Annotated in this window: 50 protein-coding genes and 2 pseudogenes (1 of these 52 only partly in view); 30 read left to right on the top strand and 22 right to left on the bottom strand. The window is 57.5% G+C overall.

The features are described 5' to 3' along the window. The 10 genes and pseudogenes from K6T64_RS02740 to K6T64_RS02695 all read left to right on the top strand — a co-directional run. A pseudogene (locus K6T64_RS02740) lies at positions 1–988 on the top strand (aldehyde dehydrogenase family protein) (it extends 472 nt beyond the left edge of the window). Continuing rightward, positions 988–1,785: an SDR family oxidoreductase gene (locus tag K6T64_RS02735; protein ID WP_288008464.1), complete on the top strand. Its 798-nt coding sequence runs from the start codon at positions 988–990 to the stop codon at positions 1,783–1,785. Before K6T64_RS02740 ends, K6T64_RS02735 begins: the two are co-directional and overlap by 1 nt. 25 nt (positions 1,786–1,810) lie before the next feature. Then, a complete protein-coding gene (locus K6T64_RS02730; protein ID WP_288008463.1) occupies positions 1,811–3,916 on the top strand; it encodes a hydantoinase/oxoprolinase family protein in 2,106 nt (701 codons plus the stop codon). A 14-nt stretch (positions 3,917–3,930) separates the two neighbouring features. Continuing rightward, positions 3,931–6,117, top strand: a complete 2,187-nt coding sequence (locus K6T64_RS02725; protein WP_288008462.1) for a hydantoinase B/oxoprolinase family protein — start codon at positions 3,931–3,933, stop codon at positions 6,115–6,117. A 145-nt stretch (positions 6,118–6,262) separates the two neighbouring features. Next, entirely contained in the window at positions 6,263–7,492 is a 1,230-nt protein-coding gene (locus K6T64_RS02720) for a M20 family metallopeptidase (RefSeq protein WP_288008461.1), read from the top strand. Next, the gene (locus K6T64_RS02715) at positions 7,489–9,567 is read left to right on the top strand and encodes an energy-coupling factor transporter ATPase (protein ID WP_288008460.1); all 2,079 of its coding nucleotides are present in this window, start codon (positions 7,489–7,491) and stop codon (positions 9,565–9,567) included. The genes K6T64_RS02720 and K6T64_RS02715 overlap by 4 nt, the downstream gene beginning before the upstream one ends. 3 nt (positions 9,568–9,570) lie before the next feature. Next, on the top strand, positions 9,571–10,407 hold the full coding sequence (locus K6T64_RS02710) for an energy-coupling factor transporter transmembrane component T family protein (protein WP_288008459.1): 837 nt from the start codon (positions 9,571–9,573) through the stop codon (positions 10,405–10,407). Positions 10,408–10,437: 30 nt separating this feature from the next. Then, entirely contained in the window at positions 10,438–10,992 is a 555-nt protein-coding gene (locus K6T64_RS02705) for an ECF transporter S component (RefSeq protein WP_100668830.1), read from the top strand. A 22-nt stretch (positions 10,993–11,014) separates the two neighbouring features. After that, a pseudogene (locus tag K6T64_RS02700) lies at positions 11,015–11,152 on the top strand (RNA-guided endonuclease InsQ/TnpB family protein); the annotation flags it as partial. 118 nt (positions 11,153–11,270) lie between these two features. After that, positions 11,271–12,263, top strand: a complete 993-nt coding sequence (locus K6T64_RS02695) for a P1 family peptidase (protein WP_288008458.1) — start codon at positions 11,271–11,273, stop codon at positions 12,261–12,263. A gap of 548 nt (positions 12,264–12,811) precedes the next feature. Here K6T64_RS02695 and K6T64_RS02690 read toward each other — a convergent pair. After that, entirely contained in the window at positions 12,812–14,236 is a 1,425-nt protein-coding gene (locus tag K6T64_RS02690; protein WP_288008457.1) for an APC family permease, read from the bottom strand. Between the two features lie 563 nt (positions 14,237–14,799). On the opposite strand from K6T64_RS02690, the gene glnT reads away from it, so the two are divergent. After that, on the top strand, positions 14,800–16,140 hold the full coding sequence (glnT, locus tag K6T64_RS02685; RefSeq protein WP_288008456.1) for a type III glutamate--ammonia ligase: 1,341 nt from the start codon (positions 14,800–14,802) through the stop codon (positions 16,138–16,140). 17 nt (positions 16,141–16,157) lie between these two features. Here glnT and K6T64_RS02680 read toward each other — a convergent pair whose 3' ends face one another. Next, entirely contained in the window at positions 16,158–16,679 is a 522-nt protein-coding gene (locus tag K6T64_RS02680; protein WP_197945650.1) for an Lrp/AsnC family transcriptional regulator, read from the bottom strand. Between the two features lie 183 nt (positions 16,680–16,862). Here K6T64_RS02680 and K6T64_RS02675 point away from each other — a divergent pair, with 183 nt between their 5' ends. The 5 genes from K6T64_RS02675 (at position 16,863) to K6T64_RS02655 (ending at position 21,817) form a co-directional block, all read left to right on the top strand. Further along, positions 16,863–17,780 (top strand): class II glutamine amidotransferase domain-containing protein, encoded by a 918-nt coding sequence (locus tag K6T64_RS02675; protein ID WP_288008455.1) that lies wholly within the window; start codon positions 16,863–16,865, stop codon positions 17,778–17,780. Then, positions 17,756–18,433 carry a GltB/FmdC/FwdC-like GXGXG domain-containing protein gene (locus K6T64_RS02670; RefSeq protein WP_288008454.1) on the top strand — a complete coding sequence of 226 codons (678 nt, stop codon included), beginning with the start codon at positions 17,756–17,758 and terminating at the stop codon, positions 18,431–18,433. The genes K6T64_RS02675 and K6T64_RS02670 overlap by 25 nt, the downstream gene beginning before the upstream one ends. Continuing rightward, on the top strand, positions 18,415–19,728 hold the full coding sequence (locus tag K6T64_RS02665) for an FMN-binding glutamate synthase family protein (protein ID WP_288008453.1): 1,314 nt from the start codon (positions 18,415–18,417) through the stop codon (positions 19,726–19,728). The genes K6T64_RS02670 and K6T64_RS02665 overlap by 19 nt, the downstream gene beginning before the upstream one ends. Before the next feature lie 19 nt (positions 19,729–19,747). After that, positions 19,748–20,947 (top strand): NAD(P)/FAD-dependent oxidoreductase, encoded by a 1,200-nt coding sequence (locus tag K6T64_RS02660; RefSeq protein ID WP_288008452.1) that lies wholly within the window; start codon positions 19,748–19,750, stop codon positions 20,945–20,947. A 282-nt stretch (positions 20,948–21,229) separates the two neighbouring features. Continuing rightward, the gene (locus tag K6T64_RS02655; protein ID WP_288008451.1) at positions 21,230–21,817 is read left to right on the top strand and encodes a GNAT family N-acetyltransferase; all 588 of its coding nucleotides are present in this window, start codon (positions 21,230–21,232) and stop codon (positions 21,815–21,817) included. Positions 21,818–21,961: 144 nt separating this feature from the next. Here K6T64_RS02655 and K6T64_RS02650 read toward each other — a convergent pair whose 3' ends face one another. From K6T64_RS02650 to K6T64_RS02635, 4 genes are read right to left on the bottom strand one after another with little or no spacing between them, the layout of a single operon-like run. Continuing rightward, on the bottom strand, positions 21,962–23,047 hold the full coding sequence (locus K6T64_RS02650) for an ABC transporter substrate-binding protein (protein WP_288008450.1): 1,086 nt from the start codon (positions 23,045–23,047) through the stop codon (positions 21,962–21,964). Positions 23,048–23,076: 29 nt separating this feature from the next. Continuing rightward, positions 23,077–23,979, bottom strand: a complete 903-nt coding sequence (locus tag K6T64_RS02645; RefSeq protein ID WP_288008449.1) for an ABC transporter permease — start codon at positions 23,977–23,979, stop codon at positions 23,077–23,079. Continuing rightward, positions 23,976–24,809: an ABC transporter permease gene (locus K6T64_RS02640; protein ID WP_288008448.1), complete on the bottom strand. Its 834-nt coding sequence runs from the start codon at positions 24,807–24,809 to the stop codon at positions 23,976–23,978. The genes K6T64_RS02645 and K6T64_RS02640 overlap by 4 nt, the downstream gene beginning before the upstream one ends. Positions 24,810–24,824: 15 nt before the next feature. Beyond that, a complete protein-coding gene (locus K6T64_RS02635) occupies positions 24,825–25,622 on the bottom strand; it encodes an ABC transporter ATP-binding protein (protein WP_170086546.1) in 798 nt (265 codons plus the stop codon). A gap of 259 nt (positions 25,623–25,881) precedes the next feature. Between K6T64_RS02635 and K6T64_RS02630 the strand changes: the two genes are divergently transcribed. The 7 genes from K6T64_RS02630 (at position 25,882) to codA (ending at position 34,945) form a co-directional block, all read left to right on the top strand. Beyond that, complete coding sequence (locus K6T64_RS02630; RefSeq protein ID WP_288008447.1) at positions 25,882–27,246, top strand: NAD(P)-dependent oxidoreductase; 1,365 nt, start codon at positions 25,882–25,884, stop codon at positions 27,244–27,246. Beyond that, positions 27,239–28,564, top strand: a complete 1,326-nt coding sequence (gene preA / locus K6T64_RS02625; protein ID WP_288008446.1) for an NAD-dependent dihydropyrimidine dehydrogenase subunit PreA — start codon at positions 27,239–27,241, stop codon at positions 28,562–28,564. Before K6T64_RS02630 ends, preA begins: the two co-directional genes overlap by 8 nt. Continuing rightward, positions 28,552–29,943, top strand: coding sequence for a dihydropyrimidinase (gene hydA, locus K6T64_RS02620; RefSeq protein ID WP_288008445.1), 1,392 nt, complete (start codon positions 28,552–28,554; stop codon positions 29,941–29,943). The genes preA and hydA overlap by 13 nt, the downstream gene beginning before the upstream one ends. Positions 29,944–30,001: 58 nt before the next feature. Beyond that, positions 30,002–30,892 carry a nitrilase-related carbon-nitrogen hydrolase gene (locus K6T64_RS02615; RefSeq protein ID WP_288008444.1) on the top strand — a complete coding sequence of 297 codons (891 nt, stop codon included), beginning with the start codon at positions 30,002–30,004 and terminating at the stop codon, positions 30,890–30,892. A 99-nt stretch (positions 30,893–30,991) separates the two neighbouring features. Continuing rightward, the gene (locus K6T64_RS02610) at positions 30,992–32,266 is read left to right on the top strand and encodes a M20 family metallo-hydrolase (RefSeq protein WP_288008443.1); all 1,275 of its coding nucleotides are present in this window, start codon (positions 30,992–30,994) and stop codon (positions 32,264–32,266) included. Continuing rightward, positions 32,259–33,653: a cytosine permease gene (locus K6T64_RS02605; protein WP_288008442.1), complete on the top strand. Its 1,395-nt coding sequence runs from the start codon at positions 32,259–32,261 to the stop codon at positions 33,651–33,653. Before K6T64_RS02610 ends, K6T64_RS02605 begins: the two co-directional genes overlap by 8 nt. Continuing rightward, a complete protein-coding gene (gene codA / locus K6T64_RS02600; protein ID WP_288008441.1) occupies positions 33,650–34,945 on the top strand; it encodes a cytosine deaminase in 1,296 nt (431 codons plus the stop codon). Before K6T64_RS02605 ends, codA begins: the two co-directional genes overlap by 4 nt. Positions 34,946–35,342: 397 nt before the next feature. Here the strand turns inward: codA and K6T64_RS02595 are convergent, their stop codons facing one another. The 3 genes from K6T64_RS02595 to K6T64_RS02585 are packed head-to-tail and all read right to left on the bottom strand — an operon-like array spanning position 35,343 to position 38,701. Continuing rightward, complete coding sequence (locus K6T64_RS02595; protein ID WP_288008440.1) at positions 35,343–36,647, bottom strand: MFS transporter; 1,305 nt, start codon at positions 36,645–36,647, stop codon at positions 35,343–35,345. 21 nt (positions 36,648–36,668) lie between these two features. After that, entirely contained in the window at positions 36,669–37,856 is a 1,188-nt protein-coding gene (locus tag K6T64_RS02590; protein WP_288008439.1) for a CaiB/BaiF CoA transferase family protein, read from the bottom strand. After that, positions 37,853–38,701 (bottom strand): enoyl-CoA hydratase/isomerase family protein, encoded by an 849-nt coding sequence (locus tag K6T64_RS02585; RefSeq protein WP_288008438.1) that lies wholly within the window; start codon positions 38,699–38,701, stop codon positions 37,853–37,855. Before K6T64_RS02585 ends, K6T64_RS02590 begins: the two co-directional genes overlap by 4 nt. A gap of 172 nt (positions 38,702–38,873) precedes the next feature. Here K6T64_RS02585 and K6T64_RS02580 point away from each other — a divergent pair, with 172 nt between their 5' ends. Then, positions 38,874–39,059 (top strand): hypothetical protein, encoded by a 186-nt coding sequence (locus tag K6T64_RS02580; RefSeq protein WP_288008437.1) that lies wholly within the window; start codon positions 38,874–38,876, stop codon positions 39,057–39,059. On the opposite strand, the gene K6T64_RS02575 is transcribed toward K6T64_RS02580, so the two are convergent. The 3 genes from K6T64_RS02575 to K6T64_RS02565 form a co-directional block, all read right to left on the bottom strand. Further along, positions 39,049–39,309: a type II toxin-antitoxin system RelE family toxin gene (locus K6T64_RS02575; RefSeq protein ID WP_288008436.1), complete on the bottom strand. Its 261-nt coding sequence runs from the start codon at positions 39,307–39,309 to the stop codon at positions 39,049–39,051. The two genes, K6T64_RS02580 and K6T64_RS02575, sit on opposite strands and share 11 nt — an antisense overlap. Further along, a complete protein-coding gene (locus K6T64_RS02570; RefSeq protein WP_013076943.1) occupies positions 39,306–39,596 on the bottom strand; it encodes an AbrB/MazE/SpoVT family DNA-binding domain-containing protein in 291 nt (96 codons plus the stop codon). Before K6T64_RS02570 ends, K6T64_RS02575 begins: the two co-directional genes overlap by 4 nt. A gap of 195 nt (positions 39,597–39,791) precedes the next feature. Beyond that, entirely contained in the window at positions 39,792–40,472 is a 681-nt protein-coding gene (locus K6T64_RS02565; RefSeq protein ID WP_288008435.1) for a GntR family transcriptional regulator, read from the bottom strand. 109 nt (positions 40,473–40,581) lie between these two features. Here K6T64_RS02565 and K6T64_RS02560 point away from each other — a divergent pair, with 109 nt between their 5' ends. Further along, a complete protein-coding gene (locus K6T64_RS02560; protein ID WP_288008434.1) occupies positions 40,582–41,475 on the top strand; it encodes a P-loop NTPase family protein in 894 nt (297 codons plus the stop codon). Between the two features lie 73 nt (positions 41,476–41,548). Here the strand turns inward: K6T64_RS02560 and K6T64_RS02555 are convergent, their stop codons facing one another. The 10 genes from K6T64_RS02555 to K6T64_RS02510 all read right to left on the bottom strand — a co-directional run bounded on the left by K6T64_RS02555 (position 41,549) and on the right by K6T64_RS02510 (position 52,847). After that, a complete protein-coding gene (locus tag K6T64_RS02555; RefSeq protein WP_288008433.1) occupies positions 41,549–42,667 on the bottom strand; it encodes an ABC transporter ATP-binding protein in 1,119 nt (372 codons plus the stop codon). After that, the gene (locus K6T64_RS02550; RefSeq protein WP_288008432.1) at positions 42,667–43,803 is read right to left on the bottom strand and encodes an ABC transporter ATP-binding protein; all 1,137 of its coding nucleotides are present in this window, start codon (positions 43,801–43,803) and stop codon (positions 42,667–42,669) included. The genes K6T64_RS02555 and K6T64_RS02550 overlap by 1 nt, the downstream gene beginning before the upstream one ends. 15 nt (positions 43,804–43,818) lie before the next feature. Continuing rightward, a complete protein-coding gene (locus tag K6T64_RS02545) occupies positions 43,819–44,634 on the bottom strand; it encodes a carbohydrate ABC transporter permease (RefSeq protein ID WP_288008431.1) in 816 nt (271 codons plus the stop codon). A 1-nt stretch (position 44,635) separates the two neighbouring features. Continuing rightward, a complete protein-coding gene (locus K6T64_RS02540) occupies positions 44,636–45,574 on the bottom strand; it encodes a carbohydrate ABC transporter permease (RefSeq protein ID WP_288008430.1) in 939 nt (312 codons plus the stop codon). Positions 45,575–45,669: 95 nt separating this feature from the next. Beyond that, positions 45,670–47,076, bottom strand: coding sequence for an ABC transporter substrate-binding protein (locus tag K6T64_RS02535; protein ID WP_288008429.1), 1,407 nt, complete (start codon positions 47,074–47,076; stop codon positions 45,670–45,672). A 43-nt stretch (positions 47,077–47,119) separates the two neighbouring features. After that, entirely contained in the window at positions 47,120–47,776 is a 657-nt protein-coding gene (locus K6T64_RS02530; RefSeq protein ID WP_288008428.1) for a class II aldolase/adducin family protein, read from the bottom strand. 16 nt (positions 47,777–47,792) lie between these two features. Continuing rightward, a complete protein-coding gene (locus tag K6T64_RS02525; protein WP_288008427.1) occupies positions 47,793–49,250 on the bottom strand; it encodes a xylulokinase in 1,458 nt (485 codons plus the stop codon). 42 nt (positions 49,251–49,292) lie between these two features. Then, positions 49,293–50,801: an FGGY-family carbohydrate kinase gene (locus K6T64_RS02520; RefSeq protein ID WP_288008426.1), complete on the bottom strand. Its 1,509-nt coding sequence runs from the start codon at positions 50,799–50,801 to the stop codon at positions 49,293–49,295. Further along, entirely contained in the window at positions 50,801–51,850 is a 1,050-nt protein-coding gene (locus K6T64_RS02515) for a 2-hydroxyacid dehydrogenase (protein ID WP_288008425.1), read from the bottom strand. The genes K6T64_RS02520 and K6T64_RS02515 overlap by 1 nt, the downstream gene beginning before the upstream one ends. A gap of 1 nt (position 51,851) precedes the next feature. Continuing rightward, positions 51,852–52,847, bottom strand: a complete 996-nt coding sequence (locus K6T64_RS02510; protein ID WP_288008423.1) for a sugar-binding transcriptional regulator — start codon at positions 52,845–52,847, stop codon at positions 51,852–51,854. Positions 52,848–53,197: 350 nt separating this feature from the next. On the opposite strand from K6T64_RS02510, the gene K6T64_RS02505 reads away from it, so the two are divergent. The 5 genes from K6T64_RS02505 (at position 53,198) to K6T64_RS02485 (ending at position 57,648) form a co-directional block, all read left to right on the top strand. Beyond that, the gene (locus tag K6T64_RS02505; protein WP_288008422.1) at positions 53,198–53,863 is read left to right on the top strand and encodes a GntR family transcriptional regulator; all 666 of its coding nucleotides are present in this window, start codon (positions 53,198–53,200) and stop codon (positions 53,861–53,863) included. A 91-nt stretch (positions 53,864–53,954) separates the two neighbouring features. Continuing rightward, on the top strand, positions 53,955–55,364 hold the full coding sequence (locus K6T64_RS02500; RefSeq protein ID WP_288008421.1) for an NAD(P)/FAD-dependent oxidoreductase: 1,410 nt from the start codon (positions 53,955–53,957) through the stop codon (positions 55,362–55,364). A gap of 31 nt (positions 55,365–55,395) precedes the next feature. Continuing rightward, positions 55,396–56,199, top strand: coding sequence for a substrate-binding periplasmic protein (locus K6T64_RS02495; RefSeq protein WP_288008420.1), 804 nt, complete (start codon positions 55,396–55,398; stop codon positions 56,197–56,199). A gap of 14 nt (positions 56,200–56,213) precedes the next feature. Continuing rightward, positions 56,214–56,870, top strand: a complete 657-nt coding sequence (ehuC, locus tag K6T64_RS02490; RefSeq protein WP_288008418.1) for an ectoine/hydroxyectoine ABC transporter permease subunit EhuC — start codon at positions 56,214–56,216, stop codon at positions 56,868–56,870. Beyond that, entirely contained in the window at positions 56,848–57,648 is an 801-nt protein-coding gene (locus tag K6T64_RS02485) for an amino acid ABC transporter ATP-binding protein (protein ID WP_288008417.1), read from the top strand. Before ehuC ends, K6T64_RS02485 begins: the two co-directional genes overlap by 23 nt. Positions 57,649–57,671: the final 23 nt, after the last annotated feature.

Raw genomic sequence — 57,671 nt, 5'->3', positions numbered from 1 at the left:
TCAACTATCCGTTTTTGCTGGCGGTCCACAAAATCGCCCCGGCCCTGGCGGCGGGCAACGCCATCGTCATCAAACCCGCACCTCAAACTCCCATTTCCACCCTGGTGTTGGTCCAGGGGCTTGTGGAGTGCGGCGGGCCTCCCGGCCACATTCAGGTGATCCAGGGCGGGGCGGAGGTCGGCCAATGGATGCTGGAGCACCCGGGTTTCCGGTTCTACACCTTCACCGGGAGCGCCCGTGCCGGAGAGCGGATCAAGGCCGGGACCGGGCTGCGGCGGGTCGCGCTGGAACTCGGAAACAGTTCGCCCAACATCGTCCATTCCGACGCCGATGTGGTGCGGGCGGTTCGGATCTGTGCGGCCCGGGCGTTTTCCGCGGCGGGACAGGCGTGTATTTCCGTGCAGCGGCTGTACGTCCATGCACCGATTTTTGACGAATTCGTCGAGCGGTTTGTGGAGCGGGTCAGGGACCTGAAGGTTGGGGATCCCCGGGATCCGAAAACGGATGTCGGGCCGATGATCAGTGAACAGGACGCCGTCCGGGCCGAAACCTGGGTGCGGGAGGCGGTGCCCAAGGGGCCCGGCTGCTCGCCGGGGGAACCCGGGACGGGGCGATCCTGGAGCCCACGGTGCTGACGGACGTGCGGCCTGAGATGAAGGTGGTGTGCGAAGAGGTCTTCGCTCCGGTGGTGACGATCACGAAGTACAATACGTTCGACGAGGCTCTGGCCATGGCCAACGACTCGCCGTACGGACTTCAGGCCGGACTGTTCACCCGGGACGTGAGCCGGATCATGCGGGCCGCCCGGGAGCTGCAATACGGCGGGCTGATTGTGAACGATGCTTCGACGTATCGGTCCGACCTGGTGCCTTACGGCGGCGTCAAAGGCAGCGGCATCGGCCGGGAGGGGCCGAAATACGCCATCGAAGAGATGACGGATTTGCATGTGGTGATCGTCGATTTGACCGAAGAAGGGGAGGACCGTTGATGTCGGCGGAAGGAACACAACCAGCCGGTGAGGCGATGCTGAGACTCGCGGGAAAGACGGCGGTGATCACCGGGGCGGCCTCGGGAATGGGCCGGGCAGGTGCCGAGCTGTTTGCCCGCCACGGGGCGGCGGTGGTGGTGGCCGACCTGGACGGAGAAGGGGCTGAGCGGGTGGCGGCGGCCATTCGGGAAGTCGGCGGACGGGCGACGTCGGTCCGGGTGGACGTGACCCGGGAGGAGGATGCCCGGCTTATGGTCGAGACGGCGGTGCGGGAGTTCGGCCGCATCGACTTGCTCTTCAACAACGCCGGGATTCCCATGCCCTTCACCCCGGTGGAGGAAGTTCGGCTGGAGGACTGGCAGCGGATCATGGATGTCAATGTCAAGGGCGTGTTTCTGGGATGCCGGGCGGCCGTGCCGTACATGAAACGCCAAGGGGGAGGGGTGATCCTCAGTACGGCGTCCACCGCGGGCATTCGGCCGCGACCCGGTCTCAACGCTTACTGCGCATCCAAGGGTGCGGTGATCGCACTCACCAAATCCCTCGCTCTGGAGTTAGCGCCCTGGAAGATCCGGGTGAACTGCATCAACCCCGTGGCCACCGACACCCCGATGTTGAACCAGTTTATCGGCGGCGGGGATCTTGAGGAGGGACGGCGGCGGTTCTTGGAAACGGTGCCGCTCGGCCGGCTCGCTCAGCCCGAGGACATCGCACGGGCCGCCCTGTTCCTGGCCTCGGATGAGGCCGATCTGATCACCGGTGTGGCCTTGGAAGTGGACGGCGGACGATGTGTGTAACCGTAAAAGGGGAGGGCTGATCATATTGTCTATTTTCCTGGTTTCTTCCGATATTGGTGGTACCTTTACGGATACGGTGGTGTTGGATCGTGAAGGAAGAGTGGGCAGATATAAATCGCCCACTGTACCGAATGATCCAGCGGTAGGGATTCTGAGTACATTGGAGTTGGCAGCACGTGAGAAAGGGATGTCCCTTACTGAATTTATTAGTCATATTGCATTGTTTGCTCACGGGACTACCGTTGCAACCAATGCAATGCTGGAAAATCGTCGTGCGGTCGTCGGTTTGATTCAGACCCGGGGATTTGGTGATACTTTATCCATCATGCGGGGGTTCAAGTCTCTGGGGCTTGAAGAAGAGGATGTAAAGCATTTTCGAATGTTGGTCAAACAACCTCTCGTTGTGCCCAAATCCTTGATTGCGGAGGTGAGCGAGCGAGTCGATTACCGGGGACGGGTCGTCATGCCCCTCGATGAGGAAGACGTTCGGCGTGCGGTGCGGAAGCTTATACAAAATGGGGCGGAAGTATTTGCTGTCTCATTGTTGTGGTCCTTCAAGAATGACGCACACGAACGACGCATTGCGCAGATTATCGAGGAGGAAAAACCGGGAAGTATTGTTACGCTCTCTTCGGACATATTGCCGCGTCTTGGCGAATATTCCCGAACCGTTACGGCGGCAATCAATGCCAGCCTGCGCCCGGTCTTGCGACGAGCCATCACAAGTTTGCAACGCCGACTGACAGAGAACGGACTGGCAACGGAACCGCTGATCATGCAGTCTAATGGAGGTCTTTGTCCGGCCTCTGAGATTGAACGGCAGGCTGCATCCACCGTGATGTCGGGGCCGGTGGGGGGAGTGATTGCCTCGTCCTATCTCGGCCAACGGTTGGGACGACAGAATATCGTGGCGACAGATATGGGCGGCACCAGTTTCGACGTGGGCCTCATTCTGGATGGTCAGCCGGTCATGAGCCATGTGACCCGGATTGAACGAAATGATATTGCTTTGTCTTCCGTTGCCGTGCGTACAATCGGGGCCGGCTCTGGGAGTATCGCCTATGTGCGCAATGGATACCTGGCCGTCGGGCCGCAAAGCGCAGGAGCGGAACCGGGCCCCGCCTGTTACGGGAAAGGCGGGGATAATCCGACCGTGGCCGATGCGGACGTCGTCCTCGGTTACCTGAACCCCGATCATTTTTTGAATGGTCGCATGCGCCTGGATAAAGAACTCGCTGTTCGGGCCATCGAGCAGAAAATCGCGAAGCCGTTGGGGATGTCCGTGGAGGAGGCGGCGGAGGGAATTAAGTCCATTGTTGACAATCGTATGGCGGACCTTATTCGGCAAATGACGATTCGCCAAGGTCTTGACCCCAGCGATTTTACTCTGTTTGCGTACGGGGGAGCCGGCCCGACCCACGCATTTTCCTATGGGGAGGAACTCGGTATGACAGAGATTGTAGTTCCTCTAACGGCTTCGGTGCACTCTGCATTCGGTATTCTGGCTTCAGACTTTACGGCGGTTGAGGAATTGTCCGAACCGATGCAAAGCCCACCCGGCAGTACCGATTATGCGGCAAGTCTCTCCCATGAAAAAATAAACGAAATTTTTCACGTTTTATCGGACAAATGTTTATTTCGTTTGAAAAAAGCGGGGTTAGATCCGGACCAATGTATACTGAGCCGCTCAATCGAGATGCGTTTTCGGTTTCAAATCCACGAACTGACAGTACCGGTGGATGAGTTCCCGATCGAGGATGAAACGGTCAACCGTATCGTTGAGAAATTTATCGATATCTATGAAGCGCGTTTCGGCAAGGGGTCGGCTTTTCGAGCAGCGGGGGTTGAGATGACCACGTTTCGCGTGGTTGCCAAAGGCCGGCGAGTAGACGTTGAACTTGGTCGAGCGACCGCCGCCAAGGAACGGTTTCGTGCGATACCCGACGGCCATCGAGAGGTGTATTTCAAAGGAGGACGGCATACAACACGGATCTTCGACGGAGAACATCTGCGTCCGGGAGCCGTGGTTGAAGGCCCTGCGGTGATTGAGATGTCCGATACGACCATCGTGGTCGGGCTAGAGCAGGAAGCTACCGTTGATACCATGGGCAACGTTTTGATTCGACTGTGACAGGAGGGTTGATCGTGACACAGCATGCCCACGTTGATCCTATTACCTACGAAATTGTCCGGCACAAACTCTGGTCGATCAACGAAGAAGGTTCGGCGACAATGATCCACGTCTCCGGATCTCCGGTTGTTCATGCTACCGACTATAACTTTGGGATTTATACGTCCGATGGGGAGATGGCCGTTATCGGAGTCTACTTGCTCGTCCCGATCTATACGGGGTCAATGGCCATTCGGGAATTTATCCACCGATTCGAGAATATTGAGCCGGGAGACGTGTTTATTATCAATAATCCTTATTTAGCTGCGGAACATCAAAACGATGTTCAGTTTTGCGCTCCTTTCTTTTATAAAGGAGAACTGGTCGCTTGGACGGGCTGCATGGCCCATCAAGTCGACCTCGGCGGTATGGAGCCGGGCAGTTGGTGCCCGAGAGCCACGGATGTATTTCAAGAAGGCTTGCTCATTCCTCCTGCCAAAATTGTGTCTGCCGGTAAGGTTAACCAAGATTTGTGGAACATTATCATTGAGAATTCTCGGATGCCCTTCACTGTATCGAATGATTTCACGGCATTTTTGGCCGCTCACCGTGTTGCACAAGAGCGTCTAACCCAACTGTGCGACAGATACGGCGGGGACACGGTACGTTTGGTGATGAAACAGTCGATCGAAGAATCAGAGTCCGGGCTCCGGAATCTTTTACGAAGTTTACCGGATGGAGTTTTCGAACATACCAGTTTCTTGGACCAAGCCGGAACCGATGAGATTCTTACGGTGCATTGTCGGATGACCAAAAAACACGATCAGCTAATCTTCGATTTCAACGGGAGCAGTCTGCAGACCACCGCCTATGGGAATGCGACACGGGCTGGAACTGTAGGGGCCGTGGCGACGTTGATGTTGGCCCTGTTCGGCTCTGAGCTGCCGTGGAATCACGGATTAATGAGGCCTGTTCAGGTATTGGCGGAGGATGGACTCTGTGTGACGGCGATCCCTCCCGCCCCGGTGAGCGGAGGAGCGGCCGGAGCCAACTGGGTCGCCATGTGCGCGGCTGCAGGTTGTATTTCGAAAATGGTGAGTTTGAACGAACAGTATGCATCTTTGGCGTTTGGTCCAGGAGACGGCTCCTGGCAACTTGCTCAATTCGGGGGCTTGAATCAATACGGTGAGCCCTTCGCGGCGATGTATCTCGACTCTCTTCTCTGGGGCGGGCCCGCTTTTTCCTTTCGCGACGGGGTGGACAGCGGGGGAGCCATGGTGATTCTCGGCGGCGGAACAGAAGATGTAGAGCAGCAAGAGTTGCTGCAACCATTGATGTATTTGTGGCGCCGGGAAGTTCCCGATTCGGGTGGAGCCGGTAAATTTCGAGGGGGAAACGGCATTGAGTTTGCCTTGACGCCGATCGATACCGATGAAGTTGTGGCTACACTGGCTACCCATGGAGTTAAAGTGCCTCTTCGGACTGGAATATTCGGAGGCTATCCCGGCTCCTGCGCTCGATACGAACTGGTGCGGAACACGGATTTGGGAACTAGAATGGCCCGCGGCATACCGATTGGGCGGCTGAACGAACTGAATGGTGAATATGAATTATTGTCGTCTGTTACTGCTGGATTGCGGTTGAAGAAGGGCGATGTAGTAAATATATTCCTTCAAAATGGAGGCGGGTACGGTGATCCGTTAGACAGGGATCCTGTCCGAGTGTTGACCGATGTTCTAAATGGTGCGGTTACCCCCGAATGGGCAAGAAAACTGTACGGTGTCGTGGTAGACTCCGGACGAATCGACGAAGTGGAAACAAGGACGTTGAGGGAGACCCTGAAACGTGAACGTCTACTTGCCATGAGCAGACCCGCGAGCGCTTCCAAGGTTGATTTGCAAGCACCTATAGACCACCATCAGCATCTGATTTGGGGAGACAGTCTGGCCCTCTATTCGGTTCATGAGCAAACCGCTGTGCACTGCAGACACTGCAATAATTATCTTGGAGAGTTAACTGATGACTGGAAAGCCTTAGTCGGAGTGATTCGTCTTAACGTAGATGAGTTGGGTCCGTTCAGGGCGGTGGATGAACGACTTGCTGTCGAGCAATATGTGTGTCCGCAATGTGGGGCTTCACTATGGGTGGATGTTGTACACTCGGGTCTGGAGAGTAGAAACCGTGACTTTTCCATTTCCTTGACCTCGAAATCCATTGAATAGAGTTTATGGAAATTAAACCCACAGGGCCGCTCATTTATCCCACGGGCGGCCCTGTGGCCTAATCAAAGTAAAAGTTAATGTCAATGACCGGTCTTAGAAAAAGTGACATTAAATTCATAATATAACTCCGGATGGGGGGACTGCCGTGACAATCGGGAATCCTGCTGAGATCGACCAAGATGAACTCATCCGTCTGACCCAGGCGTTGGTCCGCATCCCGAGCGTGTATCGACCCGGAGAACCCGGCGGCACCGAGGCGGAGGTGGCCCTGTTCATTGCCGACTATTTAAGGAAACTCGGGGTGGAAGTGTTTGTGGAGGAGGCTGCCCCGGGCAGACCGAACGTGATCGGCAGAATTCGGGGCCGGGGGCCGGGGAAAACCCTCCTGTTCGAAGGTCACACCGATGTGGTGACCGCCGGGGATTCCGGACGATGGTCGGTGGATCCCTTCGGCGGCGAGTTGTTGGATGGAAGGATATACGGCCGGGGGGCCTGCGACACCAAAGGCAACACCGCGGCGATGATCCTGGCCGCCAAAGCCCTTCTGGATGCCGGCCGGGATTTTCCGGGGACGATTCTGTTGTGCATTCCCGTGGATGAAGAGGGCATGATGATCGGGATCAAACATTTTATCCGCCAAGGGTGGGCTCGGGGGGTCGACGGCGCGATCATTTGCGAACCTGAAGAAAATCAGATTTGTGTGGCGCAAAAGGGGGCTTTGCGGATCCGGTTGGATTTCGCCGGGAAAATGGCCCACGGGGCCATGCCGTACGCCGGGATTAACCCCATTCCCCGTCTGGCCAAATTCCTGGTGAATGTGGAACAATGGGAGGAGCGCGAGGTGCGCCGGCTGGGGCGCCATCCGTACCTGGGGGTGCCGCACATCACCCCGACCATCGTTCGGGCGCCCGCCGAAGGAGAGGCCCAGGTCAACGTGGTGCCCGGGGAGGCGACGGTCTTCCTGGATCTGCGGACGGTGCCCGGGCAGGACCACGAGCGGCTCGTCGCGGACGTCCGGGGCATCCTCGATTCCCTGGCCGCCGGGGATCCGGATTTTTCGGCTTCCTTCCAGGTGCTTGATGATCGGCCGTGCACCGAGACCGACCCCGGGGACCCCGTGGTGCGCGCCGTGGCGGAGGCGTACCGGGCGGTGACGGGACGGGAACCGGTCTACAACGGCGTGCCCGGGGCCACGGACGGGACATTTCTGCACGCCTGGGCGGGGATTCCCGTGGTCACCACCGGAGCCGGCAGCCGGACGCTGCCCCATCAGGTGGACGAGTATGTCGACGTGGAGGAACTTGCGATCACGGCCAGGATGTACGCCGAAGCGGCTCGGCGCTTCCTGGCCGGATCAGGGGCGGGGGAATCGTGAACGAACCGTTGATTCGCGTGGAAGACGTATATTTTTCCTACGCCGACCGGGAGGATCGACCGAAGGCGGCGGGTTCCCCGGACGGTGCCGAACCGGGGGAGGGTGCCGGATTGACGACGGGCGGCGAAGATCGTCAGTCGACCGATCGACAGCCGGGCCGCCGGCAGCCCGCGGAAATCCAGCCCGAGACGGATACCGCGGACACGGACGGTCTGGTCCTGCGCGGAGCCTCCCTGGAGGTGTTCCCCGGGGAATTCGTCGCGATCCTCGGCCATAACGGGTCGGGAAAATCGACGCTGGCCAAGCACCTGAACGGCCTGTTGGTACCCCGGAGGGGCGTCGTGCGGGTGGCGGGGCTGGATACCTCGGACCGTCGGAATATTGGACAGATCCGCCGCATGGTGGGCATGGTCTTTCAACACCCGGACAATCAGATCATCGCCGCGACGGTGGAAGAGGATGTGGCTTTCGGTCTGGAGAATCTCGCTTTTCCCAGGGAGGAGATGCGTCGGCGGGTCGAGGACGCCCTGCGCCGGGTGGGAATGTGGGAATACCGGCACCGCTCCCCGCATCACCTGTCCGGGGGGCAAAAACAGCGGGTGGCCATCGCCGGGGTCCTGGCCATGCGTCCGGCGTGCATCGTTCTGGATGAAGCCACCAGCATGCTGGATACCCCCGGCCGGGAGGAGGTCATGGCGGCCGTTCGCGAGCTTCGGGCGGCGGGAGTGACGGTGGTGGCCGTCACCCACCACATGGAAGAGGCGGCCTTGGCCGACCGCATCGTCGTGATCCACGAGGGCCGGGTGGTGATGCAGGGGCTTCCGGAGGAAGTGTTCGGTCGGCGTCAGGAGGTTTTGGCCGCGCTCCACTTGGACGTGCCGGCGGCGGCCGCCGTGTCCCGCCGGATCGCCGAGGTGCTCCCGGGGTTTCCGATGTGCATTCGAACCGAGGAACTCGTCCGGGAGGTGGAGCGGCGGGTAGCTTCCCGCGGCACCGCGGTCCGTACGGCAGATATCCCCGGAGAAGGAGTTTTTTCTTACCCCGGATCTTTCGGTTTTCACGCCGCCGGTCAAATTGACGGTCGGCCGACCGCGGTACGGCCGCAGCCGGGTTCGGAGTGCGCAGAGGATCGGGGGGCAGGGAATCGGACGGGACAAGGGACAGGAGGCGCGGCGGACGAGCGCCCCGGCAAATCGGCTGACCCGATCATCGCCGCCCGGGGCCTCGGCTATGTCTACATGAAAAAGACGCCCTTGGAACACCGGGCACTTCGGGACGTGACCCTCTCGATCCCACGGGGCGGCGTCACCGCCCTGGTTGGACACACCGGATCCGGAAAATCCACCTTGGTGCAGCATTTTAACGGTCTAATTCCCGTCCAGGAAGGGCACCTGACGGTGGATGTGTCCGGATACGCCGACCCGCGGCGGGATTGGAAAATCCTCCGCACCCGGGTGGGCCTGGTGTTTCAATATGCCGAAGACCAACTGTTCGAGCGGCTGATCGGGGATGATGTGGCGTTCGGGCCCTGGCGGCTGGGACTGGCCATCGATGAGGTCAGAGAGCGGGTTCGCCGGGCCATGGAGATGGTGGGGATTCCTTTTGAATGGAAAGATCGGCCGGTATATGCCCTGAGCGGCGGCCAGCGGCGGAAAGTGGCCATCGCCGGGGTCTTGGCCCTGCGCCCGGAAGTGCTTGTGCTCGACGAACCCACGGCGGGCCTCGACCCACGTTCCCGGGACGAACTGCTCGAGCATTTGCTGCGGTTGAACCGGGAGGAGGGGGTGACCCTGGTGTTCATCACCCACAATTTGACCGAGGTGGCCCGGTTCGCCGACCAGGTCATCCTTATGGAGGGAGGGACAGCGGTGTGGTCCGGTTCGCCGGATGAGCTGTTTGACGACCCGCAGCGCTGTGCGCGGTGGAATGTGGGTGTCCCTCCTCACGTCGAGGTGGTGCACCGTCTCCGGGAGCGGGGTGTTGCCGTTGAGGTTGAGGGCTACTCTCCCGATGCGGTGGCCGAGGCGTTAATCAGACGGTTGCTGTCGGAACCGGGCGTCGAGGTGGGGGGATGAGCGGTGAGCAGTTTTGAGTTGACCCGGTATGTCACCATCGGACAGTATATTCCCGCAGATTCGGCGGTCCATCGCCTGGATCCCCGGGTGAAAATCATCCTTTTCGCCATGCTGGTTTTGACGGCGGCATTTGCGTCGACGTACACCGGAAATGTCGTCATGGCGGCGGCGTGTCTGCTGGTTCTGATCGTCTCCCGGGTGCCGGTGGGTTACGGCCTGTCGGGGTTGCGCCCGGCCCTGCCTTTTGTGGTGGTGCTGTTCATCCTGCAGGTGCTGTTCTTGGGCAAGGGCCCAGGAACGGTGGTGCTTTGGCAGGCTGGATGGTTCAGTGTCACCGCCGACGGGCTCAAAATCGCCGTGGTGGCGGTGATGCGATTTTTGGAAATCCTATGTTTGGTCAGTGTTCTCACCCTGACCACCACGGTGAACGATCTGGCCCGGGGCACAGAGGCCCTGCTCCGGCCGTTGGCCCGGATCCGGTTTCCTGTTCATGAAGTGACCTTGATCCTGACCATCACCGTGCGCTTTGTCCCGACGTTTGCCATGGAAATGGAGAAACTGGTGAAGGCACAGGCCAGTCGGGGGGCGGATTTCGGGCATTTTCGCTGGTGGCAGGTGGTTCGGCGCACGAAGCAGACGTTTCCGGTCATCATTCCATTGTTTGTAAGTGCGATGCACCGCGCCGAGGATCTCATCACCGCCATGGAAGCCAGGGGCTATGTTCCGGGCGCCCGGCGAACCACCTATACCGAGTACCGGATGCAGGCCCGGGACGGGGCGGCGGCGGTCTTGGTGGTCGCCTTCTGTGCGGCCATGTGGTTGATCCGGTTTCCCGTGTAGCAGGATCCATCATTTCACGAGAGGAAGGTAATGGGCATGAAACAGAAAAGTGTGTTCACGGTCCGCCAAATCGTGGTCAGCGGAGTTCTGGGGGCCATTGCGGTGCTTCTGGGTGTGACGCAGTTGGGGTTCATTCCGGTGCCCACCGCGGCCGGACACGCAACCATTATGCACGTGCCGGCCATTATCGGGGGGATTTTGGAAGGCTGGGTGGTCGGCGGCATTATTGGATTGATTTTTGGGATTTCGTCGTTCTTGAATGCCACGGTGCCCCTGTTCAAAGATCCGTTGGTGGCGATCCTGCCGAGGTTGTTCATCGGTGTGGCGGCCTATTTTGTCTATCGGGGGCTGCGTCGGTGGAATGATCCACTGGCGGTGGGGGTGGCCGCTTTTGTGGGCTCCGCGACCAACACGGTGTTGGTTTTGGGCATGGCCGTGGTGAGAAACTACATGTCCCTCGGGGTGGCCGCGTCGGTGGCGGTGTTGAACGGCCTGCCGGAAGCGGTGGTCTCGGTGATCGTGACCCTGGCGGTGGTGCTGGCCTGGAAGCGGGTGGACCGGAGGTCGTCCAAGGCGCGGATCTAGGGCGGCCGGCGCCTGCTGCGGGCACAAAAGCGCGGCGAATCGGCCGACGCAATCCCCATTTCGGTGTGAACGGTGTGGGTTTCAGGCACATGTCGACACAGTGGGGGCGATGAACATTTTAAAGGCCGGACCGGCCCGGTTCGCCTGTTCCGCGGTCTAAATGCCGGGGAGTCGGTCAAAGTGACCGACCCAAGGGGTGCACCAAGGCTCCTGGCGGCAGGAAGGAATCTCCCGCCTTCAGGCGGAGAGGAGATCAACGGTGTGGGGGTGACACGAGGGTGAGGGAGAACGGAGACGGTCCGGGAGCGACGTCGGACGGGGTGCAGCGGGCGGCATGGTTTCCCCTGCCCGGTGTACGGATCGGACACGCCCACGATCTGAGGGCGAGGACCGGCTGTACGGTGATCCTCACTCCGGAGGGGGCGGCTGCCGGTGTGGATGTGCGCGGGTCTGCGCCGGGCACCCGGGAAACGGATTTGCTCGACCCGGTGAATCTGGTGCAGGAGGTGCACGGGGTGCTTCTCGCCGGGGGCAGCGCCTTCGGTTTGGCGGCGGCGGACGGGGTGATGCGTTACCTGGAGGAGCGGGGATACGGCCTGGATGTCGGGGTGGGGCGGGTCCCCATTGTGCCCGGTGCGGTGCTGTTTGATTTGGCCGTGGGAGACGGTTCTCGTCGGCCGGACGCGGTGATGGGTTATGCGGCGTGCGAGGCGGCCCGGGAGGTCCCCGAACGGGGGCGGGTCGGGGCTGGAGCCGGCGCCACGGTGGGGAAGGCGCTGGGCCACCTGCGCGCCATGGACGGCGGGCTGGGGACAGCTGCCGTACAATTGCCCGGGGGTCTCGTCGTTGCGGCGGTGGTGGCGGTGAATGCTGTGGGACACGTTGTGGACCCCGCCACCGGGGAGATTCTCGCCGGGCCCCTGGGGGAAGACGGGAAGCCCTTGGACACACTGGCGGTGTGGAGCACAGGGCCGGGTTTCGGGGTCCTGCTGCCCGGGACGAACACCACCATCGGGGTTGTGGTGACCAACGCCCGGATGAGCAAAGTCCAGGCGAAGAAGGTGGCGACCATGGCTCATGACGGCTTGGCCCGGGTGATCCGACCGGCCCACACCATGTATGACGGGGATGCGCTGTTCGCTGTGGCCGTCGGCGGCGTGACCGCACCGGTGGATCTGGTTGGTGCGTGGGCGGCCGAGACGGTGGCGGCGGCTGTCCTCGACGGGGTCCGACAAGCGGCCGCGATCGGCGGAGCGAGCCGGGGCGATTGAATCGCGTTCCGGTTGCTCATCCGCCGCCGGGCCCCTGTTTCTGGACAGTAACAATGGTGGAGCTTATAGCCAAACCACCGGGACACTTTCTTCCACATCGTCCCATCCTCTCGGGTCCCACTAACAGCGTGCAACCAAATTTTTTCATCACCTTGCGAATCGGCGACCCAGTGGCTTCAGTAAACGGACAGAGCGTCACCTTCGATGTGCCGCCGGAACTGTCCGGGGGTCGAACCTTGCTTTCATGACGTTTTGTCAGTGAGGCGTTCGGAATGGCAGTGCATTATCTGGGACCACTATAAACGTCCATCAAACGCTTGCCGCTCATATCGTAAAAGCAGTAGGCTTCCCTCCGGTCCATGACCAGATCGATTCCGATTTTTTGCCAATTTTGCGTCTTGCCAGGGTTCAACCATTTCACGGATTTAGCCAATACCGTTTCTTTAGTCCATTCACCACACATCTCGATTTGAAGGGCATTTGTTTATCACCGTCCTAAACCTGTTGTCAGCCACCATCAACTCTAAAGTCCGGGCGACAAAATTCAGTTATTTTCGGCTGAATATAATTTCTTCATTGGCATCGAAATCCATAGCGACCTGCTTGAGCGAAGCCGGGTTCTGGCTTGCTACACGGCGGAACCAAATGATGCCCACGAACAGGTAGAGGAGAAACAAGTAGGGGAACATGTTATATGGAAACGACGGAACAGGATAGAAACTTCCTATTAACGGAACCATCATGACCAACACGCCTCCCGCACTCAACAACGCGTGGTACAGTTTTAGTTGACCTTCTCGAACCAGGTACACAGTGGTGGCGATGGAGATCAAAATATATGCCAATAAAAACCCATAAGTTGCACTCGTACCCAAATAACCGTAAGCGTCCATCGGTTTGATGCCAACCATAAGGGTCGGTACGAGGAAATTCATAATGGAACACACAGTTACGGCATTGTGTGGTGTTTGGTTTCGTAAATGGGCACGCCCAATCGATTCATGAAAGATCTTGTCACGTCCCATGGCGTACATGATGCGCGAGGCAGCATTGGTTGACGCGAGCGCGCAAGAGAAGAAGCTGATGGACGCACCGAGATCAATCAGCAATGCGAACCAGCCGACGTGGTATTTTGCGGCCAGATCGTTCATCGGAGCCTCGCTGTTTGTCAACGCTGAAGGAGAGCCAAAACCGACGACCTCAATATAGGACATCAGGGCAAAGAAAAGTCCGACAACTATGGTGCTCATGATGACGGCCCTGGGTATCGTTCTGAACGGATTTCGGGACTCTTTCCCCAACGCCGTGGCACTTTCGAATCCCACAAACGAGAACACCGCCAGAACCATTGCCAGGTTTAACCCCGAAAGTGTGACTCCTTGAAGGCTGAACTGGGCTGTATCGATGTGGAATCCAGTGCCCGCTAGGACGATGAAACCCATCGCGGCAATCAGGCTAACCGACACGAACTCCAGGAACAACGCCAACATCGAGGAAAATTTAATATCCTTATAGCTAAGATACCATATGGCAACTCCGCCCACGGCGTAAAGTAAAATGGACGGCGCTTTTGTGCCAAAATAGGCGAGGATTTGATTGACATAGACTGCAAATGCAACTAACGTGGCCATTGCTGTGAACAGGTATGCTGCTAACAGTCCCCAACCGGACAGGAAACCGGCCGTTGCACCAAGCCCCCGAGTCACGTATGTGTACATGGAACCAGATGCAGCAAACCTTCTGGCAAACACGGAGATGTTCATTCCTACGAGTACCAGCCCAACAGTGGTCAGCAGGTATACAAACCATGTCCCCATGCCTGCATTCGCAGCCACCAACGTAATGTTTAGTGTAGGAGTCAATGTTGGCGCAATATTCGCTATGGACTGCGCCAACGTATCCATAAATGAGAGATAATTTCGGCGAAGATCAGAAACACGCGTTGAGGTCGCCACAGCATCGTAACCATCCATTGTACATACCTCCCGGTTTTTGATGGAAGCCCTTTCTGACGGGCACTATCCATGACCTTCCCTTCACAGTCGTTGCCTGAAAAATCCTGCATAATCATATTAGCCCAAGCCAAAGTCATTGATCAGTTATAAAAAGTTACGTAAATACAGCTACATATTACTTTTGGCGACGCTGTTTGTCAACTAATATATCGTTCGTTTCATCAACATATCGCCCATAAGTCTATACACAACGAAAAGATGTCTGATCTTAATTTTTACTAACCGAAAGAATCATGCCGAAAACAGTACCCGTTTCCTCTACGGTTAAAACGATTCCGGGTAATTTCGAGTAGAAACAGGGAAACCATGATGGAGGAGATTATGAAATGAAAAGAGAACCAGTTATTATTATTACGTTGCGATAAATAATTGATCAATATGTCGATGAAAAGAAGGAAATATGACTTGACATCTTACGTTGAAGAAAATAATGTGTAGATATGAATATGTTATCTTTGTTGTCGACTCAATAACATATTCGAAAGTCTGTTTGCAGGCTACAGAACGGAGGGAGAATGACGATGCTTCAATCCCCTGATGAACTTATTTCGAGCGGTGTGAACTACGCCTTAATCTCCTTTGTCGAGCTGAATGGTTTCAGCCGCGCAAAACTGGTCCCGATGTCGGCTCTGAACTCAGTGAAGGAACATGGTGCCGGATTTGCCGGGTTTGCCGCCGGAGACATCGGGCAGGGGCCCCATGATCCAGATCTCGTGGCTATACCTGACCTTGGGTCGATGCAACGGGTGCCTTGGAGGGAGGATGTATGTTGGTTTGCGTCAGACTTGTACGTGGAAGGCCGCTCATGGCCTTATTGTCCGCGGACAGCAGCCAAACGGGTGTTGCGAATGGCTCGAGAAAAGGGATACAGGTTCATGGTGGGGATGGAGCCGGAGTTTTTCCTGCTTCGAAAGGGGGAGGACGGTCGCTTGGAACCGGCGGATTCCCTGGATATGGAGGCGAAACCTTGTTACAATCAGCAATCAATTTTCAGAAATCTTGATTTTATTACCCGCTTGGTTGATGCCATGAATCGACTGGGATGGGGAGTGTATCAATGCGATCACGAAGATGCGAACGGCCAGTTTGAAATCAACTGGGCCTACACGGAAGCGTTGGAGCAGGCGGATCGGCTGACGTTTGCCAGGTTCCTCATCCGGTCTCTGGCCGAGGAGCAAGGTTTGATCGCCACCTTTATGCCGAAGCCGTTTTCTCGCCTGACGGGCAACGGGGCTCATTGCCATGTCAGCCTGTGGGATGAGAAAACGGGCCGGAACCTGTTCCTTCCCGAAGGAGGGGCGGAAGGCAACCCGTTGGCCCTGTCGGACATCGGTCGCTGGTTCATCGGCGGACTGCTGGCCCACGCCCGGGCACTCGCGGCTTTTACAACTCCTACAGTTAATTCCTATAAACGGCTGTGGGCCTCAACCACCGATTCAGGGGCGACATGGGCTCCGGTATACGTCACGTACGGCGGAAACAATCGAACCGTGATGTTGCGGATTCCCGGTGAAGGTCGCGTGGAGTATCGAGCTGTAGACGGAGCTGTCAATCCTTATCTCGCAGTGGCATCCATGGTGGCGGCGGGCTTGGACGGAATCGAACGACAAATAGATCCGGGGCCCCCTTTTGTCGGCAACGCTTATACATTGACATGGGCCGACGCGTCAGAACGGGGCATGACGGTACTCCCCCGAACTTTGAAGGAAGCACTGGAGGCTCTGGACGGTGATGAGGTGCTGACAGAGGCACTGGGTCCCGATTTGGTATCCTTGTATCTCGAGGTCAAGGAACGAGAGTGGAGAGAGTATCATGCCAGCGTCTCCGAGTGGGAAGTCGAGCGTTATCTGCATTTGGGATGAACCGCGGCGGAGACGGATTACGTGCTTTCATCCGTCGCCGCCTCTTTCTTTTCCTCCTCCATATCTTTGGTCACCCGGTTCACCGTCAGTCCACCCCGGTCGACGGGGGAGGACAGGACCACCATCGTTTCTGCGCGTTGGAACCCGTACACTTGATCGATGTTGGTTAACAGAATGCGTTCCAAATCTTCATTGTCGCGGGCCCGAATTTTGACGAGATAATCATAACGTCCCGTCACCACATGGACTTCCTCGATTTCTGGAATGGCCTTCAGGTCTTCAATAGTCTGATATGCGGCCGCTCCTTGGACTGCCATGAGTCCCACGATGGCAGTCACTCGGTAACCCAGAGAAGCCGGGTTCAACCGGGCATGAAATCCTTCAATGATGCCGCGCTGGGTGAGCCGGCGAACCCGTTCGTGGATGGTGACCCGCGACACGCCCGTGTGATTCGCCAGTTCCTGATAGGACAGACGCCCATCCTGCTCCAGCATTTGCAAAATGGTCAAATCTAAAGCGTCCAGTTTTACCGATGCCAAGGCGATCCCCTCACTTCCGTTACCTAGTGTAAACGATAGGCCCTCAACGCGAAACAGCTCAAGGGATAACTGGCGGAAATCATGAATCGTCGGCATTTGCGGCGATAATGTTTACATACGTTAAATAGCATGCTAATATATAATTACAGACGTAAAAAATAAAATCAAAAGAGGTGACGATATGTGTGTGGGATCGTCGGTTATCTGGACCGGACGGGGGCAGGAGGAGTCGTAGAGGTGCTGTTCCGTATGCTCCAATCCCTCGAAAGGCGCGGCCCGGATGCGGCGGGGCTGGCCGTCTTCGGCGATACATCCGCGCATTCGGGATGGAAGGTTCGCGTACTGCTCTCGGGACCGGATTTGGACCGTGATGAGAAAACCTTGCGGGAGGTTGTAGAAGCGGCCGTCACGGTAACATCCTTTCGCCGGGAAGGACCGTATGTGGTAATGGATTTGGCCGAACTACCGGATTTGGACGCATTGGGAGCTGCTGTGGAGGACGGATTTCTGCGGGGCAGGGCTTCCCTGGTCTACGTCGGAACGGAGGGGGACGTGTGGAAGGCGGCCGGTTCGGTGGAGGGGCTTCGGAAGTTTCTTACTGCGAAAGCTTCGAGCAGTCACGGGATCGGACACACCCGGATGGCGACGGAAAGCCGTGAAGACCTCTTGAACGCACAACCCTTTGTGGCCAAGAAGGTTCCGGACCTGGCTGTCGTACACAACGGTCACATCACCAACCATGTTGAATGGAAATGCAGGTTGGAACGGAGGGGGTATCGGTTTACCGCGGACAGTGACTCCGAGGTCATTCCGGCCTGTCTCACCGAGTGGATCCAACAGGGTGCGACTCTTGAAGAAGCCCTGCGGGAAGCCGGACGGGCGTTTGACGGGAGTTTCACCATCCTGGCGGCAGACGGGCGTTCTGTGGGGTTTGTCCGGGACCGGTTTGCCACAAAACCTCTGGTGATCGCCGAGACTGAGGATTTTATCGCCGTGGCCAATGAAACGGTGGCTGTGGCGCCACTGCTCGGGAGAGATGCGCATGTGTATGAACCGTCTGCAGGGGAGGTGCGCGTATGGTTCAGATCGATTGCCGTTTGAAATCGGCTGTCGACCTAAACCGTGAGATCCGGTTTTTTACAGAACAGGGGGAGAGCGAGGTACACCTCATCCATCCGGAAGGACGGCACAATTTGGCGGTCGGGATTCTCACCTGCGTTCGTGTCACTGTGGAAGGTACGGCTGGCTATTACTGCGGCGGTCTTTGCGACGGCATACGGCTGGATGTCCACGGTGATACCGGATGGGGGCTCGGTGAAAACCTGATGTCCGGTGAAATCTTCGTCTCAGGAAACGCCGGTAGCGCCGCAGGCGCCTCCATGCGGGGCGGAGTGGTTCGGGTGGAGGGATGCGCCGGCCCCAGAGCGGGGATCAGCATGAAAGGAGGGGTTCTCATCATTGAAGGCAGTGTTGGGGCGATGTCGGGTTTCATGATGCAAAAAGGGGCCATGATCATTGGCGGGGATGCCGGTGAAGGTCTTGGGGATTCGATGTATGAAGGTGTGATTCTCGTGGGCGGACGGATTCGGGCCCTTGGCAACGATGCCGTCGTGACGGAACCGAGGCCGGAGGACCTGGATCTCATCCGGAACGTCGGGCTGGATACGGGACTGGACTGGAAACGGGTCGAATCCGGGAAGAAGCTCTGGTACTTCAACAAGAAGGAGTGGGATGTATGGAAGGTCGCTCTGTGACGCGGATCAGCGGCCTGTGGAGGCCAGAGATCATTGAGGATATCCAGGTCAAAACAGGATTGGGGCGTTACCGCATTCGCGGCTTCGGCACGATGCGCCGAGTGCCGTCGTTCGAGGATTTGGTATTCATCCCGGCGAGTCTAACCCGGGTACCGCTTGAAGGGTACCGAGAACGGTGTGAGACGGAAACGGTCATCGGAACTCGATTTGCCAAAGAGCCGCTGGTCTTGTCGGCGCCCGTGATGATCAGCGGAATGAGTTTCGGCGCTTTGAGCCGCAACGCCAAAATCGCTTTGGCGAAGGCAGCCACCCTGGCGGGTGTGAGCACGACCACCGGAGACGGGGGAATGACGGACTTCGAGCGGGAACACTCCGCACGGTTGATTGTCCAGGTCCTTCCGAGCCGCTATGGTCTCGATCCCCATCATCTCGTGTCGGCGGAGGCCGTCGAGGTGGTTGTCGGACAAGGGGCCAAACCGGGAACCGGCGGCCTGCTCCTCGGGCAAAAAGTTTCACCCGTCGTGGCCGAAATGCGGGATCTCCCGGAAGGGGTGGACCAGCGCAGCGCAGTCCGTCATCCCGATTGGATCGGCCCGGACGATTTAGTAATCAAAATTGAAGAATTGCGGAGTGTGACCGATGGGCGGATACCGATTATCGTCAAACTTGGAGCAACCCGGGTCTACGAAGATGTCAAGCTTGCGGTAAAGGCCGGGGCGGACGCGGTGCTGGTGGACGGGATGGAGGGGGGAACCGCCGCTGCCCCGGATCCCCTGATGGATCATACCGGCATTCCGACCCTCGCTGCAGTGACCGAGGCCCGTCGGGCGATTCGGGACATGGGAGTCGAAGGAGAGTTTCAGTTGATTATCGCCGGCGGCATTCGCAACGGCGTGGACGCAGCCAAGGCCTTGGCCTTGGGTGCGGACGCCGTGGCCATCGGAACGGCCGCCCTTATTGCCCTCAACTGTAACCGCCCAATCTACACAGATGACTACAGGGCGATCGGGGCCGAACCCTATGCCTGTCATCATTGTCACACGGGCCTGTGTCCCGTGGGCATCGCCACCCAGGATCCGAACCTGGAGGCGCGGCTTGATCCCGAGGAAGGGGCGGAACGGGTCGCCAATTTCCTGTACTCGATGATTCAGGAGATTCAACTTTTTGCCCGCGCGTGCGGGAAATCCAATGTGCACAACCTCGATAGAGAGGATTTGCGGGCCCTCACGGTGGAGGCGGCCGCCATGGCCAAAGTGCCCTTGGCGGGAACAGAATGGATTCCCGGTGCGAAGTGACGGCGGGGAGGGATGACGGGTGCAAGAGATCCGAACGGCGGATGTGGTGATTGTGGGTGCCGGACTGATGGGGTGTAGTACCGCCCATGCCCTGGCGAAACGGAAAGTGGGTCGCGTTCTCACCCTGGAGAGAGACGTGATCGGTTCAGGAGCAACCGGAAAATCGAGCGGTGTGCTCCGGTGCCATTACGGTCATCCGGTGCTGGCCTATATGGCGTGGAAAAGCTTAGAAACCTTTCGTTTTTCCCATGAAGTCCTTGGAGATGATGTCGGTTACAGGCCCATCGGCTACATGGTCGGGGTGGGTCCCGATAATCTCGCGGCGCTTGACGCCAACCTTCGGATGTTGCAGGAAGTGGGGATTGACACCCGATTTTTGAATCCAGAAGAAGCTCGCCGATTGTGGCCGCAGATGGAGATGGGGGACTTTACCGGATTTGCCTATGAACCCTTGGGAGGACATGCTGATCCAGCACTGACTGTTCAGGCATACGCCCGACTGGCTCGGGAGGCGGGGGCGGAGATTGTCCAGTCCTGTCCCGTGAATCGGATTCTTTTGTCGCCGGACGGGAGCCGCATTGAGGGGGTCGAGTCGACCGTTTTCGGCCGGGTGTACGCCCCGGTTGTCGTCGTGGCTGCCGGGGTTTGGACGCCCTTTTTGACGGAGACGATGGGGTTTCGCGTACCAATTCGAGCTCAGCGCGAACAACTGTTGCTGATCGATCCGGGCACTCCTCTCGGGTCGGTCCCTGTATATTCCGATCTGGTGAATCTGCAATACGGACGTCCGGAGGGAAGCGGCCATATTCTGGTCGGCAACAGCGATCATTCCCAACCCGAGTTCGTCCATCCCGACGATTACGGACGAGGTGTGGATGATGGATATGTGGAGAAGGCTGCGAACAAGTTCATGACACGTTTTCCCACCCTGAGCCAAGCGCGCTTGGTGACGGGGTATGCGGGGGCCTATGAGGTCACCCCTGATTACAATCCCGTGATCGGTTCGTCTCCTGTGGAAGGGTTGTACCTGTGTGCCGGTTTCAGCGGGCACGGCTTCAAATTGTCTCCGGTGGTCGGCGAAATGATGGCATCTTGCATCCTGGAAGGGCACAGTGGTGACCCCAAGATTGATCTGTCCCTGTTTCGGTTGAGCCGGTTTGAGGAAGGACAGCTGCTGACCAGTTTGCACCCTTACCAAGGAGCCGGACAACTTCGGTAGTGATGACCTACTGTTGGCTCTTGACTTTGTCATTTTTGTCAGTGTCAACGTCATTTGGGAATGGGAAGGGACTGTCGAGAACAGTGTGGAATACCGCAGTGAAGCAAAGATACGACATTAGCGGCCGTTTAGCTCGATATATTGTGAAATGCGGGAAGAGTGACCGTTAGCAAGCCCTTCCCTTACAGTCCGGAATGGAAATCATGATCTTGGTACACATATCTTAGTCCGGATATTTTTTATTAGCAGTATTATAGATCTTCCTGTGAGGTGGCTGATAATGTGGAGATTCGACCTGTTGAACTGATTGGAAGACATGTAAAGCTTGTGCCAATGCTGGAATCCCATGTAGATGCTCTGTTTGAGGCGGGAAAATATCCGGAAATATGGGAGTACATGTCGGTGAAAGTTAAGACAAAAGGTGATATGGTACGGCTCGTCCAGCATGCTCTTGATGCTCGAGATCAAGGGACCGAATTCCCCTTTGTAATCATCGAACAAGAAGAGAACAAAGTGGTGGGAAGTACACGCTTTTTAGATATATCTGCAGAACATCGGCACCTGGAGATTGGGTGGACGTGGCTCACCCCAAAGGTCTGGCGAACTTGTGTAAATACGGAATGCAAGTATCTGTTACTGAGTTATTGTTTTGAGGAACTAGGAACCATCCGTGTTCAACTGAAGACAGATGCACGCAATCTGCGTTCTCAGCGTGCCATCGAAAGGATTGGAGCAGTGAGGGAAGGGGTATTCCGGCGCCATCGTATTGTGTGTGAGGGATATGTACGGGACTCAGTGTATTACAGTATAATCGACTCCGAGTGGCCTTTTGTGAAAAATCGTCTTGAAAAATTAATACGGATAGATTGAGCCAGGTGCCACAACGGGCTGTGCTGAAGGCTGAGAAAGCACGTGGAAGGAGGCCGCACTCCCAAAAGACGTGGTAATCCGACATGTCAAGCCCCCGCGGTTGGTATCCGGTCGGGGGTCTTGACATCTCACCGATACACTGGCCTATTTCAGTGCGGCATCGATAACCTCCTTCGTGTAGGCGGTGGAGAGATCCGCGGGTTTGTGGATGACGCCGAATTTTAAAGCGATGTCCGCGGTTTGCTTAAACAGTTGATCGTCGATGGTGCCGATCTTGCTCGGATCCATCCCTTGGGGCAGGACGAGTTTGGCGACTTCTTGCATCATTTTGAGCTGATGATCCCGGGTGGTGCTGCCTTGTTCCACGGATTTCATGACGATGTCCACCGCCTCATCGGGATGATCGATTGCGTACTTCCAACCTTTGACGGATGCCCGCACGAATTTGACCGCCACGTCTTTGTTGGAGGAAAGCCAGTTTTTGTTCGCGAAGAGGTTGTCTTCGAGCATGGCGACCCCCTCCTTGTTCATGTCGATGATGTTCAAATCTCCGGGGGACACGCCTTGTTCCAACACGACGTTGTATTCGTTGTACGTCATCGCCGAAGCGGCGTCCAGTTGTCCGGTCAGGAACTGATCCATGGTGAATCCTTGTTTGATAAACTGCAAATCTTTCTTTGGGTCCAGGTGGTATTTGTCAAACAGGGCCAGAAGTTCGAATTCGTTGCCTCCCATCCAGTTGCCGACCTTTTTTCCCTTCAGGTCGGCAGGACTGTTGATCCCGGAGGTTTTTTTCGAAATGAGGATGAGGCCGCTCTTTTGGTAAATCTGGGCGATCTCCACCAACGGCAGCCCCTGTTCTTGGTGGGCGAGCAGGGAGGCCACCCAGTCGACACCGATGTCGGCGGCACCGTTGGCGACTTGTTGTTCCGGCACGATGTCCGGTCCACCGGGCAGAATCTCCACATCCAGGCCTTCATCTTTGTAAAATCCTTTTTCTTTTGCGACGAAATATCCGGCAAATTGGGCTTGGGGTACCCATTTGAGTTGGAGTTTGACCTTGGCCGAGGGCCCACTGCCGCTTCCGGATCCGGCGGGTGAACTGCCCTCCTGCCCCCCTCCTCCGCAGGCGGTCAGCGCAACGAGACCCACTGCGAGACAGGCGGGAAGCAACCCCTTTGAGATCTTCGAAACGGCAGTTTTCACTGCGTCTGCTGCTCTTTCAAGCATGAGAGATCCTCCTTTTTGACCATCGTCGGTTATGGATTTCGAGAACTTCGATAAGAGGGATGCCAAGGAACGGCCCTCCGCTCCAGCAGGGCGAGCACGGCGTAAAAGAGAATGCCGATCACCGAAGCCGCAACAATGCACGCCCATGCCAGCGGCATTTGGGCGACCTTGATCTGATTGGATAAAAGATAGCCCAAGCCCTTGGATGAAAAGAAAAATTCTCCGACGATGGCCGCGATCATTGCCGCGGTGGCGTTGATTTTCATTGCCGTGAACACGTAGGGCAGACTGTGCGGCAGGCGAAGTCGCCAAAAGACGTCTCTTTTGCCAGCCGCATAGGTGGTCATCAGATCGAGGGCGGCCGGATCCACGGATGTGAGGCCCTTGTATCCGTTGACCGCCATGGCGGCCACGGTGACGGCGGTGACCACGGCAACCCGGGATCCCATACCGTCCCCGAACCACAGGTTCATGACCGGGGCCAGCGCCACGATGGGGACGGCGTTGACGGACGCGGTCAGTCCCAAGCCGGCCTTTCCGATCTTCGGCCACAGGGCGGCGACCAGGGCGACGGCGAAACCCAGGGCGGATCCCAGGAGGAAACCGAAAAAGGCCTCCGCTCCCGTATAGACGGTGTAGGAAAGCAGAATATCCCGGTTCTCGGCCAGGCTCGCTGCAATTGTCGAGGGGAGCGGCAGTTGGTAGGGATGGAGACCGAAGATCCGATGAAAGACGCTTCCCTGCCAGAGAGCCAAGAACAGAATCCCCGCGATCACCGGCCAGGCGAAGGCTCCGAAGGATTTCGCCCCATGTCCCTTGGATCCGCTCCTCGGCACTCCCCCGGAGGAACGGGTCTCATCGGGTTTGGTTTCCGGTTGCATGGCGACCTGGGGAGACGGCCATTCATTGGACGGGGCCTGAGGCAGGTTCACGGCCTTGCGCCTCCTTTCCTCCGAAACTCCGGCTGCCACGGCACAAAAATTCGCTCGATTACTTGAACCAAACCGTATCCCGCCAAGCCCATGAGCGCACCGGTGATCAGGGTGGCCCAGAACATATAGGCGTGGGAAGGACCATAATACAGGTTGCGCAACAAGAGAACCCCGATGCCGTGCTGGGCGCCCATCAACTCCACCAATATCGCCCCGGTCACCGACAGGGGAGCGGCGATTTTCATCCCGCCGGCGAGGGCCGGAAGCGCCGCCGGAAGACGAACTTTCCAATACGTTTGCCAGATGGACGCCGCGTACGTTTTCATCAATTCCACCGTTTGGGGCGGGGTGCCGGTCAACCCGCGCAAAGTGTTCAGTGCGACGGGAAAGAATGTGACATAGGCTGCGATAAGGATCCGGGCGACGTTTTCGTCGTGCACAATGCCGTAGATAATCGGCGCCAATCCAAGGATGGGGACCATCTGGGACGCCGTGGCATACGGCATCAAGATGCGCTCCGCGGTCCTGGACAGGCTCATCAGCAGGGCCAGCGACACGCCGGTAAATGCGCCGAGAGCAAAACCTTCCGCCACTGTTACAGAAGTTACGGATGCCTCTTTGGCCAGGACTGGCCAGTATACGGCAAAGGTCTTGAGCACCTCGTGAACATAGGGCAACCTTGACTGGGCGAGCGGGACCCGTGCGACGTTCGCCAGGATCCAGGAGAGTCCTTCCCACAGGACTGCGAGCGCGATGATGAGCGACGCGGTCGGCCCCCAGCGGGCCAAGGATCCGGAGACCCGGGCCGCGGATAGACGAACGACCGACATGTCGGTTGCCCCCTTTTACGCCGAATCGTTGATCGAATGATAAAAGCGCCGCCGGATGTCGTCGACCAGTTGATGAAACTGGGGCTTCTCCCGGACCTCCGGCGACCGCGGCCGCGGAAGAGGCACTTCGGTAATGGTGTTGAGCCGCCCTGGGTGCGGAGACAGCACGATGACCCGATCGGACAGGTACACTGCTTCGGGAATGCTGTGGGTGACAAAAATCACCGTCTTCCGGGTACGGGACCAGATGCGCAGGAGTTCGTCCTGCAACCGCTCTCGGGTGAACTCGTCCAGGGCGGCAAAGGGTTCGTCCATGAGGAGAATCGGCGGATCCAGGGCCAGGGCCCGGGCGATTGCGACGCGTTGCTGCATGCCGCCGCTCAGTTCCCAGGGATAGCGCCCGGCAAACTGTTCGAGACCCACCAAGGCGAGCAGTTCGGCGGCCTTTTTCTTGCGCTCGGACCGACTTGTGCCCAGAATCTCCAATGGCAACTCCACGTTTTTTTGTACCGAACGCCAGTCATAAAGAACAGGTTGCTGGAATACGATCCCGTATCTCCGTGCGAGCCGCGCCTGTTTTGCATCGGTCCCGGATACGAGAACTCTGCCCTCGGTGGGTTCGAGAAGATCGGCCATCAACCTGAGAAGCGTGGTCTTGCCGCATCCCGACGGACCGAGTAAGGAAATGAATTCTCCCGCTGCCACCGCGAAACTTACCGACTCAAGGGCCATGACCGATTGTCCGGAAGATTCGAATCGCATGGACACTTGGTCCACCAAAATCTCCGGTTCTGGGTGAAGGGATGTTAACATGAAATTCCCCCCTCTCTGTGCGAAAGATGTGTTTCCTCTGTTTATGTGTTATATTTATGTATTATTATATTACGGAATAAGTCTTTTTCGGGCAAGAGTCGATCACATTCGTGCTGTATGAAAAGGTGATCGTGAAACTAGACAAAGTGTATGAAGCTATTTATGTATGTTTTTATTACATTAAAGATTAGAATCCATCACCTTAAGATGGGCGGTTTCATACGGCGACATGGAGGTTGAGAGGAGGGGAGTGGAGAAGATGATAGATTCCACGGCCGTCCGGGCCGGCGATCGATTGCAGGAGAGCATCCATCCGCCTCTTTCGGAATGGGAGGTCGTTCAAGAAGCTCACCGTTGTCTCTACTGTTATGATGCTCCCTGCACGAAAGCCTGTCCCACCCGTATCGATGTTCCTTCTTTTATCCAGAAAATCACGACAGGTAATTTTATCGGAAGCGCAAAGGTGATTTTGGAGGCCAACCCCGTGGGTGCCAGTTGTGCCCGGGTCTGTCCGACGGAGGAGTTGTGCGAGGGCGCCTGCGTTCTCAGTGAGGAAAGGGCCCCGATCCGGATCGGTGATTTGCAGCGCTATGTGACCGACTGGATCCGGGAGCAGGGTGTCGACCTCTTTACTTCAGGCATGCCGACCGGGAAGAGGGTGGCGGTGATCGGGGCCGGGCCGGCGGGACTCTCCGCCGCTCGGGAATTGGCTCTGTTCGGACACGAGGTGGCTGTTTATGAAGCCAAATCTCGCGCCGGGGGATTGAACACCTATGGAATCGTGCCGTTCCGGCTGCCGGCGGAGGTGGCTCTATGGGAGGTGGAACAGGTCAAACGTCTTGGGGTGGTGATACGTACCGGGGTGCGGGTCGGGGAGGATTTTCCTGTGGAGAAAATCGTCAACGAGTACGACGCGGTCGTTCTTGCTTTCGGTATGGGAGGAGTGCCTCTTCTGGGCATCCCGGGTGAAGAGTCGGACGGGGTGTGGGATGCCCTGGAGTTCATCGAGCGGGTAAAAGACGGAAGATTACCGGAAGTCGGGAAGCGAGTGGCGGTCATCGGAGCCGGAAACACTGCGGTGGATGCCGCCACCTGCGCCCTTCGCATCGGCGCGGAATCGGTGACGATGTATTATCGCCGCACTGAACGGGAAATGACCGCTTACCCTTCGGAATACGATTTTGCGAAATCGGAAGGGGTGGAATTTCGTTGGTTGTGTGCGCCGGTGCGAATTCTTGCCGATGGAAGGCGCGTGCGCGGGGTGGAATTCGTGCGCATGCGTTTGGACGCAGCGGACGATTCAGGAAGGCCGCGTCCCGTTCCCATACCTGGGTCTGAGTTTACGGTGGAGGCCGATGCCGTTATCCGGGCGATCGGCCAATCGCGGCGAACGGAACTGGTGGATCGGCTCGGACTCACTCATGACGACGGCGTCATCCGCGTGGACGAACAGATGCGGACCAGTCATCCGAAGATCTTCGCGGTCGGGGATTGTGTCTTTCAAAAGGGGCGGGGAGAAGCCATGGTGGTCGAAGCGGCCGAGCAGGGGAAACGGGCGGCCGCGGCGGTGCACCATCTGCTGGTGGGCGGTTCGGAGAGAAGTGGGGGTGAACAGGATGGCTAATCTCGAGATCAATCTGGCCGGGATCAGGAGCCCGAATCCCTTTTGGCTCGCTTCAGCTCCGCCGACGAACAGCGGGTACCAGGTCATGCGCGCCTTTGAGGCCGGTTGGGGAGGGGCTGTTTGGAAGACGCTCGGCGACCCCATCGTGAATGTCTCTTCGCGCTTCGGCGCTCTGAACGTGAAAGGGATGCGAATGGTCGGGATCAACAACATTGAGCTGATCACCGATCGGCCGCTCGAAGATAACCTTCGGGAAATTCGCGAGGTGAAGCGGGCGTTTCCGGATCGGGCGGTGATCGCGTCACTCATGATGGAACCGAAAAAGCGGAGATGGCAAGAACTGGTCAAACGAGTGCAGGACGTCGGAGTGGACGGTTTCGAGTTGAACTTCGGCTGTCCACACGGCATGTCCGAGCGGGGGATGGGGTCGGCGGTGGGGCAGGTTCCGGAATATGTGGAACAAACCACCGCCTGGGTGACCGAAGTGTCGGAGGTGCCGGTCATCGTCAAATTGACCCCCAATGTGACCGATGTGCGTTATACCGCCAGGGCGGCGGTGCGAGGCGGCGCGGCGGCCGTGAGCATGATCAACACGATCAACAGCCTGATCGGCGTCGATCTGGATACCTGGTATCCGATTCCTCACGTGGACGGACTCGGCGCCCACGGCGGCTACTGCGGTCCGGCGGTCAAACCGATCGCGCTGCACATGGTGGCCGACTGTGCGCGCGACCCTGAGGTTCGGGTTCCCATATCCGGGATCGGGGGGATTTCCACCTGGCGGGATGCGGCGGAGTTCATCCTCATGGGGGCAACCAGCGTCCAGGTGTGCACCGCGGTGATGCACCACGGGTTTCGCATTGTGGAGGACATGATCGACGGGCTCAACCGTTATTTGGACGAAAAAGGGTTGGCCTCGGTGATGGAGTTGGTGGGTCGGGCGGTGCACCGCTACGTGGACTGGAGCGATCTGAATTTGGAGTACAAAATCGTCGCCCGGATCAACCAGCAAAGGTGCATCCAGTGCAACAAGTGCTACATTTCGTGTGAAGATGCGGCGCATCAGTGCATCGACCGGGTGCAGACGGAATCCGGTAGGACGATGCTTGTCGTGGATGAGTCCGAGTGTGTGGGATGCAACTTGTGTTCCATGGTTTGTCCCGTCGACTGCATTGACATGGTCCGGGTCGATACGGGCCGGCCCCCCCAGACCTGGCGGGACAGATCCAACAGGCCGGAGAGCAAATTGTGCAGTTGTCCGATTACGTGTGATGAGGTTCACAGCCATCCAAGGAGGGGATCAGTGTGTCCACGGTGATTCGCGGAGGCACCATCGTCACTGCCTCAGATATCGTTCGGGCGGATGTATTGATCGAGGACGGTATCGTCACAAGTATTGCCGCAAACCTCCCCGCGGCGGGCCACGACGTGGTGGACGCCACGGGCTGTTATCTCTTTCCGGGCGGGATTGATCCTCACACTCACCTGGATATGCCTTTCGGGGGTACGGTGACAGCGGACGACTTTCGCACGGGGACGATCGCCGCCGCTTTCGGAGGAACGACCACAGTGATCGATTTCGCCCTGCATGCCAAAGGGCAAAGCCTGCATGACGCCGTCCGCATTTGGCACGGCAAAGCCGAAGGCAAAGCGGCGGTGGACTACAGTTTTCACGTGATGATCGGGGATCTGCGGGAAGACGTGATGCGGGAGATTCCCGACGTCGTCGAGCGAGAAGGCGTCAGCTCCTTCAAAGTGTTCATGGCTTACAAGGGAACGTTTCAGGTCGACGACGAAACGTTGTTTCGAACCCTGCGCATGGCGGCGGATGTGGGGGCATTGGTGCAGGTCCACGCCGAAAACGGCGATGTGATCGACGTGCTGGTACGGGAGGCCCTGGCCAAAGGGCAGATTGAGCCCAGATACCACGCGCTGACCCGTCCTCCCGAGGCCGAGGGAGAGGCGACTGCTCGGGCGATTCGGCTGGCGGAGATCGCCAAGGCGCCGCTGTACGTGGTTCATGTCACGTGTGCCCAGGCGGCGGATGCGATCAGTGACGCCCGAAAACGAGGACTCCCCATTTATGGGGAAACATGCCCGCAGTATCTCGTCTGCGATATAGGCGATTATGACCGTCCCGGGTTTGAGGGAGCCAAATACGTCATGTCGCCGCCTCTCCGGGAAAAATGGCACCAAGATGTCCTGTGGGGTAAGCTGGCCAATCTGGAGTTGCAGGCTTTCGGATCGGACCAGTGTTCATTTAATTTCAAAGGGCAAAAGGAACTTGGACTCCACAATTTCTCCCTCATTCCCAACGGGGCGCCGACCATCGAGGATCGGATGGCGATTCTGTACCATTTCGGGGTGAACGAAGGGCGGATCGGCCTGAACAAGTTCGTGGCCCTCACCTCCACGAATGTGGCGAAACTGTTCGGCCTCTTTCCGCGAAAAGGGACCATTGCCGTGGGCAGTGACGCCGATATTGTGATTTGGGATCCGGAGGTTGAACGGACCATCACCGCGGAAACCCACCACATGAACGTCGATTACAATCCATTTGAAGGCATGCGGGTGAAAGGAAAGCCCCGCAAAGTGTTTTTGAGAGGCCACCTGATCGTGGACGGCGATTCCTTCCTTGGTGAACCGGGCATGGGGTCGTTCCTGCGCGCGGGGCGGTTCACTCCGGTCCATCTGTGATCGTGTCTTTCGTGCGGGGCGGTTCCTTCCATCGACGAAGCGAAAGGGGTATGTATCGATGCAGCGTTTTGTTAAAATCGGGTTGATTCAGGCACATCACGATGTGGACGGCCATGAACCGGTGGAGGTGCACAAAGCCGCCGCGGTGGAGAAACATATCGGCCTGATTCGGGAAGCGGCGGCAAAAGGCGCACAGATCGTCTGTCTCCAGGAGCTTTTCTACGGGCCGTATTTCTGTACGGAGCAGAATCCGAAATGGTATGCCGCGGCGGAACCGGTTCCGGACGGCCCTACGGTGAGCCGAATGCGGGATCTCGCGAAGGAGTTGGGCATCGTGCTCATTGTGCCCCTCTACGAAATGGAGATGCCGGGGGTGTATTACAATACGGCGGCGGTGATCGATGCCGACGGCACATACCTGGGCAAATATCGAAAGCACCATCTTCCTCATGTTCAGGCCGGTCCCGCAGCCTGCGGATTTTGGGAGAAGTACTATTTTAAGCCGGGGAATACGGGCTACCCGGTTTTCGACACGGCGTTTGCCAAAGTCGGGGTTTACATTTGCTATGACCGGCATTTTCCGGAAGGAGCCAGGATTCTCGGATTGAACGGGGCCGAGGTCGTGTTCAACCCTTCGGCGACCACAGCGGGATTATCGGAGTACCTGTGGAAACTCGAGCAGCCGGCCCACGCCGTCGCAAACGGATATTATCTGGGGGCCATCAACCGGGTGGGGTGGGAGGCGCCGTGGAATATGGGCGAATTTTACGGCCAGTCGTATTTGGTCAATCCGCGCGGTGAGTTCGTGGCCGTGGGGAGTCGAGACAAAGATGAAGTGGTCATCGGGGATTTGGATCGGGAAATGATTCTCGAGGTGCGGAACCTGTGGCAGTTCTATCGCGATCGCAGGCCGGAAACGTACGGCGCGATGGTCGAGTTGCTGCCGTAGAAAGTCGCGTGCCGGGAGGACCGTCCCCTCCCGGTTTTTACGTCTTTGTGCCCGATATGTCGCGATTTTAACCCGGACGGGAAAGCGAGGAGGAAGAGCATGAACATCAATGTGCAGCGGCTGTCGCGTCGACTGGCAGAACTATCGGAAATCGGCAAGATCGAGGAAACAGGTGTCTGTCGGCCCGCCTTGTCCCCGGTGGAAAAACGAGCGTTCGACCTGGTCGGCGGTTGGATGGAAGAGGCGGGGATGAAGGTTCGGATTGACGACTTCGGCAACCTCATCGGCAGGCTGGAAGGGGAAGATGCGGCGGCTCCGGTGCTGATGATCGGTTCCCATTTGGACTCTCAACCCTACGGCGGGCGCTTCGACGGTGCGGCCGGAGTTCTTGCCGGTGTCGAGGCGGCCGCTGCACTGGCGGAGCAGGGCATTCGGCCGGTTCGGCCGGTAGAGGTGGTGTCGTTCTGCGATGAGGAAGGGTGGCGATGGGGGAAAGGGCTGTTCGGTTCCAGGGGAATCACCGGCCGACTGGAGGTCGAGGACCTGAAACGCACGGATAAGGATGGAGTGACACGAGAGCAGGCACTTCGGGATTTCGGGTGCGATCCCGACCGAATGGCGGAATCCGTGTACCCGCCCGGCAGTATTCATGCGTACTTGGAACTGCACATTGAGCAAGGGCCCGTGCTGGACCGATTGCAGGTTCCTCTGGGAGTGGTCACGGGCATTTCCGGTCCGGTTTGGTTGACGGTTGAATTCCGGGGATTCGCCGGGCACGCCGGATCGGTTCCGATGTCGCTGCGGAGGGACGCGTTGGTCGGAGCGGCGGAGGCGATCCTCGCGCTGCGCCGGATTGTCGCGCAAGAAGAAGGCAGCCCCGGCGTGGGAACGGTGGGAGATCTGAAGGTTTTCCCCAATTCCCGGAACATCATCCCGGAGGCTGTCACGTTTACCGTGGACCTGCGGGACATCGACCTCGAACGCCGGAACCGGTACGAACGCGAACTGCGCGAAACCATCGCATCAATTGCGGCACGGCACGGGCTTGATTACACCATTCGCGACGACTTCCGGAGCGAGCCGCGGTACTGTGCGGAGTGGATTCAGTCGCTCATCCGGGAAGAAGGCAGAGGGCTCGGGTATGATTTGCCGGCGCTGATGAGCGGTCCGTTTCATGACGCGTTGGCGCTGTCGTACGTCTGTGACTATGGCATGATCTTTGTCCGTTGTAAAGACGGGATCAGCCACAATCCTTTGGAATTCACGTCAACCGAGGATCTCGCGCTGGGGACGGAGCTGCTGTTTCGAACCGTTCGCCGAATGATCCAATCCAAACCGGTTGAGCGTTCATGGACAGGTGACAAACATGAGTAGACCATCGATCAAGGAATACGAGGCTGTTGCTCCGGTTGCGGCGGCCGACCGCAATCTGGGCTTCGGCGACCTCCTCGCCACGTGGGTGGGCGCCAACGCCAACAACGGCACCTGGTATGTCGGCGGCGTCGTCGCTGGTGCGGCATTTGCCGGTGCGACGCTGGTTACACTGGTTGCCAATCCTATCGCCTACGTTGTCATGGCCCTCATCGGTTTTATCGGGTTTAAGGTGGGTACGTCCACCATGGCTCTCACCCGCCCGTCTCTGGGTATTCGAGGAAGTTATCTGCCTTCGATTCTGAACACGATCCAGTTTTTGGGGTGGACCGCCGTCAATACATTTATCGCGGCCATCTCTGTCGGTTATATTCTCAAAGACACATTGGGTTGGCCGGCACTGGGCGATCCGGGTGGGAACCGGAGCATGCTGTTGGGAATCGGCATTATGAGCATTTTACACCTGGTGTCCATCGCACTGGGCCACCATTCTGTTAAAATGATCGAGAGAGTGGGCGTCATCCTGGTGTTGATTCTGGGCCTTTGGGAGACCGTCGTCGTTCTGCAGCACATATCGCTCTCGCAGATCCTGACGTGGCGGCCTCCCGTCGATCAAACGCTGCCGCTTGGGAAGGCAATGGATGTGATGGCCGCCTTCAGCCTGGGATGGGTACCGGCCATTGCGGAATTCACCCGGTATACGAAAAACGCCCGCTCAGCGGTGGTGGCCCCGATGATCGGGGCAAACCTGGGCTTGTTTTGGTTTGCGTTTGTTGGCATCATCGGAGCCATAGGCGCGGCGATCAGCACCGGAACCTATGACCCCAATAATTCCGATCCCAGCACCATCGTCAGTAAACTGGGGCTCGGCGTTATCGCGCTATTGGTGATCATCATCACCAGCACCACCGCGAACGCGGTGAATCTCATGGCGGCGGGCATTTCGCTCACCAACATCACCCGGCGAATCAAGCCGATTGCCGCACTGTGGGTCGTCACCATCGTCGCGGCCGTCCTCACCTGTGTTCCTTTGGTTGTTGGCAATTTCCTTGATTCGTTTATCGTATTTCTGGATTACATTGGAATGGTGTTTGGCCCCCTTTGCGCCATCGTCATTGTCGATTACTTTTTCGTGCGGAGAGGTCGCTATCGTGCGGAAGCATTCACCGACCTCTCGGGGGAGTACGCGTACACCGGCGGCGTCAACTGGCGGACCATGGCGGTGTGGGCGATCGGGGTGGGATTCTTTCTCGCCGTTCGGAACGTCGATGTCCTCTCCAATTCGATTGGTGCCACATATCCAACCATGATTTTAACGGGGATTCTCCACTATGTTCAATGCAGAATCAAACCCGACGCGAGGATCGAACGAGGTGAACCTGCCGCATGATCGATTTATTGGTCAAAGGCGTACGACTGTACGGCAGAGAACATACCTGGGATATCGCGGTGGCGGATGGCCGGATCGTCACGATCCGGCCATCGGATCGACAGACTGAGGATACCCGGGATGTGCGAAATGTGATCGACGGGACCGATCTTTTTGCTTTGCCTCCTTACGTGGAGCCCCATATTCATCTCGATGCCGTTCTGACCGCGGGAGAACCCCGCTGGAATGAGAGTGGAACATTATGGGAAGGCATTCAATGCTGGTCAGAAAGAAAGCCGAAGTTAAACATCGAAGATGTGAAACGAAGGGCGACGGTCGCGTTGCAATGGATGTTGGCCCAAGGAATCCAGTATGTCCGCACCCATGTCGATGTGACAGAGCCAAACCTCAGCGGCTTAAAGGCGTTACTTGAAATCAAGGAGAAAGTGGCGCCGAAGATTTCGCTCCAAATTGTAGCATTTCCCCAAGAAGGCATATACTCGTACGAGCGCGGGAGGGGCGCGGAACTACTCGAAGAGGCCCTGCGCATGGGTGCCGAGGTCGTCGGTGCCATTCCGCATTTTGAGTACATCAGAGAGTACGGAGTACAGTCGATCGACTTCTGTTTTGCCATGGCGGAAAAATACGACCGCAGAATTGATGCTCATTGTGACGAAATTGACGATGAGCAGTCTCGCTTTGTAGAGGTGGTGGCCGCCAGAGCATTGGAGACCGACATGAAAGACCGCGTCACGGCTAGCCACCTGACCGCCATGCACTCCTACAATGGGGCTTACGCGTACAAACTGTTTGCGCTGATGAAGAAGGCCGACATCAATGTGGTGGCCAACCCCCTCACCAACATGACACTGCAGGGACGCTTTGATGCGTATCCCAAACGCCGCGGGATTACGCGGATCAAAGAATTGTTGGAGGCCGGGATCAATGTCTCGCTGGGCAACGATTGTATTATGGATCCGTGGTATTCCTTGGGAACCGGGAATCCCCTGCACCCGGCGTTTATGGCGATCCATGCCGGGCATTTGACCGGTCGGCGGGAAGTGATGGCGGCCGTGGACATGATCACATGGCGGGGCGCGCGAGCCTTGGGAGTGGAGGATGCATACGGCATCGACGTGGGAAAACCGGCCAATTTCAACCTTCTGCCCGTCGAGGATACATGGGATTTGATGCGGAGAATGCCCCTTCCCCGATACGTCATCTCCCGTGGGCAGGTGGTCGCTGAAACTCCGGTGCCGCGAACCACGGTCAGGTGGGATGATACGGTTCATGAGATCGACTTCCGACGGTGATAAACGGGTTTCTTCAAGACCGCGGCAGGGCCGGCGCGGGTCAGGTCAGTTGATGGCGCCGCCGGGAGTGGATCCGAGGCGCAAAACGCCCGTGGAGAGGGTGTAGGCGCCGACCCGGCAGGGCGGTCTTCGACCAAGCGGGAAGCCGGCACCGGGAAACCGAGTAAGACCGGTGCCCCTGTCCCGTGAGGGGTCGGTGTTTGAAACTGATATACATGTTTCAGGTAACGGTTTATCTTGGCAGACTTGAGGCATGAGGACGGGGCGGTGGATTTTGTGATTTTCGACCATGGCGATCTGCCGGACCGCTCCGAAGCGCTACGCGGTTTGTGAAGGCCATCGTGATTCCTCTGTGTGGTATGGTTCTTGTGAGGAATCTTACGATGGCCCTGCTTTTTTAAACCGGCAGTTCCTTATCGATCTCCACCTTTGCCCGTTCCCTCATCATGGCCGTGGCGATGATGGTGATGATGGCGTTGATCACGATGTACACGCTAATGGAGTACCCAGTTCCGTATGTGTGGAGCAGCCAGGTGGCGATGAGGGGTGCCGGGCCGCCCGCCACCACCGAAGCCAACTGATAGCCGATGGAGGCTCCGCTGTACCGCAGATTGGTCGGAAAATGTTCCGCGATAAAGGCCGCCTGGGGGCCATACAGGGCGTCGTGGGGGATCATGGACACAATGATGGCCAAGAAGACCAACGCCGGGATTCTCGTGTCGAGCAGGCCAAAGTACGGGAACGCGTACAACAACACCAGCACGGCACCCGCCATATACATATTTTTCCGCCCCACCACATCGGACAAATGGCCGAAAAAGGGAATGGTAAACAACGACAAGATCCCCGCGGTCGTGGTCGCCAGGGTGAGAAAACCCTCGCCAAATCCCAGGGTTGTTTTCCCATAACTCAGAACAAAGGAGATAAAAATATAAAAAGGCGCCTGTTCAGCCATGCGGATCAGGGCGGAAAGGACAATCTCCTTGGGATGCCGCCGGATCACTTCCACGACGGGAACCGCAATGACCTTCCGCTCCTCGACGACCTTCTGGAAATACGGGGTTTCCATGACTCGCAGGCGGATAAACAGGCCGATGGCCACGAGCACCAAACTTAGCAAAAAGGGAATCCGCCACCCCCAGGTGAGAAATCCCGGGCCAGAAATGGCGATAAACAGAGCCACCGTCCCGGAGGAGAGCACCAGGCCCAAGGGCACCCCCATCTGCGGCCAGGACGCCATCAGTCCCCGGCGCCGCTGGTTGCCCCACTCCATGGACAGCAACACCGACCCGCCCCATTCCCCGCCGACCCCGATACCCTGCAACATCCGCAGTATCGTGAGCAGGATGGGGGCCCAGAGACCGATGGACGTGTAGGTCGGCAGGATCCCGATGATGGCGCTGCTCACGCCCATCAGCCCCAAGGTGATGATCAACGTCGCTTTCCGCCCGAGGCGATCCCCGTAATGGCCGAAGATCGCCGCGCCGATGGGACGCGCGGCGAAACCCAACGCATAGGTGGTAAATGATTGCAATGTTCCGACGTATACATCGGATTTTGGAAAAAACAGATAAGGAAAAGCCAAAGCGGCCACTGTCCCGTAGAGGAAAAAATCATACCACTCGATGGCCGTGCCAATGGTGCTGGCAATGGCCGCCCGCCGAACTTGGGTGCTGCGGGCGGCATCCTTGATTTGGGACATTGATGACAACCCCCTCTCTCCTTACTTTCTCGCGCTTTCGGCAACCATCTGTTCAATTTCTCTTTCTGAAAATCCCAAGCCCCCGAGGATCTCTCGGGAATGCTCCCCCAGAGCTGGCGGCGGTGCGATCTCGCGCCCTTGCCGGTCCTGATGCAGAAAATGGATCGGCACGCCAATAGTTCGAAACTCACCGATTTTTTTATGATGAAACATTCGGATCATATTTCGCGCCAAAAGCTGTGGGTCGGTGTAGAGCTCGGACAATCGATAGATCGGGCCTGCCGGGATTCGGCGACTCCGAAACAGTCCGACCCATTCCGCCGTAGTTCGCGATTGAAACAAGGGTTGCAGCAGCTCCACCAGCTCTTGCCGGTTCTGCACCCGCCGGGAGTTGGTACAGAAGCGCGGATCTTCCATCCATTCCGGGCGCCCCATTGCCTCGCAAAATCTCCTCCACATCTCATCGTTTCCCACAGCAACATTAAAATAACCGTCTTTAGAGGCAAAACTCTGGTATGGTGCAATATTCGGATGGGCGTTGCCGACGGGTGTCGGATCTTCTCCCGTGGCGAAAAAATTCGTCGCTACGTAGGTTTGCCACGAAATCACTGCATCGAGGAGGGACACGTCGATCCACTGCGCCCCCACCTTCTCCCGATTTAACAAGGCTGTCAGAATGCCAATGATCGCCCACATCCCGGCGCCGATGTCCGCGACGGAAAAACCCACCTTGGTGGGCGGCCCGCCCGGCTGCCCGGTGGAGCTCATGATCCCGCCCATCCCCTGGGCGATGAGATCATACCCCGGATCGTCCCGGTACGGCCCGGTTTGACCGAATCCAGAAATCGAAGCGAGAATGATCCGGGGATTGATTCGCCGCAGGACTTCGAAGCCAAATCCAAGCCGCTCCAGCGTCCCGGGACGGAAATTTTCCACCACGACATCCGCCCGGCGAATCAGCCTTTTCAGCGCTTCCTTACCGAGGGGCGTTTTGATATCGAGCACCACACTCCGCTTGTTCCGGTTGACACTGAGATAATAGGCACTTTCCCCTTTCACGAAGGGCGGGCCCCACCTTCGCGTGTCGTCTCCCCCGGGGGGTTCGACCTTAATCACTTCGGCCCCCATGTCGGCAAAATACATCGTGCAAAACGGGCCGCTCAGGATTCTGGTCAGGTCGACGATGGTCAAACCCGCTAAATCGGTCATTGTCCATCCCCCCTCGGTGTATCCGCGCAGGTTTTGACCGCGTCTGGCCTCCTTTCAAAGCGGTGTGCCCGTTTTGCGGCAAAGGCGGAAACGGCCGGGAAAAAATCGGGCCCGTACACCCAGTTGCGGCCACGGCGGTTTTCTGCTTGTTCCATTTCCTCCATCTGGGCTTCGGCGATGACTTTTCGCACACTTTCTTTCATGGCCAGTACTGAAGCGCGGGATTGACGAAGAATGGTCCGCACCATGCGGATCGTGTGGTCTGTCAGGTGCTCGGGCGGAACCACGTCGTTCAGAATTCCCATGGCCCGGGCCATGTCGGCATCGAGGATGCGTCCGGTGAACACCAGATCTTTTGCTGCAGATGGCCCAAGTTCCCGCAGGATGCGGCGGACAAAGGGCGGCTGCAGGGTGATGCCGAGCTTGCCGACGGGGATCCCGAGCTTGGCGCGGGATGTCCCCAGCCGCAGATCGCAGGCGAGGGTCAGCACAAAGGCGGCCCCATAGGCTCCACCATCGATGGTCGCAAGAGTCGGAATGGGTAACGATTCCACCGCTGCAATGGTATTTTCCATCAGCTCAAAGGCTTGGTTCACCTCCGCTTCCGTGAGGGAGGCGAACTCCTTGAGGTCGCTGCCCGACGAAAAATCTCCCCCGGCTCCGCGAATGACCAGGAGACGGGTTTTGGCCGGCAAATGTCGCACCCAGTCCCCGAGGGTCGCCCAGGCCGAACGGTTGAGGGCATTCTTTCGGTGGGGCCGCTTGATCGTCAGAACCGCCACCGGCCCGGTGAGCTGCAGCCAAACTGCCGACCCCGGCTCAAACTGGCGAACCGTTACCCTCATCTCTCTCACCTCCTTTTGAATAGGGACAAACGCGAATTGTCGATTGTCGACAATTTCTGTACCCAGTATAAAACAACCAATGCCCGACGTCAATGCAAGAATAGATCGATTCTGACAACGGAATTTTAGACTTATCGCCGTGTCTGTAACCATACGGAGGTCATCACATTTTATGGCGGGGGTGGTCGGTGTAGAACTTTCGAGCAATCAAAAGAAAGCGTATCGCAAAGCGGACCGGTACGGGACTTACGAGGCGAACGTTCGCCAGGATTATAACCACAAGACCAGCCACGCTTTGGTACTTTCTTCACCCTGGGGTCAACTGGTGGCTTATACCGCATTAATCTTCAAGGGTTAGACAAGGCGTCATCATGGTGTCCGACATTCCTAAGCACAATGGTGTCGGGCTTCTCATAGTGGAACGTGATGCGAATGTCCATGCTGGCACTTACCTCAAACACACCTTCGTATCCCTTCATCTTCCGTGTCCGCAAAGATGGATGAGGATTTTCCAACAAGAGCTCCATCGCTTTCTTGACGGCTTTGCGTGATTTCGGGTCGAGTTTCGCGAGGCTTTTCGTGAATCGGTGGGTTACGCGCACAATCATTCTCGATCGGCGTCCAATTGTGCAAAGTAAGAGTCCAGATCGTCAGTGTTGCGAATCGTTGTCAATCGACCGGCTCGAACATCTTCTTCTGCTTCACGTTCCTCCCGCTGCCACTTTTCCGTCCAAAACCATGCTTGCGATCGTGGAACGGACACAAGAGGCTCCATCACAATGCGACCATCCACAACGGTGATTTCAAATTCCGTACCTTCTTCAAGTTGAAGAGCTTCAACAATTGGCTTAGGCAAAACGATCTGCGAACGCTTCCCAAGGCGGGCCTTTGCCATTTTTTGTCCTCCTGTTGTTGGACTCGCGTGCACTACCATAATTATTCCCTCCAGCACGTGAATGATTCAGACAATCGCCCCTTCTGATTTTCTGATCCGCTGAATAAAGGGTAACACCAAGCGTTCAAATTGTCAAACGACTTTCGGGGGGAGAATCGTTTTTCTGCCGGTCGTGGCCGTTTGGAAGGATCGGGCTTAGAAACGCACCCGAAGCACTCGTTCCAATCCGTGTTGCACATTCTGGCTCAACAAAGCCTTTGCCTCGCGAAAATTGTGCTCCCGCATTGCCTCTACGATGGCCCGATGTTCACCGGTCGATCGGAACAGGTCCTCCTTGGTTCGAGTGGACAGCCGCGTCAAGGTGTTGAGGGGATACGTGGTTTGCCGGTACAAATTCCACAGGATGTCACTGCCGGCAAGTCGCATCAACAACCAGTGAAAATCGGCGTTATGGCGGGCGTAGGTTTTCGCATCCCCCGCTTCCGCCGCCTGGGCCATCCGTTCAAGGATCGGGTGAAACTCAGCTTCCCATTCCTCCTGCCAGCGTTCTGCAATCCTGTCCATGGCCAGGTTCTCCAACGCCAGACGGACTTCATAGAGGTCGCGGACCTCCTTTTCCGCGTAGGAGCGAACGATCGCCCCCCGGCGGGGCAGGCGCTCCACCAGTCCGTTGATCTGTAAAAGATACAGCGCTTCCCGCACCGGAGCTCGGCTCGTCTCAAACATGGCGGCGAGTTCTTCTTCTTTGAGCCTCTCCCCAGGCTTATACTGGCCTTGGAAGATCTGGACCACAATGTAGTCGGCGATCCGCATGGGCAAGGATTTTTTAAAATCTTCTTGTTCACGGCCGGGAAAAAGGAAGGGTGATTCGGGCATGGTACCACTCCCAAATAAGATGACAGGGTAAAAAAGGGTGTTGCTTCGATGATATCATACAGATAAATCCCTGTGCGGACAGATCATGGGCGGGGAAAGGAAGGATTTGATGAAAGTGTACGGGTTGGTGGGGCCGAGCGGATCGGGGAAAAGCCATCATGCGGCCCGCATTGCTGCAGAAGTGGGGGCTGATTGCATCATCGACGACGGTCTGCTGATTCGGCGCGGCCGCCCTCTGGCCGGGGCTTCGGCAAAATTTGAGTTCACCAAGCTCGGGGCGGCGCGCCGGGCGATTTTTGCAGACGATCTCCACCGGAAGGAGGTGGCCGAGGCGCTGAAGCAGCTCCAGCCATCGACTTGTCTGGTGCTTGGGACGTCGGAAAAGATGATCCGCCTGATCTGTAGCCGACTTGGCATCCGCGGGGAGATCGAATGGATTCCCATCGAGTCCGTGGTCAGCGTCCAACATCTCACTGAAGCCAGCGACCGGCGGAAACGAGGGATGCACGCCATTCCCGCCGTCGGGGCGAGGCTCTCTCGCGGGGCTGGCCGACGGTTAATCCAGGAGTTGGGAGAGCGGGTGTTGGGCACCGGAATCGCCGATTTGGGCCGAGCCAAGGTCCGGATCAGCCGGTCCCCAGACTCAGATCCGGACCTGACGGTGGTCTTCCCGTTGTTTCACAATGGTGGAGTATTCATCCATCCGCGTGCGGTGGAACAGGGCATCCGGGCCGTCGTTCAAGAGGGCCACCCTTCCTTTCGGGTACGCGGGGTGGTTTATGTCAACCGCGAACCCCTCCATCTCGCGCTCCACGTGGTTTACAGAATAGGCCCCGATCTGCCCGCCAAGGCCACCCGCCTGTTGCGAGCCCTAAAAACGTATCTTCAGGAACACCTCGGTTTTCCTTATGTCCGGCTCGATCTGGTGGTGGAGGCGGTAGACCTTCATCCAACGGAAGGATTGGTCCCGAGTCTGAAGGGGCAAACGAAAAAGGTAAAGTAAGAGCGCAAAGAGCGTCAGTCTCGAAACCGTGGAGGCGGCCCGGTTGCGGGCCACACCCCGGGAATCTGGCGCCTTACCGGGCGGCGGCGGGAATGCCTTCGGTAAACTCTATGATGCGGTGACCGTCGAGCCGGTCGAATGCGTACCATCGCCGGAACGAAATGGCCACCGACTGCCCCGGATCAAGCGTGAGGTCCCCGTCCACCAAGGCCCTCAGTGCAACCCCTTGGATGTCGAGCTCCACCTGTTGTTGCTCGCCGAGAAACTCGGATACTTTCACAGCGGCCGCCACCGTTTTGGGTCCAGGGCGGTGGTGCAGGGCAATGTCCTCGGGACGCACGCCGAGCCAACCGGACACGGGCTGGGATAGGGGCGCCGGGGTTTCCAAGTCGACATAAGTCCATCCCGACTCAAACCGGATGGCCAGATGTTGGTCTTGATGATCGAAAACCACAGGTATCAGGTTCATCCCTGGATCTCCAATGAACGAGGCGACAAAGTAGTTGACAGGTTCGGCGTAAAGCTGGTATGCGGTATCAAATTGCTGAAGCACACCCTCGTTCATGACGACGATCCGGTCGGCCAACGACATGGCTTCCCGCTGGTCGTGAGTGACCAACACGGTGGTCATGCCGAATTCCTCGTGGAGCCGTTTGAGTTCGATCCGCATCTGTTTCCGTTCCCCCGCGTCGAGGTGGGACAGTGGTTCATCGAGCAGAAGAATTTTCGGTTCACGGACGATGGCTCGGGCGATGTTGACCCTTTGCTTTTGCCCTCCGCTCAGCTGGGCCGGTTTCATCTGAAGATAGGGTTCAATCCCGGTGGCTCGTGCTACATACTCCACCCGCCGGCGAATCTCCTCGGAAGGTACACCCCTTGCCTTCAAGTTAAACGCAATGTTCTCAAACACCGAAAGGGGAGGGTACAACGAATAGGTTTCAAAGGCGAGCCCGATTCCCCGACGATGAGGTTCTAGATCGTTGACACGCTTGCCGTCGATGAGAATGTCCCCGGATGTGACAGTCTCCAGGCCGGCGATCATGCGCAGGGTGGTGGATTTGCCGCATCCCGATGGCCCGACGATGGCCACGAATTCCCCGGGATAACAGGTAAAAGACAACCCCTGGACGGAGTGTTCGGATCGGCGGGGATAGAGTTTATAAACGTTTCGCAGTTCTAAACTCGCGGCCACTAGACCATCACCTCTTGACCGGTTGCGATACGCCCGCCGGTGTTCTGGTCGAACAGCATCGCCCGATGCAGGCGAAGCCGAATGGGGACGATTTCCCCAGATCGGGGGCGGATTGCCGCTTTGGTGAAAAATTGAAGACGCTGTTTGCCAAGCTCAGCGACGATGAGGTTGCGGAGTCCTTGGGGCTCCACAGCCGCGATCCGGACTCGCAGAACAGTGCCAGGTCGGGAACCCACCTCACCAGGCGTATCGGTAGAGATCTCTAGATCTATGTCTCCGGGCAGAACTCCCAGGGCCACATCCCGGTCCCCCAGCTTTTCGTGTCCCACACATCTGCCAAACTCGATCCGCGCCTCTTCCCCGGCGATTTGGAACCTCCAACGTCCCGATTCCTGCGTCATCCGCCCCATCAACAGGTTTCGCGGCGGGTTTCCGAACATCCGGGCCACGCGGAGATTGACCGGCCCATAAAATACTTCCCGGGGGGTCCCCGATTGAAGGATCTGCCCGTTTTCGAGAACCACCAGCCAGTCCGCCAAGGATAGCGCCTCGCGATATTCGTGGGTGACATAGACGACTGTGCGGCGTAGACGCTGCTGCAATTTTTTCAACTCGAGCCGCATCGTACCGGCGATCTTTGCATCCAAGTGAGCCAGGGGCTCATCCATCAAGAGGATGTGGGAAGGGCGTACGATGGCCCGCCCGATGGCCACCCGTTGGCGCTGGCCATTGCTGATGTGGGCGGGCAGTTGGGATAAAAGGCGGTCAATCCCAAGGAGGGCCGCCGTTTCCCTCACGATGTGTTCCAGCCGGTCCCGGGGGTATTTGAGCCGGCGCAACGGCGATGCTAGATTTTCAAACACGGTAAGGTGAGGGTACAGCGCGTAATTTTCGAAGACCATGGCAACATTCCGATCCCAAGTGGGCACCTCAGTGACCTCTTGGTCATCAAAATACACATGGCCCGCCGAAGGGCGCTTGATCCCGGCGATGACGTTCAACAGCGTGGTCTTTCCGGCCCCCGCCGGTCCAACGATGACGCAAAATTGGCCGTTTTCCACCCGCAGGTTGGTTTCCTTCAGGGCTGTGCGCTTGCCATACTGGGCCGAAACATCGATGACTTGTAAGGATGACACCAGATTTCGCCCCTTTCAACCTTTGATCGTGCCAAGGCTCAGCCCCCGAACCAGATGTCGCTGGATCAACAGGGCGAGGATGAATTCCGGCAGGGCGGAGATCAGAGCCGCGCTACACAACTGGCCGTAGTGAATGACGTTGGAACTGAAGAAATTCAACGACTGGACGGTGACCATCGGCACGTTGGCCCCTGCCAGTACCAACGGAAACGTAAATTCATTCCAGCAAAAAATGAACGCCAGGAGCGCAGATGCCACAAGGCCCGGCCGGATGAGGGGGAGCACAATTTTCCAAAATGCGCCTAATCGTGTGTAGCCGTCCACGTGGGCGGCCTGCTCCACCTCGATGGACACTCCCTCAAAATAGGAGCGCAACACCCATACGATCAGCGGCAGGGCAATCAATTGATAAACCCAGACCAACCCCAGGACGCTGTCGAAGAGGCCGATATGCTGGTAGATGACGTACAGGGGCATGGCGATCAGCAGACCAGGCGCGAATCGGAAGGATAGGATGGTAAAGGCAATGTCTTCACGGCCTTTGAACGTAAACCGAGCCAACGCATAGGCGGTGGGCACTCCCACCACCAGGGCGACGGCCACGGCCAGGGCGCTCACGACCAAGGTATTGCCCAGAGCGTGAACAAAGGTGCCGTCCCCGAACACCGCACGATAATTGTCCAGGGTCGGCCGGAAAACCACAAAAGTGGTAAAGGTATCGGCATCGGATTTAAAGGAGTTCAGGATCATGTAGAACAGTGGAAACACCGAAAACAGGGTGTACACAATCAACACCACCACCCGAAACCCGGCGGCGAGTACCTTTGACATGCTACTCTCCCTCCGCTTCTTGCATGCGTATCCGATTCCAGTACGCCACCAGCAGCCGGCTCACGATAAAGACCAAAACCCATAGCAACACCAGGTAAGCCAGTGAGGGCCCGAAGGTCAAATACAAGAAACCGTGTTCGTATGCCAGATTGGGAATGTTCATCAGGGCGTCCCCGGGTCCGCCTGCGGTCATGGCGTAGATGATGGTGAATTGTTGCAGCCCGTCCATCAGCCGGAATAACGTGACGATGATCAGGATCGGCCGAAGCAAGGGTAGAGTGAGCCTCCTGAACGTGAACCAGAACGACCCGCCGTCAATTCGCGCGGCCTCAAAGGGCGCGGGGGGTAGGGATTTTAACCCGGCGAGAACGATGAGGATCACGAACGGAATGTAAACCCATGCATCGACCAAGACCACCGTCAACAAGGCGGTACGGGGGGAATTTGCCCAAGGAAAATGATGAATTCCAAATATATCTAGAAATCGCGTGTAAATTCCGTAGGTCGGGTTGGTCATCAATCGCCACAACAGGGTGGCGATGGCCGTGGAAACCATCAGCGGAAGAATAAACAACGACTGAAAAAGGTGAGCCGTCCAGGTCATGCGATGAAGGATCAAAGCCATGGCCACACCGACAATCAACTCCAGGGCCGTTGTAATGACGGCGTATGCGACAGTGACGTAAATGCTGTGGAAAAACGACGGACTCCGGAACATGTCGACATAATTCTGTAGTCCGACGAAGGCAACCGTCGGGCTGTTAAAGGAGAGATCCGTGAGAGAGTCGTAAATGGCCAAGACGAACGGATAGAGAACTCCGATGGTAATGAGCAGACCCGGTGCCATGACGAGGTAGGGAATCCATTTGTCCGAGATCTTTTTACGAGCCCGGGGAATGGTGACGCCCTCTTGGGAAACGTTCACTTGAATGTCTTCCATCTTTTTTCCACCTCCTCGCGGGGGAGGCGCTATCGCGTCTCCCCCGGCTGCAGAGTTACATTGCCCGGAACGGCTCAGGATGCACTGAGGTCCCTTTATTGACCGGTAACTTTGATATCGGCCACCATCTGGTTGATTTGGTCCGCCAATTGGTCCATTCCGGTTTTCACGTCCACACTGCCCGATTCGATCTCCTGTAGCTTGGTCGCCCACTGGGTGGCCACGTTAAAGAATTCCGGCTCTGGCGTGAATTCAATCTTCGTATGGGGATTGAGCTGTTTGAACACCTCGAGATAACCCGGTGCCGCCTTGTTCACATAATCCACGAACTTCGGATCGTTCCACACCGACTGACGGGGTGGGTCCATGAGATACCCATTCGTGGCTCCCCACAGATCGTGCTGCTTGCTGGTAAACCACTGCATAAACAACCAGGTGGCCAGTTTGTGAGTGGAGTACTTGTTCATCGCAATGGACCAAATCCACTCATTCGAACCGAGTTGGCCGTCCGGTCCTTTGGGCGGCATCATCCACCGCAGGTTTCCCGCCTCTTTGGAGCCGCCTGGCTGGTTGGTGAAAAAACCGAGGATGTCCGCGTCGTACATCATCGCCGCCTTGCCCGCACCCAGATCGGCGCCATTTTGGTACCAATCGTAATTCGCCCAACCGGGTTCCGCCCCGTGCCGAACCATATCGATCCACAGTTGTGTCATTTCCACAGCTTGGGGGGAGTTCACCCCAGTTACCAATCGGCCATTTTGAATCGTAAAATCTTTAGCTCCATAATTCGAAAAGAGGGACATGTAGTCGGGGTGGATGGTGCCCCAATTGCGAGAACCCCGTACGGCGATGCCATAGGAGCCGGGTCCGTTCCACCCGTTGAGTTTTTTTGCCACGTCTACCAATTCCGGCAATGTCGTGGGCAGTTTCGTGATTCCGGCTTTCTGGAAGGCTTTGACGTTGTACGTAATCGGGTATTGTTCAAACCCCATGGGAATCGCCCACAGAGGTCCCGTCCCCACGGGGCTGCCGGGTTTCAGGTCCCACCGGTCGCCGTTCAGAACGTTGGGGATAAAGTCCTGAACATCATAGTCCGGGCTGGTCCAGCTTGAACTCTTAATGAGATCATCCAAGGGTTCCATGTAACCCGCCGTCGCATAACCCCATAATTGGTACGTCCCCGTCATGAACGCGTCGATATTTCCATTTTTCGCCCCGAGGTCCAGGCTCAGTTTCGTAAAATAGCTCGACTCCGGAATCACTTGGTATTTCACCGTGATTCCAGTTTCCTTTTGGAATTCCGGCAAACGTTTGATGATGGCATTGGCGTAGGGATGTTCATTAAACAACACGTTGATCGTCTGGCCTTGGGCCGCTTTCCAGTTGAAGGGTCCTGTGTAGGAACTGACGGTGGAGGCGCTGGTACTCGTCGAACCACCACCGCCGCACGCCGTTAACAACAGTGCACCCAAAGCCATGGCCATCCATGAGTGTCTCTTCATGGTCCACTCATCTCCCCACTCTGATCCGAAGACTGCACTTCGGTTATGATTTTTCTTGGCCGTACTTTTTTAGTTTTTCGGCCACCCGCGCGATTTCTTCATCCGACAAAAGGATCGGCCGGCCGATGGACCTCGTCCGATAATACAGTTCTGCGAGAAATTCCACCGTTGCAGCATTCTGATAGGCCTCGTCCAGACTGGTTCCCGCCGCCAACACGCCGTGGTTCTGCAGAAGAATTCCTTTATGGTCGGGGCCGATGGTTCGGCTGGCGCCGGCGGCCAGTTCTTCGGTGCCGTAGGTGGCATAGCTGGCCACGGGTATGGTGGTGCCCATGCTGGCAATCAGGTAGTGGACGGCGGGAATCGTCTCTCCGAGCACAGCGAAGGTGGTGGCGAAAAGGGAATGGGTGTGGACGATGCCCTGCACCCAGGGATGATCCCGGTACACCCGGGTGTGCATCGGCACTTCACTGGAGGGTTTCCGAAATCCCTCCACGACCGCTCCGTGTTCGTCCACCAGCACGATATCGTCCCGTTCCATGTCTTCGTACGGAATGCCCGTGGGAGTGATCAGGATGTATCCTTCTTCGGGAACCCGGGCGCTTACGTTTCCGGAGGTTCCTTTTACCAGACCGGACGCGTACATTTTTTTCGCCGTTTGGAGAACGGCCTCTTTCAACGCTTCGATATACTCGGCCATAATTCGTCACGCTCCTTCATTCCCGAATCAGTTTCTCGCAGAACGCCTTGTAACGGGCAAAGGCTTCGTCATATAACCCCGAGATCTCGGAGGGGTTAAACACCTCTCCTGGGACCTCACCGGCGTGTTGCCAATAAGTCTGGGCGTCCTTCCAATAGCCCGCCCCGATGCCGGCCAAAACAGCGGCACCGTAGGCTGATCCCGGCGCGGCGGGAAGACATCGCACCCGACGGCCCGTAATGTCGGCTTTCAATTGGTTCCAGAATCGGCTGGTCGCACTCCCTCCCGTCACCCAGAGTTCACGGACGAGGACACCGCCTGGGTCGATCCGTTCGAGATTATGGCGAAGGGCAAAGGCGATTCCTTCATAGATCGACCGGATGAGGTCATCGCGGGTACTTTGAAAGGACAGGCCCGAGAACGACCCACGGACAAAAGGGTTCCAGATCGGTGATCGTTCTCCGAGCAGGTAAGGGTGAAAAAGGACACCGCACGCGCCAGGGCGGGATTTCCGGGCGCATTCCTCCAGGGCGGCGTAGACCGCGTCCGTTTGGTTCGCCGTCCTCTCGCCAACGAACACCCGGGCGGCCCACTTCAACCCTCCTCCGCCTGCTACCATGGGTGCGAGGAGTAAATGGACGCCTTTCTCGAAATACCGCACGCGGATCCACTCCGGCGGGCTGGACGCGAGATGGTCCCGCATCGCCAGCACCGACGACGTTCCCGTCATCTCCACGGCTTCAAGACCCATCCCCGCTCCTGTGGCCAGGGCGGCGGTGACCGCATCGATTGCTCCCCCAAAAACCGGCACTCCCGAAGGAATTCCCGTCTGACGAGACGCTTCGGGCGACACCCCTTCGGCGACCTCCACGGCTTCGACGACGCGCGGCCATATGTCGGGTGGAAGGTCAAGTTGCGCGATCTTGATTGCATCCCAATCTTCACGTTCGGGATCCCACAACAACGTCAGACCTCCGTGGGTCACGTCCATGGTCTGAGCCCCGGTAAGCCGGAAGACAATGTAGCCGTTGACCTGTACCACGGATCGCACCCGGCTGAACAACTCAGGTTCGTGGAACTTCATCCACAGGACTTTCGGTGCTAAAAAATACGGGTCGCAATGGCCGAACTCTCCGCTCCGGACGATGGTTTTGCTTTCTTCAGTTGCCCGGCGATCCATCCAGATTAAAGCTGGTCGGATCCACCGTCCGTTTTCGCCCAAGGGCACCAAGGCTGGAGCTTGACTGCTGATGGCTAAGCCGTCGATTTGTGAACCCTGTGCACTCCCCATGAGGGTGCGCAAGACTGTACATGTGGCGGACCACCAGTCGTCGGGATCCTGTTCCGCCCATCCCCGTCGCGGAAAATCGGTTTCGTACGAAGCGGAAGCTTGGCTTGCTACTCTCCCTGTTGAGTCCAACAGGACACCTTTGACGCCGCTGGTCCCGACGTCGAGTCCGATCACCGCCGGCATGTTCCTCCCGCCTTTATTGAGCATCTGAGTAAATCTCCGGGTCTAGACCCGAAATTCGGTCGCGTCCAAGTCCCAAATATTCCACATCCTTCTGTAGATCTCTCGGTATATTTTGAACCGTTCCGAATAAAGCGTATGATGCGCCGGACTGGGGGAATAGCGCACTTTTTCATGGATCATGGCCGCGGCGGCCGCCCGGACGTCCCGATACATGTTCAGCTTAACGGCCGCGTTGATGGCCGCTCCCAGGGCTCCCGCTTCCTCGGAAGCGAACGTGACCACCTCCCTGCCGGTCACATCGGCAATGATCTGACACCAGAGGCTGCTTTGGGCACCTCCGCCGGTTAGATGAATCGCCGAATAGTCCTGTGCAATCCCCTCATACGCGTCGCGGATGGAATAAGCAACCCCTTCCAGCACCGCCCGGATGAGGTCCTCGGTCCTGTGAGAGACAGACAGTCCGTAAAATTGCGCCCGGGCCGTGGGTTTCACAAAGGGGGCCCTCTCCCCGGATGGCGACAGATACGGGTGGTAAATGATCCCGCCCGCTCCGGGCCGGGTGGTTTCGCCAATGGAGTCGAGGTAGTGACTTAGACTTGTAGAATCCATCTCCCGTTTGCACGCCAAGTTCTGAAGAGCCCAGTCCAGATTTGGTGTACCGAGCATCACCGCCATCACTTTTAACCATCGGTTCGGAGCCACATAAAGGGTCATGCCGCCGGGGACTGGGTTCTCCGGTAAGGAGTCCAGAAACAGCGCGTTGACCACCGTCGTCCCCAACACCGTGCCGCCGACCCGCGGCCGGTTGGCTCCGATTCCAATCAAGGCGGCGACGACGTCGAAGGGTCCGGCAATGACGGGCAAGCTCGGCCGCAGCCCCAAAAATCCAGCTAAGTCAGACCTTAGTCGACCTTCCTCCACCGTTGCGATCGGGGGCAACAGACGGCTGTGAGAGGAGATGCCCAAAAGATCGAGAATATCCGTCGAATACTGTCCAGTTCGGATATTGAGGAATGGATGAGAAGCGTCTGTAAAATCCGTCTGTACCATCCCGGTCAATCGGTAAAACACCCAGTCTTTGCAGTAGAGGGCCCACCGAGAGCGGTGAAGCCTGTCGGGATCATGAAGGTCCAGCCACTTGAGAATGGCCCCTTGGGATCCTGGGAAGAGCATGGAGTGATTAAGGGTAAAAAATCGTGCCGCCGTTCCATCGCTCTCCCACTGCTGAACTAGCTGATTTGCCCGACCGTCATTCCAGAGGATCGCGGGTCCGGTGGGTCGACCCTCCGCATCGATGAGCCAACACCCGTCTCCCTGGGCGGTGAGTCCCACGGCGGCAACCTGCTCCTTTGGGGCCCGGTTTAAACAGGACCTCATGACTCTCGCGACGGTTTTCCACACCGTTTCCATGTCGAGTTCAGCCTGCAATCCACAGTACTCGACATTCATCGATTCGGCCGCCCTGGCAATCGTGTGGCCGTTTCCGTTTACAATCAGAGCCTTGACCACGCTGGTTCCCACGTCGATGGTCAAGATGAGGTCTTCACACATCATCCAACCTTCCCTTTTGCCGACCACCCGTCCGGGAATTTACAGTTGTTAGGACGACCACCGTTCAACAACTCCCGCACCGCTTCCGCCACGAGCTGGGTACCTCGGGCTGCTGTTTCCCGGGTGGCGCCGGCGATGTGAGGAGTGACGGTCACGTTGGGCAATCGTAGGAGCGGATGGTCCAGTGGTGGAGGCTCCTCTTCAAACACATCCAGGGCGGCACCGCGCAGACGACCTGCAGACAGGGATCGAAACAGCGCATCATAGTCCAACAATCCACCCCGGGACGTGTTGACCAGGAACGCCGAAGGTTTCATCCGGGCCAACTGTTCCTCGCTGATCATGTGATAGTTTTCCGCCGTTTGGCGGGCGTGTAAGGTTAAAAGATCCACCTGTGGCAGAAGTTCTTCAAGACGTTCCACCGGAGATACCCCCGCGGCGGCGATCGCCGATGGGGGGACCCATGGATCGTAACAGAGGACTGTGCATCCCAAGCTCTTTAATACGTACGCCACCCTTTGGCCAACATTTCCGAAACCGATCACACCCGCGACTTTACCATCTAATTCAAAACCGACATTTTCGTATAAATAGAATTCATGAACCCATCGGCCTTGGGAAAGGGCGGCATGGCCATGGCCGATGTTGCGCAACCCGGCCAGGAGCATACCGATGGTATACTCGGCTGTTGCCGCAGCATTCCGCCCGGGTGCGAAAACCACAGGAATATTGTGATCATGGGCTGCCGCAATGTTGACGTTCACCGGTCCGCCCCGGGTACATCCGATGATTTTCAGATTCGGAGAAGACTCGATCATCGCCCGGGTGACCGGGGCGACGCTGACGACGAGGACGTCCGCTTGTTTGACCACCGAACTCAGTTCGGATGGGTCGCCGACGTATTCCACCACCTCGTCGTTCCGCTGAAACGGCCGGGAGGGCCAATCCACTTCCAGCTTCACGTATGTGTCGTTGGGGAAAAGTTCTCGAAACACTGCCTCCATGATGTCAGCGTGGACAAAGCCGTCCCCGACCAAGGCGATGTTCACCTCATGACCCCTCCCCGTTTACGCTGAGTACAAACCGGCGTTGTGCGAGAATTTCGGCGGCGGTGCGGTCGTCCGTGATCAACACATCCATGAGTCCGCCCCGCAGGGCCCCGAGGATGGCCTGCACCTTCTCGCTTCCATAAGCCACTGCGATCACTTTGGGAATGCGCTTCAGTTCTTCCAGAGTAATGCCAATCGTGCGCCCGTCGAGCTCCGAGGGGCATAACACTCCCTCGGAGGTGAACCAGCGGCCGCAAATATCCCCGACGGCCCCCAGTCTTTCAAGTTCCCGTGAAGTTTCGTCGGGGAATCTCGCGTGTTTGAGCAGGGTCGCGTTGCTAAAAGCTGAGCCAATACCCACCAACGCCACCGTGGACATTCTGGCGCGTTGAATGCCCTCCATCACCAAATGTTCACCCTTTAACATCTCGGCCGCTTCGGGAGTGTCGGTGAATAACGGTGCGGGCAGGTAGTAGGGCTTGCCGCCCAGTTTCTGGGCGAGGGTCTGCACCAGTTCATTGGCCTGGGTCTGCACCTCAGTGTTGACGACCCCTCCAACCAACTGGGCGACGTCTGTCCCTTTGTCCGGGCGGTACGACAGTTGCCGTGCAATTCCCAGAAGAGCCCGGCCCCAGGACACTCCGAGGACGTCTCCGCTGTTTAATGTTGTGCTGAGGTAATATGCCCCCACCCGGCTGATGACCGCCCCGGCCTCTTCGTGGCGGCCGGAGACGGCGACCACCGCCTCGGCCAATGAAAATTGTCGTTTCAGTTCCACCTCCAGTTCCACGTTAGTTGGAAAGGGGTAGTCCAGCGTGACCTGCACGATTCCTTGGTCTCGACACTTTTGTAATAAACGTGATACATATGGTCTGGACAGCCCCTCTTTTCGCGCGATCTCCTCCTGGGTAAAGTTCTCCAGATAGTATTGCCTGGCGATGCGGTAAAGGGTATCGAGATCAGCTTCAGTGGCGTTTTTCCCTTCGTTTTTGCGCATCTTTGCGATCACCTCGTCAACGAATACGGCGCCCATGCGGAGAAGCGCGCCCATACCACCAGTATACAGTGAATACTCCGTATAATCAACTGTATTTTTAGGATTACATTTGTTTGAAAGCGGTCCGCTTCTATCAGGTGGGGAAAAGTATATTGACGATTTCGGTAACTTCGTATACAATTACCGTATACAATAGTTCATCTCCTGGAGGCTGGATCGTACAGGAGAGAGGTGGATCGTCCGTCACGGGGGGTAAGGGCCGCCCGGATGACCACCAAGAGGGGAGGAGGTGAGTTCCTGGTTGAGAACGGCCGGGGGGTGTCTGCCCTTGGGCTGTGGTGCCAGGTGACATGTCTTCGAGAGTGAGTGCCGAGGGGGAAGCTTATCGCCGCATCAAGCGGGCTTTGATCCAAAAACATCTGCTGCCGGGGCAGCCACTGTCTGAAGAGTGGCTGAGTCATCGATTGAACATGAGCCGAACCCCGGTTCGGGCGGCGCTCAAACGACTGGCCGCGGAAGGGTTGATTGAGATCGTGCCGTATCGCGGCGCCTTCGTGATCGATCCCACCGTGACCGATATCCAACACCTGTTTGAAGTTCGAATGTTGGTGGAAGGGTACGCCGCAGAAAAGGCGGCTCCGATTTGTCGAGACGAGGATGTCGCTCAACTTCGTTCTCTCCTTGAACAGGAGAGACAAGCCTACGAAGTGCGGGACTATGAGGCCATTATCGACATCAACACAGCGATTCACGAGTTTCCGGCTCTTGTGACCGGGAATCCGGTGCTTCACCAGCAGGTGGCCGTTTTAGTGGCGCGGGGGAATTGCTACATGATTCTGAAGGATCCATTTTATAGCAAGGCCTTGGGTGATTTAAAAGTATTCGCGGAACACGACCGCATTTTTCAGGCCTTTGCCAACCGGGATCCCGTTGAGGCCGCGAGGGCGATTAAGGAGCATTTGAAGAGCACCGTGTATTTTTATACAGAGAATGGCATGCCGTCGGTATTCGACTAACCCGTGGATGTACAACCGAGGACAGGAAACTTTCTCGGCATCGCCAACAAGACGAGGCGATCATTCAACGTCTAAATGGATGGTGACCAGGATGCCGGACGATTCAAAAACCGACTATGCGCACAAAAGCTTCTGGCTCGAGACTTGTGGCGATGATCTGACGCCTCGAGTGTCCCTGGAAGGGTCGACGACCGTTGATGTCGCGATTGTTGGCGGGGGATTGAGCGGCCTGTGGACGGCCTACTATCTGGCTAAGTCCCATCCGGATCTGTCGATTGCGATGGTGGAGCGGGACATCGTTGGCTTTGGTGCCTCGGGGCGCAATGGGGGATGGTGTACGCCAAAGTTTTCGTTGACCCCCTCGGGGGCGATCCGGCGCTTCGGGATTGACACGGCCAAACGAATGCAAGCCGCTATGTACGAGAGTGTCGATGAAGTCGAGCGGGTGATCCAGGAGGAAAATCTGGATGTGCACTGGCACCGGGGCGGGGCCATGCAGGTGACCCTGGGTGAGTATGGGGTTCCCATTTTAGAAAAATGGATGAAGATGTATGCCGCCCTGGGCCTGGAATCCCATTACCAGTGGTGGGACGCCGAGGAGGCCGCTGCCCATGTTCGAATCGTCGGCCTGCGGGCCGCCTTGTATAACCGCGATACGGCGGTCCTTCATCCCGGGCGGCTGGTTCGGCAATTAGCCCGGACGGTGGAGCGACTCGGGGTTCGGATTTATGAACGCACGCCGGCGCTGCGGATCAAGGCGGGGGAAGGGGAGCGACCCGCCGTCATCGAGACGGACCGCGGCCGGTTGGAGGCACGGCTGGCAGCCGTGATCGCCGCGGAGGCCTACGTGAGTGAGATCAGAACTTTCCACCGCGCCGTCGTGCCGATCTATTCCTCCATCGTTCTCACCGAACCCCTTGCCGACGATGTGTGGAAAGAAATCGGCTGGGCAGGGCGGGAGGCGGTGGGATCCACCCGGCTCAGCATCGATTATTTGCAGCGGACGGCAGATGGGCGGATTCTCTTTGGCGGGCGGGGGGAACCGTATCATTATGGCTCGCGGATCAAGCCGCAATACGAGTCAAGTCCTGACGTCACTGAGGCGTTGGTTCGTTTAGCGAAGACGTGGTTTCCGGTATTGAAGGATATCCGCTTTACTCATGCCTGGGCCGGGCCCCTGGGTGTTCCCCGGGACTGGCTGCCGAATCTCTGGTACGATCCACTGCGCAAACTGGCCGGAGCCTGGGGCTACGTGGGACAGGGGGTTTCCACCACGAACCTCGCGGGTCGAGTGCTGGCCGGACTGATCGCAGAAAAAGAGGGTGAATGGGCTGACCTGCCCATGGTGCAGCACACGTCGCCGCCGTGGGAGCCGGAGCCCCTGCGGTGGCTTGGGATTCGGTACGTACAGGCGGGGTTGGCCAGAGTGGACCGGCAGGCGGAGATGACGGGCCGGGGGCCCCAGGGACGCACATTGGCGGAGCGGCTGCAGGAACACTGAGAGGCAAAAGCGATTCAGGAGGTGCACAAGGATGAGAAGATTGAAATGGATGGCGATTCTCTCACTGGGATTGATGGGGTTTGTGGCGGCGTGCGCATCCAACGGAGCAAGTCCTGCCCCCGGGCAGTCCGCGCTGCAGGCGATTAAACAGCAGGGAACCATTCGGGTCGGGGTGACCACCACCGGAGTGCCCTTTACATTCTTAAACACCAAAACGAACCAGATCGATGGCGTGATGGTGGATGTCGCCAACGAGGTGGCCAAGGATCTCGGCGTCAAAGTCCAACTGGTGGAGGCCAGTTTTTCCGGCCTTATCCCTTCTCTCCAGTCGAACAAAATCGACATGATTTCGGCGGGGATGTTTAAGACGGCGGACCGGGCGAAAATCATTGATTTTTCCAACCCCGTTTACCATTATGGCGAGGGCTTGGTCGTACCCAAGGGGACGTCGGGTATCCACAGCCTGGAGGACCTCAAGGGCAAGACGGTTGGGGCCCAGGATGGGACAGTGTTCCTGACCGGGTTGAAACAAAATTATCCGGATATTCAGGTGCAGAGCTACAAGTCTATCGGGGACATGATTACCGATGTGAGAAACGGCCGACTCAGCGCCTTTGTCGCCGACTATCCGATTATGGTGTATATGCTGCGCACCAATCCGGATTTGAACGTTCAATTGGTGTCGGATTATAAGCCTCACTGGACCGGGGACGTCTGCCTGGGATTGCCCAAGGGGGCGAGCGACTTGGATCAAGCGGTGAACAAAGCATTGGACCAAATGAAAGGAGATGGGCGGCTCCACGCCATCCTGCAGAAGTGGGGACTATCGCAGTGAGAGGATGATGTCGCGTGACCGATCTCGCCAGCTTTCTTCCCATTCTCCTTCAGGGGGCGTGGGTGACGATCCAGATTTCACTGCTTTCCTTGATCATTGCCCTGGTCATCGGCCTCGTCATGGCGCTTCTGCGCATCTCCGATCAGTTCGTTCTCTCGAATTTCGCCCGGATCTATATTAGTGCGATCCGGGGAACACCGCTTATGGTGCAATTGATGTACATGTATTTTGTGCTCCCGGAGACGGGGGTCCAACTTTCGCCGTATGCGGCGGCGGTGGTGGGATTGTCAATCAATGAAGGGGCCTATTTGGCGGAAGTGATCCGGGCCGGGATTCGTTCCATCGGCAAGGGACAGATGGAAGCGGCGTATTCCATCGGGATGAACTATTCCACAGCGATGAGAAGGATTATCCTTCCCCAAGCTCTGCGCAATGTACTCCCGCCCATCGGGAATTCGGCGATTATTCTGTTGAAAAATTCGTCCCTGGCTGCGGTGATCACGGTGAATGAACTGATGCACACCGGGGAGCAGTTGGCAAACACCACCTTCCGGAACCTGGAGATTTTTACGCTGGTGGCGGTGATTTATTGGATTTTGCATTATCCGTTGGCGCATTATGTAAACCGGTTAGAAAGGAGGCTGAGCTATGATTCGGCTCGAAGGCATTAAAAAAAGTTTTCATCACCACCCTGTCCTGCGGGGAATCACCTTGGAAGTGGCCGAGGGGGAAGTGGTGGCGATCATCGGTCCCAGCGGCAGTGGCAAATCGACCTTGCTCCGGACAATCAATTTTTTGGAGATCCCGGATGAAGGGGACTTGGTGATCGATGGGGAGAGAATTCACTTTGACCGGTTCAGCCGAAAGCGTAGAAATGAGGAACAGATTCGTCGCCTTCGGGTCCGGATCGGAATGGTGTTCCAGTCCTTTAACCTCTTTCCACATATGACAGTCCTGCAAAATATTATCGAAGGGCCGGTGACCGTCAAAAAGATGGACAAGGGGCAGGCGATGAGCGAGGCCCGGGCGCTGCTGAAAAAGGTGGGGCTCGCCGGCAAGGAGAATCGGTATGCCCACGAACTGTCCGGCGGCCAGCAGCAACGGGTGGCTATCGCTCGGGCTCTTGCAATGCACCCCAGGGTGATGCTCCTGGACGAGCCCACTTCGGCCCTGGACCCGGAGTTGGTCGGGGAAGTACTTCGGGTGGTGAAGGATTTGGCGGACGATGGGATGACGATGGTGATTATTACCCACGAGATGAGCTTTGCTCGGTCTGTGGCAGATCGGGTGGTGTTTATGGATGAAGGGATCATCCTCGAAAGTGGGACCCCCGAGGAAATTTTTGATCATCCCCAGTCAGACCGGCTGCAACAGTTTTTATGCAGATTGCGGCGCGAGGATGTGGCCAGCCGCCGGCATTCGAGGGATGCGGTGGAAGAGAGTGTGTGAGCCGCGGTGGCACTCCCTGGCCG

Source organism: Kyrpidia sp. (assembly GCF_023512215.1).
Taxonomy (GTDB): Bacteria; Bacillota; Bacilli; order Kyrpidiales; family Kyrpidiaceae; genus Kyrpidia; species Kyrpidia spormannii.
The sequence above is the reverse complement of the archived record's forward strand: the minus strand, read 5'-3'. Positions and strand labels throughout refer to the sequence as shown.

What these genes read in the sequence shown, in the direction of transcription:
- K6T64_RS02735 (WP_288008464.1), top strand. Translation starts at nt 988, where the DNA reads ATGTCGGCGGAAGGAACACAACCAGCCGGTGAGGCGATGCTGAGACTC.
- K6T64_RS02705 (WP_100668830.1), top strand. Translation starts at nt 10,438, where the DNA reads ATGGGCATGAAACAGAAAAGTGTGTTCACGGTCCGCCAAATCGTGGTC.
- K6T64_RS02690 (WP_288008457.1), bottom strand. Translation starts at nt 14,236, where the DNA reads ATGGATGGTTACGATGCTGTGGCGACCTCAACGCGTGTTTCTGATCTT.
- glnT (WP_288008456.1), top strand. Translation starts at nt 14,800, where the DNA reads ATGCTTCAATCCCCTGATGAACTTATTTCGAGCGGTGTGAACTACGCC.
- K6T64_RS02670 (WP_288008454.1), top strand. Translation starts at nt 17,756, where the DNA reads ATGGTTCAGATCGATTGCCGTTTGAAATCGGCTGTCGACCTAAACCGT.
- K6T64_RS02665 (WP_288008453.1), top strand. Translation starts at nt 18,415, where the DNA reads ATGGAAGGTCGCTCTGTGACGCGGATCAGCGGCCTGTGGAGGCCAGAG.
- K6T64_RS02650 (WP_288008450.1), bottom strand. Translation starts at nt 23,047, where the DNA reads ATGCTTGAAAGAGCAGCAGACGCAGTGAAAACTGCCGTTTCGAAGATC.
- K6T64_RS02640 (WP_288008448.1), bottom strand. Translation starts at nt 24,809, where the DNA reads ATGTCGGTCGTTCGTCTATCCGCGGCCCGGGTCTCCGGATCCTTGGCC.
- K6T64_RS02635 (WP_170086546.1), bottom strand. Translation starts at nt 25,622, where the DNA reads ATGTTAACATCCCTTCACCCAGAACCGGAGATTTTGGTGGACCAAGTG.
- K6T64_RS02630 (WP_288008447.1), top strand. Translation starts at nt 25,882, where the DNA reads ATGATAGATTCCACGGCCGTCCGGGCCGGCGATCGATTGCAGGAGAGC.
- preA (WP_288008446.1), top strand. Translation starts at nt 27,239, where the DNA reads ATGGCTAATCTCGAGATCAATCTGGCCGGGATCAGGAGCCCGAATCCC.
- K6T64_RS02615 (WP_288008444.1), top strand. Translation starts at nt 30,002, where the DNA reads ATGCAGCGTTTTGTTAAAATCGGGTTGATTCAGGCACATCACGATGTG.
- K6T64_RS02610 (WP_288008443.1), top strand. Translation starts at nt 30,992, where the DNA reads ATGAACATCAATGTGCAGCGGCTGTCGCGTCGACTGGCAGAACTATCG.
- K6T64_RS02605 (WP_288008442.1), top strand. Translation starts at nt 32,259, where the DNA reads ATGAGTAGACCATCGATCAAGGAATACGAGGCTGTTGCTCCGGTTGCG.
- codA (WP_288008441.1), top strand. Translation starts at nt 33,650, where the DNA reads ATGATCGATTTATTGGTCAAAGGCGTACGACTGTACGGCAGAGAACAT.
- K6T64_RS02595 (WP_288008440.1), bottom strand. Translation starts at nt 36,647, where the DNA reads ATGTCCCAAATCAAGGATGCCGCCCGCAGCACCCAAGTTCGGCGGGCG.
- K6T64_RS02590 (WP_288008439.1), bottom strand. Translation starts at nt 37,856, where the DNA reads ATGACCGATTTAGCGGGTTTGACCATCGTCGACCTGACCAGAATCCTG.
- K6T64_RS02585 (WP_288008438.1), bottom strand. Translation starts at nt 38,701, where the DNA reads ATGAGGGTAACGGTTCGCCAGTTTGAGCCGGGGTCGGCAGTTTGGCTG.
- K6T64_RS02580 (WP_288008437.1), top strand. Translation starts at nt 38,874, where the DNA reads ATGGCGGGGGTGGTCGGTGTAGAACTTTCGAGCAATCAAAAGAAAGCG.
- K6T64_RS02575 (WP_288008436.1), bottom strand. Translation starts at nt 39,309, where the DNA reads ATGATTGTGCGCGTAACCCACCGATTCACGAAAAGCCTCGCGAAACTC.
- K6T64_RS02570 (WP_013076943.1), bottom strand. Translation starts at nt 39,596, where the DNA reads ATGGCAAAGGCCCGCCTTGGGAAGCGTTCGCAGATCGTTTTGCCTAAG.
- K6T64_RS02565 (WP_288008435.1), bottom strand. Translation starts at nt 40,472, where the DNA reads ATGCCCGAATCACCCTTCCTTTTTCCCGGCCGTGAACAAGAAGATTTT.
- K6T64_RS02560 (WP_288008434.1), top strand. Translation starts at nt 40,582, where the DNA reads ATGAAAGTGTACGGGTTGGTGGGGCCGAGCGGATCGGGGAAAAGCCAT.
- K6T64_RS02545 (WP_288008431.1), bottom strand. Translation starts at nt 44,634, where the DNA reads ATGTCAAAGGTACTCGCCGCCGGGTTTCGGGTGGTGGTGTTGATTGTG.
- K6T64_RS02540 (WP_288008430.1), bottom strand. Translation starts at nt 45,574, where the DNA reads ATGGAAGACATTCAAGTGAACGTTTCCCAAGAGGGCGTCACCATTCCC.
- K6T64_RS02535 (WP_288008429.1), bottom strand. Translation starts at nt 47,076, where the DNA reads ATGAAGAGACACTCATGGATGGCCATGGCTTTGGGTGCACTGTTGTTA.
- K6T64_RS02530 (WP_288008428.1), bottom strand. Translation starts at nt 47,776, where the DNA reads ATGGCCGAGTATATCGAAGCGTTGAAAGAGGCCGTTCTCCAAACGGCG.
- K6T64_RS02525 (WP_288008427.1), bottom strand. Translation starts at nt 49,250, where the DNA reads ATGCCGGCGGTGATCGGACTCGACGTCGGGACCAGCGGCGTCAAAGGT.
- K6T64_RS02520 (WP_288008426.1), bottom strand. Translation starts at nt 50,801, where the DNA reads ATGTGTGAAGACCTCATCTTGACCATCGACGTGGGAACCAGCGTGGTC.
- K6T64_RS02510 (WP_288008423.1), bottom strand. Translation starts at nt 52,847, where the DNA reads ATGCGCAAAAACGAAGGGAAAAACGCCACTGAAGCTGATCTCGATACC.
- K6T64_RS02505 (WP_288008422.1), top strand. Translation starts at nt 53,198, where the DNA reads ATGTCTTCGAGAGTGAGTGCCGAGGGGGAAGCTTATCGCCGCATCAAG.
- K6T64_RS02500 (WP_288008421.1), top strand. Translation starts at nt 53,955, where the DNA reads ATGCCGGACGATTCAAAAACCGACTATGCGCACAAAAGCTTCTGGCTC.
- K6T64_RS02495 (WP_288008420.1), top strand. Translation starts at nt 55,396, where the DNA reads ATGAGAAGATTGAAATGGATGGCGATTCTCTCACTGGGATTGATGGGG.
- K6T64_RS02485 (WP_288008417.1), top strand. Translation starts at nt 56,848, where the DNA reads ATGATTCGGCTCGAAGGCATTAAAAAAAGTTTTCATCACCACCCTGTC.